This is a genomic window from Massilia putida (assembly GCF_001941825.1).
Taxonomy (GTDB): domain Bacteria; phylum Pseudomonadota; class Gammaproteobacteria; order Burkholderiales; family Burkholderiaceae_D; genus Telluria; species Telluria putida.
The window spans coordinates 5657403-5712637 of sequence record NZ_CP019038.1; the positions used below are offsets into that span (position 1 = coordinate 5657403).

The 55235-nt window shown below is 64.8% G+C and carries 61 protein-coding genes (2 of these 61 cut by a window edge); 31 read left to right on the top strand and 30 right to left on the bottom strand.

Features of this window, described 5'->3' with window-relative positions; translation table 11 throughout:
* The 4 genes from BVG12_RS27315 to BVG12_RS27330 form a co-directional block, all read right to left on the bottom strand.
* Positions 1-1009 carry the 5' portion of a CocE/NonD family hydrolase gene (locus BVG12_RS27315; RefSeq protein ID WP_229503730.1) on the bottom strand. Its footprint begins 896 nt before the window's first position, so the window shows 1009 of its 1905 coding nt (coding positions 1-1009); its start codon is at positions 1007-1009; its stop codon lies off the left edge, out of view.
* A gap of 97 nt (positions 1010-1106) precedes the next feature.
* Entirely contained in the window at positions 1107-1481 is a 375-nt protein-coding gene (locus BVG12_RS27320) for a hypothetical protein (RefSeq protein ID WP_075795146.1), read from the bottom strand.
* A gap of 16 nt (positions 1482-1497) precedes the next feature.
* Complete coding sequence (locus tag BVG12_RS27325) at positions 1498-2625, bottom strand: GIN domain-containing protein (protein ID WP_075795147.1); 1128 nt, start codon at positions 2623-2625, stop codon at positions 1498-1500.
* A 148-nt stretch (positions 2626-2773) separates the two neighbouring features.
* Positions 2774-3742, bottom strand: coding sequence for a hypothetical protein (locus BVG12_RS27330; protein ID WP_075795148.1), 969 nt, complete (start codon positions 3740-3742; stop codon positions 2774-2776).
* A 218-nt stretch (positions 3743-3960) separates the two neighbouring features.
* Between BVG12_RS27330 and BVG12_RS27335 the strand changes: the two genes are divergently transcribed.
* From BVG12_RS27335 to bufB, 8 genes are all read left to right on the top strand, one after another.
* Positions 3961-4146, top strand: a complete 186-nt coding sequence (locus BVG12_RS27335) for a hypothetical protein (protein WP_075795149.1) — start codon at positions 3961-3963, stop codon at positions 4144-4146.
* On the top strand, positions 4128-4625 hold the full coding sequence (locus BVG12_RS27340) for a hypothetical protein (protein WP_075795150.1): 498 nt from the start codon (positions 4128-4130) through the stop codon (positions 4623-4625). The genes BVG12_RS27335 and BVG12_RS27340 overlap by 19 nt, the downstream gene beginning before the upstream one ends.
* Positions 4626-4634: 9 nt before the next feature.
* Entirely contained in the window at positions 4635-6233 is a 1599-nt protein-coding gene (locus BVG12_RS27345) for an ExeA family protein (RefSeq protein ID WP_075795151.1), read from the top strand.
* A gap of 1 nt (position 6234) precedes the next feature.
* Positions 6235-6987 (top strand): general secretion pathway protein GspB, encoded by a 753-nt coding sequence (locus BVG12_RS27350; protein ID WP_075795152.1) that lies wholly within the window; start codon positions 6235-6237, stop codon positions 6985-6987.
* Complete coding sequence (gene mobB, locus BVG12_RS27355; protein ID WP_075795153.1) at positions 6974-7507, top strand: molybdopterin-guanine dinucleotide biosynthesis protein B; 534 nt, start codon at positions 6974-6976, stop codon at positions 7505-7507. The genes BVG12_RS27350 and mobB overlap by 14 nt, the downstream gene beginning before the upstream one ends.
* A gap of 96 nt (positions 7508-7603) precedes the next feature.
* Positions 7604-7804 carry a YjfB family protein gene (locus BVG12_RS27360; RefSeq protein ID WP_075795154.1) on the top strand — a complete coding sequence of 67 codons (201 nt, stop codon included), beginning with the start codon at positions 7604-7606 and terminating at the stop codon, positions 7802-7804.
* A gap of 242 nt (positions 7805-8046) precedes the next feature.
* Entirely contained in the window at positions 8047-8316 is a 270-nt protein-coding gene (locus BVG12_RS27365; protein WP_075795155.1) for a BufA1 family periplasmic bufferin-type metallophore, read from the top strand.
* 9 nt (positions 8317-8325) lie between these two features.
* Positions 8326-10020 (top strand): MNIO family bufferin maturase, encoded by a 1695-nt coding sequence (gene bufB, locus BVG12_RS27370; protein WP_075795156.1) that lies wholly within the window; start codon positions 8326-8328, stop codon positions 10018-10020.
* 36 nt (positions 10021-10056) lie between these two features.
* Here bufB and BVG12_RS27375 read toward each other — a convergent pair whose 3' ends face one another.
* The 3 genes from BVG12_RS27375 to fumC form a co-directional block, all read right to left on the bottom strand.
* Positions 10057-10344 carry a DUF883 domain-containing protein gene (locus BVG12_RS27375; protein WP_075795157.1) on the bottom strand — a complete coding sequence of 96 codons (288 nt, stop codon included), beginning with the start codon at positions 10342-10344 and terminating at the stop codon, positions 10057-10059.
* A 136-nt stretch (positions 10345-10480) separates the two neighbouring features.
* A complete protein-coding gene (locus tag BVG12_RS27380; RefSeq protein ID WP_075796591.1) occupies positions 10481-10693 on the bottom strand; it encodes an RNA-binding S4 domain-containing protein in 213 nt (70 codons plus the stop codon).
* A 263-nt stretch (positions 10694-10956) separates the two neighbouring features.
* Positions 10957-12351 (bottom strand): class II fumarate hydratase, encoded by a 1395-nt coding sequence (gene fumC / locus BVG12_RS27385; protein WP_075795158.1) that lies wholly within the window; start codon positions 12349-12351, stop codon positions 10957-10959.
* An 85-nt stretch (positions 12352-12436) separates the two neighbouring features.
* Between fumC and BVG12_RS27390 the strand changes: the two genes are divergently transcribed.
* A complete protein-coding gene (locus BVG12_RS27390; RefSeq protein WP_075795159.1) occupies positions 12437-13525 on the top strand; it encodes a type IV pilus assembly protein FimV in 1089 nt (362 codons plus the stop codon).
* Between the two features lie 393 nt (positions 13526-13918).
* Complete coding sequence (locus BVG12_RS27395) at positions 13919-14293, top strand: winged helix-turn-helix transcriptional regulator (RefSeq protein ID WP_075795160.1); 375 nt, start codon at positions 13919-13921, stop codon at positions 14291-14293.
* A 79-nt stretch (positions 14294-14372) separates the two neighbouring features.
* On the opposite strand, the gene BVG12_RS27400 is transcribed toward BVG12_RS27395, so the two are convergent.
* Positions 14373-14657 carry a flagellar protein FliT gene (locus BVG12_RS27400; RefSeq protein WP_075795161.1) on the bottom strand — a complete coding sequence of 95 codons (285 nt, stop codon included), beginning with the start codon at positions 14655-14657 and terminating at the stop codon, positions 14373-14375.
* Between the two features lie 177 nt (positions 14658-14834).
* Between BVG12_RS27400 and BVG12_RS27405 the strand changes: the two genes are divergently transcribed.
* The 3 genes from BVG12_RS27405 to BVG12_RS27415 all read left to right on the top strand — a co-directional run bounded on the left by BVG12_RS27405 (position 14835) and on the right by BVG12_RS27415 (position 17964).
* The gene (locus BVG12_RS27405) at positions 14835-16901 is read left to right on the top strand and encodes a M13 family metallopeptidase (protein ID WP_075795162.1); all 2067 of its coding nucleotides are present in this window, start codon (positions 14835-14837) and stop codon (positions 16899-16901) included.
* 153 nt (positions 16902-17054) lie between these two features.
* Positions 17055-17681, top strand: a complete 627-nt coding sequence (locus BVG12_RS27410) for a class I SAM-dependent methyltransferase (RefSeq protein WP_075796592.1) — start codon at positions 17055-17057, stop codon at positions 17679-17681.
* Positions 17682-17784: 103 nt separating this feature from the next.
* On the top strand, positions 17785-17964 hold the full coding sequence (locus BVG12_RS27415; RefSeq protein WP_075796593.1) for a CsbD family protein: 180 nt from the start codon (positions 17785-17787) through the stop codon (positions 17962-17964).
* An 85-nt stretch (positions 17965-18049) separates the two neighbouring features.
* Here BVG12_RS27415 and BVG12_RS34315 read toward each other — a convergent pair whose 3' ends face one another.
* From BVG12_RS34315 to BVG12_RS27435, 5 genes are all read right to left on the bottom strand, one after another.
* The gene (locus tag BVG12_RS34315) at positions 18050-18241 is read right to left on the bottom strand and encodes a hypothetical protein (RefSeq protein ID WP_156895754.1); all 192 of its coding nucleotides are present in this window, start codon (positions 18239-18241) and stop codon (positions 18050-18052) included.
* Between the two features lie 282 nt (positions 18242-18523).
* Complete coding sequence (locus tag BVG12_RS27420) at positions 18524-20743, bottom strand: S9 family peptidase (protein WP_075795163.1); 2220 nt, start codon at positions 20741-20743, stop codon at positions 18524-18526.
* A gap of 256 nt (positions 20744-20999) precedes the next feature.
* Positions 21000-22427 carry an MATE family efflux transporter gene (locus BVG12_RS27425; RefSeq protein WP_075795164.1) on the bottom strand — a complete coding sequence of 476 codons (1428 nt, stop codon included), beginning with the start codon at positions 22425-22427 and terminating at the stop codon, positions 21000-21002.
* 389 nt (positions 22428-22816) lie between these two features.
* On the bottom strand, positions 22817-23722 hold the full coding sequence (locus BVG12_RS27430) for a c-type cytochrome (protein WP_229503731.1): 906 nt from the start codon (positions 23720-23722) through the stop codon (positions 22817-22819).
* A gap of 132 nt (positions 23723-23854) precedes the next feature.
* Positions 23855-24757: a hypothetical protein gene (locus BVG12_RS27435; RefSeq protein ID WP_075795165.1), complete on the bottom strand. Its 903-nt coding sequence runs from the start codon at positions 24755-24757 to the stop codon at positions 23855-23857.
* A gap of 252 nt (positions 24758-25009) precedes the next feature.
* Between BVG12_RS27435 and BVG12_RS27445 the strand changes: the two genes are divergently transcribed.
* The 11 genes from BVG12_RS27445 to BVG12_RS35705 all read left to right on the top strand — a co-directional run bounded on the left by BVG12_RS27445 (position 25010) and on the right by BVG12_RS35705 (position 34295).
* Positions 25010-25954 (top strand): DnaJ C-terminal domain-containing protein, encoded by a 945-nt coding sequence (locus tag BVG12_RS27445; protein ID WP_075795167.1) that lies wholly within the window; start codon positions 25010-25012, stop codon positions 25952-25954.
* Positions 25955-25957: 3 nt separating this feature from the next.
* Complete coding sequence (locus tag BVG12_RS27450) at positions 25958-26278, top strand: chaperone modulator CbpM (protein WP_075795168.1); 321 nt, start codon at positions 25958-25960, stop codon at positions 26276-26278.
* Positions 26279-26369: 91 nt separating this feature from the next.
* Positions 26370-27701, top strand: a complete 1332-nt coding sequence (locus tag BVG12_RS27455; RefSeq protein ID WP_075795169.1) for an Nramp family divalent metal transporter — start codon at positions 26370-26372, stop codon at positions 27699-27701.
* Positions 27702-27795: 94 nt separating this feature from the next.
* Positions 27796-28353 carry a type 1 glutamine amidotransferase domain-containing protein gene (locus BVG12_RS27460; RefSeq protein WP_075795170.1) on the top strand — a complete coding sequence of 186 codons (558 nt, stop codon included), beginning with the start codon at positions 27796-27798 and terminating at the stop codon, positions 28351-28353.
* Between the two features lie 79 nt (positions 28354-28432).
* Positions 28433-29020, top strand: coding sequence for a type 1 glutamine amidotransferase domain-containing protein (locus BVG12_RS27465; protein ID WP_075795171.1), 588 nt, complete (start codon positions 28433-28435; stop codon positions 29018-29020).
* Positions 29021-29097: 77 nt separating this feature from the next.
* Positions 29098-29676 carry a helix-turn-helix domain-containing protein gene (locus BVG12_RS27470; RefSeq protein WP_075795172.1) on the top strand — a complete coding sequence of 193 codons (579 nt, stop codon included), beginning with the start codon at positions 29098-29100 and terminating at the stop codon, positions 29674-29676.
* 2 nt (positions 29677-29678) lie between these two features.
* Positions 29679-30194 carry a GNAT family N-acetyltransferase gene (locus tag BVG12_RS27475; protein WP_075795173.1) on the top strand — a complete coding sequence of 172 codons (516 nt, stop codon included), beginning with the start codon at positions 29679-29681 and terminating at the stop codon, positions 30192-30194.
* Positions 30195-30325: 131 nt separating this feature from the next.
* The gene (locus BVG12_RS27480; protein WP_075795174.1) at positions 30326-31684 is read left to right on the top strand and encodes a hypothetical protein; all 1359 of its coding nucleotides are present in this window, start codon (positions 30326-30328) and stop codon (positions 31682-31684) included.
* Between the two features lie 559 nt (positions 31685-32243).
* A complete protein-coding gene (locus BVG12_RS27485; RefSeq protein ID WP_075795175.1) occupies positions 32244-33374 on the top strand; it encodes a Fic family protein in 1131 nt (376 codons plus the stop codon).
* Positions 33375-33438: 64 nt separating this feature from the next.
* Positions 33439-33651: a helix-turn-helix transcriptional regulator gene (locus tag BVG12_RS27490; protein WP_075796595.1), complete on the top strand. Its 213-nt coding sequence runs from the start codon at positions 33439-33441 to the stop codon at positions 33649-33651.
* A gap of 245 nt (positions 33652-33896) precedes the next feature.
* Positions 33897-34295 (top strand): helix-turn-helix domain-containing protein, encoded by a 399-nt coding sequence (locus tag BVG12_RS35705; RefSeq protein WP_307189090.1) that lies wholly within the window; start codon positions 33897-33899, stop codon positions 34293-34295.
* 115 nt (positions 34296-34410) lie between these two features.
* On the opposite strand, the gene BVG12_RS27500 is transcribed toward BVG12_RS35705, so the two are convergent.
* Complete coding sequence (locus tag BVG12_RS27500) at positions 34411-34623, bottom strand: hypothetical protein (protein ID WP_075795176.1); 213 nt, start codon at positions 34621-34623, stop codon at positions 34411-34413.
* A 141-nt stretch (positions 34624-34764) separates the two neighbouring features.
* Between BVG12_RS27500 and BVG12_RS27505 the strand changes: the two genes are divergently transcribed.
* Genes BVG12_RS27505 through BVG12_RS27535 form a run of 7 tightly spaced genes read left to right on the top strand, consistent with a single transcriptional unit; the run spans position 34765 to position 44546 of the window.
* Positions 34765-35832, top strand: a complete 1068-nt coding sequence (locus tag BVG12_RS27505; protein WP_075795177.1) for a helix-turn-helix domain-containing protein — start codon at positions 34765-34767, stop codon at positions 35830-35832.
* Positions 35813-36322 (top strand): PIN domain-containing protein, encoded by a 510-nt coding sequence (locus tag BVG12_RS27510; protein WP_075796596.1) that lies wholly within the window; start codon positions 35813-35815, stop codon positions 36320-36322. Before BVG12_RS27505 ends, BVG12_RS27510 begins: the two co-directional genes overlap by 20 nt.
* An 8-nt stretch (positions 36323-36330) precedes the next feature.
* On the top strand, positions 36331-38832 hold the full coding sequence (locus BVG12_RS27515; protein WP_229503732.1) for a type I restriction-modification system subunit M: 2502 nt from the start codon (positions 36331-36333) through the stop codon (positions 38830-38832).
* Complete coding sequence (locus BVG12_RS27520; protein ID WP_075795178.1) at positions 38832-40238, top strand: restriction endonuclease subunit S; 1407 nt, start codon at positions 38832-38834, stop codon at positions 40236-40238. Before BVG12_RS27515 ends, BVG12_RS27520 begins: the two co-directional genes overlap by 1 nt.
* Positions 40225-43221: a type I restriction endonuclease subunit R gene (locus tag BVG12_RS27525; RefSeq protein WP_075795179.1), complete on the top strand. Its 2997-nt coding sequence runs from the start codon at positions 40225-40227 to the stop codon at positions 43219-43221. Before BVG12_RS27520 ends, BVG12_RS27525 begins: the two co-directional genes overlap by 14 nt.
* Before the next feature lie 22 nt (positions 43222-43243).
* Positions 43244-43765 (top strand): SLATT domain-containing protein, encoded by a 522-nt coding sequence (locus BVG12_RS27530; RefSeq protein ID WP_075796598.1) that lies wholly within the window; start codon positions 43244-43246, stop codon positions 43763-43765.
* A gap of 4 nt (positions 43766-43769) precedes the next feature.
* Positions 43770-44546 carry an SMODS domain-containing nucleotidyltransferase gene (locus BVG12_RS27535; protein ID WP_075795180.1) on the top strand — a complete coding sequence of 259 codons (777 nt, stop codon included), beginning with the start codon at positions 43770-43772 and terminating at the stop codon, positions 44544-44546.
* Positions 44547-44605: 59 nt separating this feature from the next.
* On the opposite strand, the gene BVG12_RS27540 is transcribed toward BVG12_RS27535, so the two are convergent.
* The 16 genes from BVG12_RS27540 to BVG12_RS27615 all read right to left on the bottom strand — a co-directional run.
* Positions 44606-44965 carry a hypothetical protein gene (locus BVG12_RS27540; RefSeq protein WP_229503734.1) on the bottom strand — a complete coding sequence of 120 codons (360 nt, stop codon included), beginning with the start codon at positions 44963-44965 and terminating at the stop codon, positions 44606-44608.
* 103 nt (positions 44966-45068) lie between these two features.
* Positions 45069-45446, bottom strand: a complete 378-nt coding sequence (locus BVG12_RS27545; RefSeq protein ID WP_075795181.1) for a 3TM-type holin — start codon at positions 45444-45446, stop codon at positions 45069-45071.
* A gap of 11 nt (positions 45447-45457) precedes the next feature.
* Positions 45458-45934, bottom strand: a complete 477-nt coding sequence (locus BVG12_RS27550) for a DUF5675 family protein (protein ID WP_075795182.1) — start codon at positions 45932-45934, stop codon at positions 45458-45460.
* On the bottom strand, positions 45931-46212 hold the full coding sequence (locus BVG12_RS27555; protein WP_075795183.1) for a hypothetical protein: 282 nt from the start codon (positions 46210-46212) through the stop codon (positions 45931-45933). The genes BVG12_RS27550 and BVG12_RS27555 overlap by 4 nt, the downstream gene beginning before the upstream one ends.
* Positions 46213-46274: 62 nt before the next feature.
* Positions 46275-46946 (bottom strand): 2OG-Fe(II) oxygenase, encoded by a 672-nt coding sequence (locus BVG12_RS27560; RefSeq protein ID WP_169926843.1) that lies wholly within the window; start codon positions 46944-46946, stop codon positions 46275-46277.
* Positions 46939-47649: a cupin domain-containing protein gene (locus tag BVG12_RS27565; RefSeq protein ID WP_075795185.1), complete on the bottom strand. Its 711-nt coding sequence runs from the start codon at positions 47647-47649 to the stop codon at positions 46939-46941. The genes BVG12_RS27560 and BVG12_RS27565 overlap by 8 nt, the downstream gene beginning before the upstream one ends.
* Before the next feature lie 2 nt (positions 47650-47651).
* Positions 47652-47978 carry a hypothetical protein gene (locus tag BVG12_RS27570; protein ID WP_075795186.1) on the bottom strand — a complete coding sequence of 109 codons (327 nt, stop codon included), beginning with the start codon at positions 47976-47978 and terminating at the stop codon, positions 47652-47654.
* An 82-nt stretch (positions 47979-48060) separates the two neighbouring features.
* Entirely contained in the window at positions 48061-49077 is a 1017-nt protein-coding gene (locus BVG12_RS27575; protein ID WP_075795187.1) for a hypothetical protein, read from the bottom strand.
* The gene (locus BVG12_RS27580; protein WP_075795188.1) at positions 49070-49669 is read right to left on the bottom strand and encodes a hypothetical protein; all 600 of its coding nucleotides are present in this window, start codon (positions 49667-49669) and stop codon (positions 49070-49072) included. The genes BVG12_RS27575 and BVG12_RS27580 overlap by 8 nt, the downstream gene beginning before the upstream one ends.
* A gap of 15 nt (positions 49670-49684) precedes the next feature.
* On the bottom strand, positions 49685-50158 hold the full coding sequence (locus tag BVG12_RS34755) for a hypothetical protein (RefSeq protein WP_179966244.1): 474 nt from the start codon (positions 50156-50158) through the stop codon (positions 49685-49687).
* 8 nt (positions 50159-50166) lie between these two features.
* The gene (locus tag BVG12_RS27590) at positions 50167-50790 is read right to left on the bottom strand and encodes a YmfQ family protein (RefSeq protein ID WP_169926844.1); all 624 of its coding nucleotides are present in this window, start codon (positions 50788-50790) and stop codon (positions 50167-50169) included.
* Positions 50781-51842 carry a baseplate J/gp47 family protein gene (locus tag BVG12_RS27595; protein ID WP_075795190.1) on the bottom strand — a complete coding sequence of 354 codons (1062 nt, stop codon included), beginning with the start codon at positions 51840-51842 and terminating at the stop codon, positions 50781-50783. The genes BVG12_RS27590 and BVG12_RS27595 overlap by 10 nt, the downstream gene beginning before the upstream one ends.
* Positions 51835-52302, bottom strand: coding sequence for a phage GP46 family protein (locus BVG12_RS27600; RefSeq protein ID WP_083685471.1), 468 nt, complete (start codon positions 52300-52302; stop codon positions 51835-51837). Before BVG12_RS27600 ends, BVG12_RS27595 begins: the two co-directional genes overlap by 8 nt.
* Before the next feature lie 14 nt (positions 52303-52316).
* A complete protein-coding gene (locus BVG12_RS27605) occupies positions 52317-52955 on the bottom strand; it encodes a phage baseplate assembly protein V (protein ID WP_075795191.1) in 639 nt (212 codons plus the stop codon).
* 10 nt (positions 52956-52965) lie between these two features.
* Positions 52966-54261: a phage baseplate assembly protein gene (locus tag BVG12_RS27610; RefSeq protein WP_075795192.1), complete on the bottom strand. Its 1296-nt coding sequence runs from the start codon at positions 54259-54261 to the stop codon at positions 52966-52968.
* Position 54262: 1 nt separating this feature from the next.
* Positions 54263-55235 carry the 3' portion of a DNA circularization protein gene (locus tag BVG12_RS27615; protein WP_075795193.1) on the bottom strand. 290 nt of this gene lie beyond the right edge of the window, so 973 of the gene's 1263 nt are visible here — the last part of the coding sequence; its start codon lies beyond the right edge, outside the window — the gene reads right to left on this strand; it ends in the stop codon at positions 54263-54265.

Sequence of the window (55235 nt, forward strand, 5' to 3'; positions counted from 1 at the left end):
TGGCGCCACCGTGCGACCACGGGCCCAGCGACAGGAACACCTGGTTGTCCGCATCGTGCGGCTTGATCGCCTTCCACACGGCGATGGCGCCGTAGATGTCTTCCGCGTCCCACAGGCTGTGCACGAGCAAGGTCGGTACGGTGACGGGTTGCGTGGCGAGGATCTTGTCCATCGCCTGCAGCCGCCAGAAGTCGTCGTAGCTCGGGTGCGCGACGAGCTTGTTCCAGAAGCCGCTTTGTTCCAGGCCCCGCTCGCGCCCCAGCGCGCCCGCCGAACCGGCCCGCATATACATGTCGTAGTCGTCGTAGTTCGTGATCGGCCACTTGGCCGTGTTGGCGCGCGTGACGACCTGCTCGAGGATGTACGACATATTGACCTGGCGGAAGGCGCCGTTGTGGAACCAGTCGTCGCCTATCCAGCCGTCCACCATCGGGTTCATCGGCACCGCGACCTTCAGCGCCGGGTGCGGATTCACGAGCGCCATCAGCGGCAGGAAGCCGTCGTACGAGATGCCGATGATGCCCACGCGGCCGTTCGTCTCGGGGACGTTTTTCGTCAGCCATTCGATCGTGTCCCAGGTGTCGGTCGAATGGTCGACGGGCGTGGGGTTCAGCGGCCCGTGCAGCGGGCGGTTCATCACGTAGTCGCCTTCGGAACCGTACTTGCCGCGCACGTCCTGCACGACGCGGATATAGCCTTCCTCGGCGATGATGTCGGCCGCGTTGTCGTAGCCCGTCAGGATCGTCTCCAGGTCCGAGCTGTCCGCGTGGCTCACGAGGCTCGACGCGTCGTACGGCGTGCGCGTCAGCAGGATCGGCGCGTTCTGCGCGCCTTTCGGCACGATGATGATGGTGTTGAGCTTCGTGCCGTCGCGCATCGGGATCATCACCGTGCGCTTCACGTAATTGAAGCCGGCATTCGGCGCCGTGAATTCGGCCGGGGTCTCGGAGGGCAGGGCGGGATATTGCGGCAGGGCCGACTGCGCGCGGGCGAGGCCGGCGAGCGCCAACGCGCTGATGAGCGATGCGAGGCGGACGGGGGGGACGTCATCGGAATCCTTGGCGTGTCGTGGGCAGCGCCGCTACATTAGCACAAGGACCGGTCAATCAACCGCGGGCGGACCGTGGTGCGGGATGCAGTTCGGAAGCCGGCACTTCGTGCAGCGCGGCCTCGAACAGCACGACGCGGCGCGTGCGCGGCAGCGCTTCCCACCACGCGAGCGGGAACGTCAGGCGGCGGTCGGCCATGCGCACGAACGCGTCGAAGCCGGGCTGCGTCTCGGCCAGCACGACGGCGTCCTCGAGATGCGCGGCGCGCACTTCGATGCGGATGCCGTCCGCACCCGCGTAGGCGAGCACGCGGCTGACGTCGGCCCAGGGCACGACGGTGCCGAGGGTCGCGAAGCCGTCCGGACATACGCGGACGGCGGGTCCGAGCGCCGGCGCGAGGCGGTGTTTCAGGCGGGCGAACACGGACAACATGATGCGGCTCCTTGTGTTACCGGGACGTGTGCGACCCGCTGCGGTCGACGAGCAGCAGCTGGCCGCGTCCGGCGGTTTTCGCATCCGGGCGCTCGTTGCCGTTCACGTTGACGCTGGCGGTGCCCGGTCCGTGCACGGCGATGTCCGCGTGGCCCGCCGTCAGGCCGCGTCCATCCAGGCTGCCCGAACCCGCGAGCTGCGCATCGACCTGCGCCACGGTGCCGTCGATGTGCGCGTCGCCCGGACCGTGCATGCGCAGCAGCAGGCGCTTGGCCGCCAGGTTCGCCGTGAGGCCGCCGGAGCCGCTCAGCTCCGCGTCCAGCGTGTCGCCGACCGTCGCCAGCGTGACGCCGCCCGGACCGCGTCCGCGCACCGTCGCCTTGTCCGCCCTGAGACCGGCGGCGTCGAGGTCGCCCGAGCCGGACATCTCCAGGTCCAGTTCGCGGCTCGTGCCCGACAGCTTGATATCGCCCGGGCCGCGCATGCGCGCCGTGACCTTCGCCGTGCGCAGGCCGTCCGCTTTCAGGTCGCCCGAGCCGGCCTGCTGCACGGCCAGCGTGTTGCCGATATCGGACAGCTGCACGTCGCCCGGCCCGTTCAGCGCGAGGTCGACGTCGGCCGCTTTCAGGCGGTGCAGGTCCAGGTCGCCGCTGCCGCTGGACGTCACGGTCAGCTGGCGCACGGCGCCGCTCGCGTGGATGTCGCCGGGGCCGTTGCCGGCCAGCGTGAAGCGCTCGCCGCCGATGCGGTCGATCTCGACGTCGCCGCTGCCGGCCACCGTCAGGCGCTTGAGCGCCGCGGCGCCGATGCGCACGGTGACCGTCTCGTGGCGCTTGCCGAAATTGAAGAAGAAGCCGTTGCGTTGCACGGGCCGCACGACGAGCGTATCGCCGCGCACGACGGTCTCGATCTCGGCCAGCTGCTTGCGTTCGCCCGTCAGTTCCAGCGACGGTTTCGCCTGGGCGTCGATCACGACGTGGTACGGCCCCGCCAGCTCGATCGCGGAAAACGCCGTGACCGCACGCTGTTCGGTGGCGACGCCGGTGCCCGCATCCTGCGGCTGGGCGAACGAGGCGGGTGTCGTGGCGATGGCGCCGGCCGCGAGCGCGGCGGCGAGGGCGGTGGGCTTGAGGGCGTTTTTCATGGTCTTGTCGCGGTCGTTGTCGTTTTGTGCGGTGGTGCCGGGAGAGCCTGCACGATACGGTATGCGGCGCGCCCGCGCAGCCGCCGTTCGACGAATGCGCGAAAACGCGGGACAGGCTGCGCAAAACGGGGGGTGGACGGAGGCCGTGTTATTTGACCGGCGCGACCGTGAAACCGGCCTGTTCCAGGTCGGCCAGCAGGCCGCCGCAATCGGCGTCGTCGTGCCTGGCCGCGAACAGGTTGCGCACGGGGACGACATAGAAATGCGTGCGGCCGTCCGCGACCGCGTTCATGCGCGCGGTCCAGTCGCGGTTGCGCGCGCAGACGAGGCCCGCGTCCAGCGGCGCCAGCCGGGCGAACGGACTGCCGGCGGCGGGCGCATGGCCGTGCAGCAGGGCGTCGAAGTCGCGCGTCAGTGCCGAGACGGCGCGCGCGGGCACGCCGTCGACCGCGTCCAGCAGCATCATCGTGCGGCGCGGGCCCGAGGCGCAGTAGGCGCGCATCATGCCCGTGCGGTAGTCGATGTCGTGCACGGCGATGTCGGGCCGCGCGCGCACGAGCGCTTCGGCGACGTTGCCGCGGGTTTCCTGTCCCGCGGGCCCGGTCGCGAGCGAGGCCGCCTGTACGCGGGCGAACTGCAGCAGCGTGAATTCGTCGCTCATCTCGATCAGGTGCGCCCACGATTGCGCCTGCGTGTTCGTGTCGGGCATCTTCGCGAGCGCCTTGACGTCGAGCGCGTCGCGCCGCGCCATGTCGGCCTGCAGCGTGAGGGTCAAGATGCGCTGGCGCGCGTCGTTCAGCATGGCGATGCCTTCCTCGTCGAGCTGGCGCAGGTCGCAGCCGGGGGCCGCTGGCGACTCCTCGCCGTCGCCGACGCCCTCGACCGCCAAGGTGGCCGAAGCGCGCAGGGCCGGCAGCACGGCGCGGGTGTAGTAAGCGTCGAATTCGACGAGCAGCCCGACGGCACTCGCACCCAGCACGTACAGCACGGTGGTGCCGTGGTCGGGAACCGTGCGCGTGGCCTTCCACAGGCGCGGGGTGATGGGCGCCGCGTTGGCCAGGCAGGCCGACAAGGCGAGCACGCAGGCGAGGACGCGGGGAGAAAGGACGGTCGTCATGCGGGCGATTATAGGCGGCGGATCGCCGGCCGGGCCGTGGGAAACATGACAATTTGTTCACGTCGCCACGCTTCCATCTCTGGCAGCATGTGGCTCGAGCGCAACGGCGACGCCAGCCGGGCCGTTATGCATACCCCATCCTGACGCACGCCTGCGGCCCGGCCGTGGCCGGAACGGAGGACGAATGTCATAATGGGCGCCACACCAAGGAGATCATCGTGATTCGCTACATGGGCACCCGCAAGAATTCGGAAGGTGCCTCCGTCTATGTATTCATCGTCAACGGCCTGGAAAAGGAAGTGCGCGAGCACGCGCTCAAGCAACATCCGGGCTGCTACGAAGCGCTGCCGGCCTCGGTGAAGGCGAAGATCGCCGCCAACCGCGCATGGCTGTCCAAGCTGTGACCTCGCTGCGCCGGGCCATCGTGCTGGCGCTCATGCTCGCGGGTGGGGCGCATGCACAGACGCAGGACAAGCAGCCATCCACGTTCGCCCCCGTCATCGGCGCGGCGCTGCTGTGCCACGACCATCTCGACAACGCCTATTTCCATGCCTGGCTCACGACCCATTTCGGCCCGGCCTACAAGCACGAAGGCGGCGCGTACTGGTTCCGCACGGGCGAGACGACCTTGTGGGGCGCGCCCGTGACCGAGGTGATGGTCAGCGACGATACGAGCGAATGGGTGTTCGTGGGAGCCGTCGCGGAAGTCGCGCCGGACGAACTGGAACAGGACATCCGTAAGGCGGCCGGCGTGCGCCACGTGGCGGCCGATGCGTCGCCTTATCCTTTGCGCGTATCCGTCCCCGGCAGTACGATCGCTTACTACAATGCCAAAAGCAAAATATACTGCGCGAAGTTCAAACCGCTGCCGCCGCGCCGGTAAGCTTTTGGTATGTACACACATTACTTTCATCTGAAGCAGGCGCCGTTCTCGATCGCGCCCGATCCGCGTTACCTGTTCATGAGCGAACGCCATCGCGAGGCGCTTGCGCATCTGCTGTACGGGATAGGCAGCGGCGGCGGCTTCGTGCTGCTCACGGGCGAGATCGGCGCCGGCAAGACGACCGTGTGCCGCTGCTTCATCGAGCAGGTGCCGGACGACTGCCGCCTGGCCTATGTCTTCAATCCCAAGCTGACGGTCGAAGAGCTGCTGCAGACGATCTGCGACGAATTCCGCATCGACGTGGCGCCGGCGGCCGGCGTGAAAGCCGGGGTGAAGTCCTACATCGATGCGATCAATGCCTATCTGCTAGAAAGCCATGCGCGGGGCCACAACAACGTGCTCGTGATCGACGAGGCGCAGAACCTGTCGGCCCAGGTGCTGGAGCAGCTGCGCCTCCTGACGAACCTCGAGACGAGCGAGCGCAAGCTCCTGCAGATCATCCTGATCGGCCAGCCGGAACTGCGCACGATGCTCGCGCGGCCGGAGCTGGAGCAGCTGGCTCAGCGCGTCATCGCCCGCTACCACCTGGGGCCCTTGTCCGCCGCCGAGACGGGCGCCTATGTCGCGCACCGACTGGCCGTCGCGGGCGTGCAGGGCGCGACGCCGGTGCCGGCCACCCTGGCGCCGCTGATCCACCGCCTGACGGACGGCGTGCCGCGCCGCATCAACCTGCTGTGCGACCGCGCCATGCTCGGTGCCTATGTCGAGAACAGCCGCGAGGCGACACCGAAGATCGTGCGCCGCGCCGCGCGCGAGGTGTTCGCCGGCGAAGGCCAGTCTTCCGCGCCGCGCACGCCGATGCGCTGGCCGTTCGTGGCCGGCGGCGTGCTGGCGGGGGCGGCGATCAGCGCGGCGGCGTGGCAGGCCGTCCCGCATATTCCCGCGCCCGCACCCACACCCGCATCCGTGAAGATGCAGGCGGCCGCGCCGGCGAAGGTTGCCGGCGCGTCGGCGAAACCGCTGGCGCTGTCCACGCAGGACGCCGCGCTGCGCGAGCTGGGTGCACTGTGGGGCCAGCAGCTGCCGGCCAGTGCCCCGTGCGACGGCGCGCCGCGCCTCGGCCTGCGCTGCTACCAGGGCCGCGGGGGCCTGTACGAACTGCGCCTGCTCGACCGCCCGGCCATCATCGCCCTGCACGACGGCGCCAAGGTCGGCTACGCCGTGCTGACCGGCATGGACGACAACAGCGCCACGCTGACCATCGACGGCCGGCGCCACACCGTGAATCTCGGATTGCTGGCGACGCGCGTCGACGGCGACTACACGACGATGTGGAAGGTGCCGCGCGGTTTCCGCGACCAGGTCGGACCCGGCGACAGCGGCCCGGACGTCGACTGGATCGCCGCCCGCCTGGCGGAGCTGGACGGCAAGCGCGCGGCGCCGCCCGCGGGCCAGGTCCTGGACGAGCCGACACGGCGCCTGCTGCGCGCCTTCCAGGTGAAGCAGAACCTCAAGGCGGACGGCCTGGCCGGCCCGCGCACCTATATGCGCCTGAACCAGCTCACCGGCGTCGACGAGCCGCGCCTGCTGGCAGCCACGGGAAAATGATATGTCCTACATCCTCGAAGCGTTGAAGAAGGCCCAGGCCGAACGCCAGCTCGGCAGCGCGCCGACGATCCACGCGCAGCAGGTCGTCGCGCCGTCGCCCGCCGGCACGGCGGCCAGCCGCAAGCCGCTGTTCATCGGCCTGGGCGCCGGCGCGCTCGCCGCCGCCGCGGGCGCGCTGTTCGTGTGGCGGCAGGCGCCGGCACCGGGACCCGTCGCTGCGCCGCGGACCGTGGCGGCGCCCGCGTCCGCCGCGCCCAAGACACTGGCCGTCACCGCGCCGCCCGCGCCCGCGCGCTCGCCCGAACCCGCGTCCGGTGCGCCCGAGACGCTGGCCATCGCCGCGCCGCCGGCGCCTGCGCGTGCGCGCGAACCCGCGCCCGCGGCCGTCCGTCCGGCGCCGCCTCGTCCGGCTCCTGCTCCTGCTCCTGCTCCTGCTCCTGCTCCTGCTCCTGCTGCGGCCCCGCCTGTGCCCGTCGTCGCCGCGCCCGTGCCCGCCGCAGCAGCAGCCAAACCGGCTCCGGAAGACAATCTGCCGTTCCTGCAGCAACTGCCGGACGCCCGGCAGCGCGACATCCCGCGCGTGACGTTCGGCGGCTACATGTATTCCGCGAATCCGGCCGACCGCCTGCTGATCGTCGACAAGGCCCTGCGCCACGAGGGCGAGGAAGTCGCGCCCGGCCTCGTGCTGGAAAAACTGCTGCCCAAGGCGGCCGTCATGAATTACCGGGGGACCCGCTACCGTGTCCCGTATTGAGTCTCCCTGCGGCCCCGTGCTCGGCGTCATCGGCTGGTCCGGCAGCGGCAAGACGACGCTGCTGGAATACGTCGTGGGGCGCCTGGCGGCGTCCGGGTTGCGCGTCAACGTCGTCAAGCACAGCCACCACGACATCATGCTGGAACCGCCGCACAAGGACAGCGCCCGCATGCGCGCGGCCGGCGCGGCGGAGGTCATGATCGCGTCGCCGTACCGCGTGGCCATCATGCGCGAACTGCGCGGGGCGGACGAGCCGTCGCTGGCCGAGCATCTGACGCGCCTGGCGCCGGCCGACCTGACGCTGGTCGAAGGCTATAAGTGGGAAGCGCTGCCCAAGCTGGAGGTGTACCGGCCGGAAGTGGGCAAGCCGCCGATGTTTCCGAGCGACCCGCACATCGTGGCCGTCGCGTCCAGCATGGCGCGGCCGGACGGGCTGGCGCCGCACGTGGCGTGGCTCGATTTATCCGACCCCGACGCGGTCTTGAACTGGATCAGAAATTTCAATCGCCTGCCGCCCTAAAGTCCGGCCGCGTTCCGCCGTTAACAGAGATGACCGGTGGTGCGGGCGAACCCTGCGTATCGGTCGGCCCGTCGACCCACCCACCAGGAGCGCACCATGGACGCCGTAGGTATCGCCAAGCTTGCCACCAGCATCGCCGACACCGGCACCCGCCAGGACGTCGCCATCGCCGTGCTGAAGAAGTCGCAGGACATCCAGGCCGCGGCGGCCACCCAGTTGCTGGATGCCGTGCAGTCGGCGTCGCCGGTGCAGAATCTGCCTTCGCACCTGGGCAACCACGTCAATACCACCGCCTGAATCGCACCCGCGTCAACGGGATCGGCTCTCCCCGCGTTATCGGCCCAGTACCCGGCGCGACGGGGGCGGCCACACAACACACAATCCGCTCAGCCGCCACCAACCGGTTGCGCAGCCAGGACAGGAAGTCCGGCGCGCACCCGACAACGGCCGCCCCGGCCGGCGTACTTCCCTTCATCACGCCCGGCCGCGATAGAATGCTTGTCGTGGTGCATGTACGTGCCCGTATTTCGGAGATTCCAATGAACAAACGACAAGCCCTGATCGCCGCCGCGCTCGCGAGCGTCTGCGCCGCCCAGGCGACGGCCGCCGGCCAGATGGATGCGCAGGCCGGCAACCAGGAAAAATGCTACGGCGTGGCCAAGGCCGGCCAGAACGATTGCGGCACCGCCACCCACGGCTGCGCCGGCATGGCGACGGCCGACCAGGACCCGGCCGAGTGGAAATACGTTCCCAAGGGCACCTGCGAAAAAGCGGGCGGCAAGCTCGATTCGCCCAAGCAGGGCAAGTAAGCGTTCGTCATGGCCGCCGGCATCGGCCTGCGCGCACCGCATTACCGCGACTTCCTCGACCGTAAGCCCGGCATCGGCTGGGTCGAGGTCCACACGGAAAACTTCCTCGCGCGCGCCGGCCATGATTGGCACGTGCTGCAGACGGTCCGGCGCGACTATCCCGTCAGCCTGCACGGTGTGGGCCTCGGTCTGGGCTCCGTGCACGGCTTTTCCGACGACCACCTGGCGCGCGTCGCCGCGCTCGCGCGGGCGCTCGAACCCGTCCTCGTGTCCGAACACCTCAGCTGGGGCGCGCTGCGCGACCGCCAGCTGAACGACCTGCTGCCTGTGCAGCTCGACGCCGCGGCCCTCGACCTCGTCGCGGCGCGCGTCCAGCGCGTGCAGGAGGCGCTCGGGCGGCGCATCCTCGTCGAAAACGTCTCGACGTATGTGCGCTGCGCGGGCGACGCGATGAGCGAGGCGGCGTTCCTCGCCGAACTCGCGCGCCGCACCGGCTGCGGCGTGCTGCTGGACGTGAACAACCTGTACGTCAACGCGCATAACCACGGCGAGGATCCGCTTGCCGCCATCGCGGCGCTGCCTGCCGGCTGCGTCGGCGAGATCCACCTGGGCGGCCATCTGGTCACCGAGGATGGCCTGATCGACCACCACGGCGCCCGCGTCGCGCCGCCCGTGTGGGACCTGTACCGCGCGGCATTGGCGCGCTTCGGCGTCGTGTCCACGCTCGTCGAGTGGGACACGGACCTGCCCGCGCTCGACGTGCTGCTGGACGAGGCGGCGCGGGCCGACCGCATCGCGGCCGCCGCAAAGCCTGCGGCTGCAACCCCTGCGGCTGCGAAACCTGCGGCCGAAAATCCTGCGGCCGAAAATCCTGCGGCCGAAAAGCCTGCGGCTTCGCTGCCCTGCGCCGCCGCCGTCCCGGCCGGGCCGGCATCGGTGGCTGGCCTGGACGCCGTCCAGCAAGCCTTCGGCGCCGCCCTGTTCGACGGCGCGCGCGAGGCCGCGCTGGCGCCGCTGCTCAAGGGCGATCCGCGCCGCTTCGGTATCTACCGCGGCAATCTGGGCGCGCACTGGAGCCGCGCCTTGTCCTCGGCGTACCCCGTGCTGCGCCGCCTGGTGGGCGACGAATTCTTCGACGCGCTGGCGCGGGTCTATGGCCGTGCGCACCCGGCGGTCGATCCGGACCTGAACCGCTTCGGCGCCGCGTTGCCCGATTTCGTCGCGGGCTTCGTGCCCGCCGCCGATTATCCGTACCTGGCGGACGTCGCGCGCCTCGAGTGGTCCGTGCACGAGGCCTGGTTCGCGCCCGATGCGGACGGTCCCGCCGCGACATTGGCCGGCTTTGCCCCCGACGCATTCGAAGCCGCGCGCGCCGTGCTGCACCCGTCGCTGCGCCTGCACGCATCGCCCTGGGCCACGGCGGCGTTGTGGCATGCGCACCAGGACGGCGGCCCGGACTTTCCCGACGCGCTGCGCGCGGACACGCACGCACTGGTGCTGCGGCCCCGTTTCGACGTGCGGGTGCAGGCCATCGGGGCGGCCGAATACGCGGCGCTGTCCCGGCTTGCGCGCGGGGACACGTTCGGCGCGGCGCTCGATGCGGCGTTCGATGTGGACGAGGACTTCGATGTGGCCGCGCACCTGCGGCGCTGGCTCGAGCACGGGATCGTGACGAAGATCGAGGGAGATACCGGGGAGGGGTAAGGCAAAGACGGCGCCGAAGGAGATGGCGCCGTGCTGTCAGTGGTAGAAGGCGCGCAGGATGCGTGCTTCGCCGGTGCTGTCGTGATGCAGTTCGTTCGCCGCACGCGTCGCTTCCATCATCCGGTTCAGCTGTTCCTCTTCGAAGCGGGCCAGCTCCTCGTTGGCGGCATTGAGCGCCACGGCAAGCTTGGCACGCGCGTTCTGGTACACGACACCGGTGTAGTGATCGGTATTCTTCAGCAATTCTTCCGCGTTTTCGATGACGAGTCGCAGGTCGCCGATCAAGCGCTGCTGCGTCATGGAGCTTGGTTCTGGGGTTTCCATCTTCCTCACCTTTAGCCGAATGTTACGACTTCAATATAGAGAAGGGGGACTGCCCAAGTTTGTCAGCGCGCAAACGTCAACTTCTACCGTCGGGGACGGCTCGCCCGGTGCGACCGCGGGGTGCGCGCCATGCGCCTCAGCGCACGTCGATGCGGATATCCCCCAGCGTCACCACCTGACCCGCACGGATCTTGGCCGTCTTGCGCAGTTCCTTCTTGCCATCGACGGACACGTCGCCGCTCGCCACCACGTGCTTGCCGGCACCGCCGCTGTCCACCACGCCGACCAGCTTCAGCAGCTGGTTCAGTTCGATGAACTCCGATGTCAATTCAAAAGTTGTTGTTTGCATCATTCTATCCCTGGTTAAAAATCGGTGTCGTACTGTTGTGTTCGTTTTTACAACACCGTGAAAACGTCGTCCCCGCGAAGGCGGGATAGCGCCACCGGCGCTATCCTGCCATGCTGAGGCACCGAAGCCGATTTGTTGAGTGACTTACCGTACTTTTGACATACGGAATTCCGTAGCCAAGTATGGATCCCCGCTTTCGCGGGAACGCCGTCGCTTCTTTTTGAATATTATTCCGGACGCGCGCGGGCGGTGTCGGGTGCCTCTTACGCCGGGCTCGGCCGCGTCATCTCGATCGGCACGATCCACTGGTCGAACTGCGTCTCGTCGACGAAGCCGGACTGCAGGGCCGCCTGGCGCAAGGTGAGGCCGTTGTGCTGGGCCGTCTTGGCGATCTGCGCGGCGCGATCATACCCGATATGCGGGGCCAGCGCGGTCACCAGCATCAGCGACTGTTCCATCAGCTCGCCGATGCGCTTGCGGTTCGGCTCGATGCCTTTGGCGCAATGCTCGTCGAACGAGCGCATGCCGTCGGCCAGCAGGCGTGCGCTCTGCAGGAAGTTGTGGGCGATCATCGGCTTGAACACGTTCAGCTCGAAATTGCCTTGCGAACCGCCGACCGTGATCGCGACGTCGTTGCCGAACACCTGGCAACACAGCATCGTCAGTGCCTCGCACTGGGTGGGGTTCACCTTGCCCGGCATGATCGAGCTGCCCGGCTCGTTTTCCGGGATCGTGATCTCGCCCAGGCCCGAGCGCGGGCCGGACGCCATCCAGCGCACGTCGTTGGCGATCTTCATGAGGGCCGTGGCCAGCGTCTTGAAGGCGCCGTGCGCTAGCACCATCGCGTCGTGGCCGGCCAGCGCCATGAATTTGTTCGGCGCCGACTTGAATTGCAGGCCCGTACGCGACGAGATCTCGGCCGCGATGCGGTTGGCGAATTCCGGATGTGCGTTCAGGCCCGTGCCCACCGCGGTCCCGCCGGCCGCCAGCAGCAGCAGGCCGGGGAGGGTGTTCTTGATCGCATGTTCCGCGAATTCGAGCTGCGCCACGTAGCCGGAGAATTCCTGGCCCAGCGTGAGCGGCGTCGCATCCTGCAGGTGGGTGCGGCCGATCTTGACGATGTCGGCGAAGTCGCGCGCCTTCACTTCCAGCGTGCCGCGCAGCCTGGCCACCGCCGGCAGGACGTCCTTGGCGACGGCCTGCGCGGCCGCCACGTGCATCGCGGTCGGAAACATGTCGTTCGACGACTGCCCCATGTTGACGTGGTCGTTCGGGTGCAGCAGCCGCGCTTCGCCGCGCTCGCCGCCCAGCAGCTCGGAGGCGCGGTTGGCGAGCACCTCGTTCATGTTCATATTGCTCTGGGTGCCGGAGCCGGTCTGCCAGACGGACAGCGGAAACTCGGACGGATGGCGGCCTTCCAGCACTTCGTCGGCGGCGCGGATGATGGCGTCGGCCTTGTCCGCGGGGAGCTTGCCGAGCGAGCGGTTGACGGCGGCGGCCGCGCGCTTCACCTGCGCCAGCGCGGCGACCAGTTCGGGCGCCATCTTTTCGCTGGAGATGTGGAAGTGGTGCAGCGAGCGCTGCGTCTGCGCGCCCCACAGATGATCGTTCGGTACGTCGATCGGGCCAAAACTGTCCTTCTCAATCCGGTTTTCCATGGAGGCATCCTGTTGGTTTGACAATGGAATTAAAGAGTGTACCGCAACGGCCGTTAACGATGCAGAAGCCCCTATTTTCCTTGCCATGGCCCGCCGTCCCCGCCTTTTTCTTTCCAGTCTCGCGTTTGCCGCGCTCCTGCCCGCCCATGCGGCCGAGCTGGGCGATCCGCGCGTGGTCTCCCACATCGGGCAGCCCCTCGTCGCCGACATCGAACTGACGATGCTCGAGGATGCGGCCACGCCCGTGCAAGTGCGCGTGGCCAGTCCGGAGGTGTATAACGGCGCCGGCATCGCCGTGCCGCCCGTGCTGTCCAGCCTGAACCTGTCCGTGATGCGCCGCGACGGGCGCCAGTTCCTGCACGTGACGTCGTTGCGGTCCGTCGATGGCGACCACGTGCACCTGTACCTGGAACTCGTCGACAAGGGCCAGCGCGCCGTGCGCCTGGCCACGCTGTGGCTCACGCCGGATCCGACGCCCGCGTCCGCGTCCGCGCGCGTGCCCGCGCCGGTCGTCGTGCCCGCGCCGTCGCAGGACGCCGTCCTGCTCGCGCAAGTGGAACGCGCACGCACGGCGCCCTCGGTGGCGGCGGATGCGCCGCCCGCGCGCGTCGTCAAGGTGCCGCGGCCGCATCCGGCACCCGTCGCCAAGGCACCGGCGCCGCCGGCGGCCCACGCGGCCGCATGTGCGATCCCGGCCGGGGAGGCCCAGGCCTGTGCGGCCCTCGGCGCGAAGAACGACGCGCTGCGCACCCGGCTCGGCCAGGTCGAGGACCGGATGAAGAAGTTGCAGGTGTCGCTGGCCGCGCCCGTTGCCGCTCCGCCGCCGGCCGAGGTGGGGGCGCCCAAGCCTGCCCAGCCCGTCACGCCGGCCGCGGCGCCCGAACCAGCCAGGTCCGTCGTGCCGGCCGGTCCGCGCCCGATCCACTCGATCAAGCCGCTCGTGCCGCACAAGCTGAAGACGGCTGCGCCGCCGCCGGACGAGAGCCTTCCGTGGGGCTGGATCGGCGCCGCTATCGGCGTGCTGGCGCTGGGCGGGGCAGGGGCGTTCGTCCTCGTGCGCCGGCGCGGGGCGAAGGCCGCTGCGGCGCCCGGCCTCTTCGGCACGCTCAAGGCCCGCTTCGCGGCCCGCGCCCGGGCGCCGAAGGAAGGGGGCGCCGAGCCGACGATCGACTGATTTCAGGGTATGTTCAAAATCTGCGCGCAAGTCGTCTACACAAGTCCGATTTTTGCGTTATACTGCGTTTCGATGATCTTTTGATCACAGATCAATCGATCATAAAACGGCTCAGGGTCCGCCGCAGCCACCACCGATTGCGTGGCGCGGGGTTGGACGGTCGCTGATGAAGCGCCTGAACCCGGAAGCGGTTCGCCTGCCGACAGTGGCAGGTGGACGCCGGAGGCAACCGGCAAGAGGCGACGCCAGGGGATGCCTGGTGCTCGCTCTCCCCCTATTCCAGCCCGCGCAGACGACGTCGTCGTTGCGCGGGTTTTCATTTACAGGGCGCGTTGGCCCCATGCCCGGGATAGCGCTACCATGGTGCTTGACCCGAACGATCGAGGAGGGGACATGAACGATAGCGTGCGCGGCGACTTGTTTTCCGAATATTGCCCGTCGCGTGAAGTGTTGAAACACGTGACGAGTCGCTGGGGCGTGCTGCTGCTCGTCGCGCTGATGGACGGCACGTACCGTTTCGGCGAACTGCGCCGCAAGGTGGGCGGCATCAGCGAAAAAATGCTCGCCCAGACCCTGCAATGGCTCGAACAGGACGGTTTCGTGCAGCGCATCGCGCATCCCGTCGTGCCGCCGCACGTGGAATACCGGCTCACGCCGCTGGGCGAGGAGCTCGGACACAGGGTCGGCGAGGTGGCCGCGTGGATCGAAGGGAATATGGACGGCATCCTGGTGGCGCAGCGCAAGGTCGCGGCGGCGAAAACCGACTAAGAAGCAAAAGAAAAGCAAAAGAAGCAAAAAGCCCCTTGGACGGCGAATCGAAGGGGCTTCGGATGGGGCTGCGGGGCGGTCAGTGGGCCGGGCTCAGGGCGCGGTCCAGCTGACCCATCCAGGGTTCGGTGATGTCGCGCACGGCGCGGTCGTTGGCCATGATCTGCTTGAGCAGGTCGATCTTGCGCTTGCGCTCGGCGCCGGCCAAAGGCGCGACGCCGCTTTTCGCCGCGCTCGCCTGCAGGGCGCACTGGGTTTCCAGGCGGGCCAGACCGTCCCAATCGCCTTCGCGCGCAGCCACCGCCATGCGGCTGCTCAGGGCGGCGATGTTTTCATACATTGCGAGGACTTCATTGGACGTCATGACTGCGCTCCACCAGTGGGACAACCCGGCCGGATTACCGGTTGTCTGCCTTTTACGGCAGCGTTTCGGAGAACTTTAGGGTTTTCGAAAGATTTTTTTGAAATTTTTTTGGGGTGGCGCGTTATAGTGCTCGCCAACGAGACCAATGAGACCAATGAACTCTGGAAAAGGGACATCATGAACATCAGCTGGACGCCGATCAAGACCGCCATCGTGTTCGCACTGTGCGGCGCCGCGCTCGTTACCACGGGCGCGGGTGCATCCGGGCAGACCCCGCCCGCGGCAGCAACGGCAGGGACCGCGCAAGCCACATTGCGGCCGGGCGACGATTTCTTTGCCTGGGCCAACAAGGACTGGCTCGCCAAGACCGCCATCCCCGAGGACCGCAGCCGCTGGGGCGCGATGGACAGTCTGGCGGAAGACACCAACCAGCGCATCGTCAAGCTGATCGAACGCGTGAGCGATGACAAGAAGGCCGGGCCGGAAGCGCGCAAGGTCGCCGACTACTTCAATGCCTACATGGACGAGGCCGCGATCGAGGCGCGGGGCGCGGCCCCTTTGACGCCGGAACTGGCGCGGATCGCCGCCATCAAGGACAAGGCCGGCCTCGTGCGCGCGCTGGGAGCGTCCCTGCGTGCGGACGTCGATCCGCTGAACAATACGCACTTTGCCACCGAAAACATCTTCGGCCTGTGGGTGTCGCCCGGCCTGCATGACCCGGCGCACAACTGGCCGTACCTGCTGCAGGGCGGCCTGGGGATGCCGGACCGCGCATATTATCTGGACAACAACGAGCGCATGGCCAACCTGCGCACGCAGTACCAGAAGCACATCGCCGCGATGCTCAAGTTTGCGGGCTACGCCACGACGGAGGCGGATGCCGATGCCCGCGCCGCCAAGATTTTCGCGCTTGAAGTCGACATCGCCAACACGCACGGCACCCGCGCCGACTCGGCCGACGTGCTCAAGGCCGACAACACCTGGACCCGCAAGGAGTTCGCCGCCAACGCCCCGGGCCTCGATTGGGATGCGTTCTTCAAGGCCGCGCGCCTGGGCGACCAGGGCAAATTCATCGTCTGGCACCCGTCCGCCGTGAAGGGCGAGGCGGCGCTCGTGGGCAAGGTCGATCTCGCCACCTGGAAGGACTATCTCGCTTTCCACACCATCAACCGCATGGCCAGCGTGCTGCCGAAAGCGTTCGTCGAGCAGCGTTTCGCGTTCTACGGCAAGGCGTTGTCCGGCACGCCGCAGCAGTCCGTGCGCTGGAAACGCGCGCTGGGCGCCACGAATGAGGCGATGGACGACGCGGTCGGCAAGCTGTACGTGGCGAACTACTTCCCCGCCGAGAACAAGGCGCAACTGCAGCGGATGGTCGGCAATATCGTGACGGCATTCGGCAAGCGCATCGACAAGCTCGACTGGATGGCACCCGCCACCCGCGCCCAGGCCAAGGAAAAACTGAAGACCTTGTACGTCGGTGTCGGTTATCCGGACAAATGGAAATCCTACGCCGGCCTGAAGGTCGACCCCAAGGACGCGTTCGGCAACGCGATGCGCGCGGATGCGTTCCACACGGACCAGGAACTGGCGAAGCTGCATGCGAAGCCGGACCGCACGGCCTGGTCGATGCCGCCGCAACTCGTCAACGCCGTCAACCTGCCGCTGCAGAATGCGCTGAACTTCCCGGCCGCGATCCTGCAGCCGCCGTTCTTCGATCCGAAGGCGCCGGACGCCGTCAACTACGGCGCGATCGGCGCCATCATCGGCCACGAGATCAGCCACAGCTTCGACGACCAGGGTTCGCAGTTCGATGCCCAGGGCCGCCTGCGCGACTGGTGGACGAAGGAAGACATGGAGCACTTCAAGGCCGCGTCGCACAAGCTCGTCGAGCAGTACAACGCATATAAACCGTATCCGGACCTCGCCGTGAACGGCCAGCTGACCCTGTCCGAAAACCTGGCCGACCTGGCCGGCCTGGAAGCGTCCTACGATGCCTACCGCGCCGCCGCCGGCAAGGCCGCGAACGAGGAGAGCGACCGCCAGTTCTTCATCGGCTACGCACAGAGCTGGCGCACGAAGGCGCGCGAGGCGGCCGAGCGGCGCGGCATCCTGACGGACGGCCACGCGCCGCCGCAATACCGCACGGCCACCGTACGCAATCTGGATGCCTGGTACAAGGCGTTCGACGTGCAGCCGGGCCAGGCGCTGTACCTGCCGCCGGACGAGCGCGTGCGCGTCTGGTAAGCGGGCGTTTGATGCATTATGTCTAACGGGTAAGCTGCGCCGGTCGGAAAGATGCCCGGACTAGAATGGTGCGGGCATCTTTCATCGTGTTTATTGCTTATGAAACAGCACTATCTCGACGTCGACCGGCGCACCATTCATCACTTTCCACACATGATCGACGACGACGACTACGAAGACATCACCCGGCGCACGCTGCACCATTACGACGACAACGCGCGCCGCTTCTTTGCCGGGACGATCGACCACGACGTCAGCCAGAACATCGACGCGCTGCTGAGCGCGATCGAGGCACCGGCGCCGGCCACGATCCTCGACTTCGGCTGCGGCCCCGGCCGCGACCTGAAGACGTTCACGGCGCTGGGCCATCGTGCCATCGGCCTGGACGGCAGCGAACAGTTCGTGGAGATGGCACACGCGTACAGCGGCTGCGAGGTGTGGCACCAGAATTTCATCGACCTGCATCTGCCGGATGCGACGTTCGATGGCGTCTTCGCGAACGCGTCGCTGTTCCACGTGCCGCGCGACCTGTTGCCGAAAGTGTTGAGCGAGCTGTACGCGACGTTGAAAGGGGGCGGCGCGCTGTTCAGTTCGAATCCGCGCGGCCATAACGAAGAGGGCTGGAACGGTCCGCGCTACGGTTGTTTCCACGATTATCCGGCGTGGGAGCGCTACGTCGTCGCTGCTGGTTTTTTGCCGCTGCGCCACTATTATCGGCCGGAAGGATTGCCGCGCGACCAGCAACCCTGGCTGGCCAGCGTGTGGCGCAAGCCGAATTAATCTTTTGTTAGTTTGCGTACAGAATGAAGATCGACATCTCAATATTCTGAATGCATCCCGCTTGAATCAGCAGGCGGACTTACTCACCAAGGAGGATTCCGACATGAACGACGACCAAATCAAAGGTAAAGCCAAGGACATCGGCGGCAAGGTACAAGAGGAAGTCGGCAAGGCTGTCGGCAGCAGCGAACAGCAGGCCAAGGGCCTGTCCAAGCAGGTCGAGGGCAAGGTGCAGGAAAAAGCCGGCGATCTGCGCGACGCCATCAACAAGGGCAATCGCTGATCCCGCGGTTCACCCCATCGGAACGGCCGCCTCGCGCGGCCGTTTTTACGTCGCTCCGTCGGCCGATCCCGAGAACATCTTCCACTTACGGCTTATCGACGAGCACCATCGGGACCGCCGCCAGCGACGTCGCCGGCGCGATGCCCGCGACATCGAACAGGCTGCCGGACACGAGCTGCATGACGATGGTGAGCGCGGGCGGAATCTCGAGCGCGCGCTCGGCGAGCGGCAGCACATGCCGGACGCGGTTGGCTGGTCGTCGATGAGGCGCTGCCATCAGCGAGGCACCGCGGGCGTTGCGCGCATGGCTGGTGAATTCGGGGTCATGAATCCGGGTCGGGGCCAATGCCAGTCACTTAAAGATATTCCACGTCGTCCCCGGACTGGCCGTCCGCCTTGGCGGGGCTTCAAGCTTGCGGGCGAAACCGAGGAAATTGGTTCCCGCCTGCGCGGGAACTCGTTTCCGGCAATGCCTGGAACGATGGGATAGACCGCTAACTGACCGGCATTAGGGGCAGGGCCTCAACAGCAAATTCGGACCCCGCCCCCTTCCTTCGCCTTATTTCGGCCCGGTCCCGCCCAGGTTCTTCTTGAAGAACGCCTCGATCAAGCCATACACATGCCGCTGCCCCGCCCGCGACGAAATGCCGTGCTTGGCACCCGGATACGTCATCAGCTCGAAGCGCACGTTGCGGTTGACGAGCGCGTCGATCAGGCGCGTCGAGTTCGTGAACAGCACGTTGTCGTCGGCCATGCCGTGCACCAGCAATAACGGCGATTTCAGGCCGTCCAGGTGCGCGAACACGCCGCTGCGCTCGTAGGCGGCCGGGTCCGACTGCGGCGTCGCGCCCACGAACTGCTCCGTGTAGTGCGTGTCGTACAGCGACCAGTCCGTCACCGGCGCCACCGCCACGCCCATGGCGATCTTGTCCGAGCCTGCCTCGAGCAGGCGCAAGGTCATGAAGCCGCCATAGCTCCAGCCGAACACACCCACGCGCTTGGGATCGACGAAGCTCTGCTTGGCGAGCCAGTCGATGCCCGTCAGCTGGTCCTCGACTTCATGCGCGCCGAGGTTGCCGTAGATGACGTCGGTGAACGCGCGCTCGCGGCGCGACGAGCCGCGGTTGTCCAGCACGAACACGACGAAGCCCTGCTGCGCCATGTACTGGTTGAACAGATTGCCCCACTGGCGCGTGACGCGCTGCGAGTGCGGGCCGCCGTACGTGAACAGGAAGACCGGGTAGCGTTTGGCCGCGTCGAAATTGGCCGGCTTGATCATCGAGTAGTGGAGCGTCTGGCCATCGTGCGCCTGAATGGTCCCGTATTCCGTCGGCAGGTGATCCTTCACGTAGTTCGCATACGGATGCTGCGCGTTCAACTCGTTATGCTCGAGCCACTCGACCATCGCGCCGTCCGCGCGGCGGATCGACACCTGCGGCGGCGTGTTCGGATCGGAGAACGTGTCCACGAAAATCTTGCCGTTGCGGGAGAACACGTCCTCGTGCCAGCCGTCCTGCTTGGTCAGACGGACGGGCTTGCTCGCGTTGCTGCCGTCCAGGTTCAGCACATAGGTCTGCTTGTCGATGACGGCATCCTTGTTCGATGCGATATAGACCTTGCCGGCCTGTTCGTCGACGGCGAGGATGTTGTCGACGCCCCATTCGCCGCTCGAGATCGGGTGCAGCAGCTTGCCGGACATATCGTACAGGTACAGGTGCTTCCGGCCGCTGCGCTCGGATGCCCAGATGAACGCCTTCTGGCGGCCGAGGAAGCGCAGATCGTCGTGGATGCTGACCCAGGTCTTCGAGGTCTCGGTCAAGAGCGGACGCTGAGCCAGGGTGGCCGCGTCGACGGCGACGAGGTCCAGGCGCTTCTGGTCGCGCGACTGGCGCTGGTAGACGAGGGTCTTGCCGTCCGCGCTCCAGTCGGCGCGCACGAGGTAGATATCTTTTTCAGGACCGAGGTCGACCCGCTTTTGCGCACCCGTCGCCGGGTTCACGATCATCAGGTCGATGAGCACGTTCTTCGCGCCGGCGGCGGGGTAGCGCTGGTCGATGACTTCCGTGCGGTCGGCGAAGATCTCGAAGCGGCGCGCAACGGGCACCTGCGCCTCGTCGTAGCGGCGGTAGGCGATGGCGGAATCGTCCGGCGCCCAGTAATAGCCGGTGTGCTGGTCCATCTCTTCCTGCGCGACGAATTCCGCTTCGCCATTGTGCACGGTGTCCTTGCCGTCGGTCGTCAGCTGGCGCTCCTGGCCCGTCGTCAGGTCGATGACGAACAGGTTCTGGTCGCGCACGTACGATACGTAGCGGCCTTTCGGCGAAATCTTCGGATCGCCGACGTTGCCCGACGCGACCTTGCGCGCGGCTCCCGGCTGGTTCACGTCGACGAGGTACAGGTCGCCCGCGATCGGGACCAGCAGCTGCTTGCCGTCGGGCGACCAGCTATAGCTCAGGATGCCGGACAGGCTGGCCGTGCGGGCGCGCTCGCGCCGGGCCTTCTCTTCCAGCGACAGGTTCTCGTTCGGGACCAATTGCTTGGAGTCGACCAGGCGGTGCGTGGTCTTGTCCTTCATATTGAATTCCCACAGGTCCAGCTGGAACTGGTTGTCGGCGCGTCCGCGCAGGAAGGTCACGCGTTCGCCGTCGGGCGAGACGCGCAGGCTGCGGACGCCTGGACCGGACAACGCCGGGTCGGCGTGGATACGGTCCAGCGTCAGCCGTTCCGCATGTGCGGGAACGGCCGACAATGCGGCTAAAAGGCAGAGAAGATGGCGCATGGAATCTCTTGGGTAAAGAATGGGAAATTTATTTTGTGCAACGGCGGAACGATACCAGACTCGATGCGGAAACGCTGCAAATACGCCCGGCCAAGGGGCCGGCGGACGATTGTCAATGATGGATGGATCGTAATGTTTGCATTCGCAGCAATGCACTATGATCATTTCGTCGGCGCCCCAATGCCGACAATAGGATGAAACTCTCTCCTAGGGTTACGCCGATGGATTCCCCGTCCATCGGCTTTTTTTCGTCCGCTTAGCGGACTTGCGTCACGGGCGCATGCGCGAGGTCGCGGATACGCAGCTTCGACAGCTGGTTCAGCGTCCACGCGAGCAGCACGGCGGCCACGGTCAGGCCCAGCACGAGGCCGATCCAGAAGCCGGTGGCCGCCATCGGCTTGCCCGGCGACCACGGGAACCATTCCGGCGCCAGGCCGAGAACCCAGCCGACGGGCAGGGCGACGCCCCAGAACGCGATCATCTGGATCACCATCGGCGAGCGCGTCACCTTGTAGCCGCGGATGGCGGACGCCGCCGCGACCTGCGTCGAATCGGACAGCTGGAACAGCGCAGCGAACAGCAGGAGCATCACGCACGTGGCCTGCACGGCCGCGTCCGACGTGTACATCGCCGCGATCTGCCAGCGGAAGAGGGCGATGCAGATCGCCGACAGCACCCCGAACGCGATGCACATGCCAGTGCCGACCCACGCGACGAAGCGCGCCCGCACGGGATTGCCTTCGCCCATCGCCTGGCCCACGCGCGTGAGCGCGCCGATGCCGAAGCTTAAGGGCACCATGAACACGAGCGACACGAAATTGAGCGCGATCTGGTGCGCCGACACCTCGATCACGCCGAAGCGCGCCACGAGCAGGCTGATGATGCCGAACGCGCTGACTTCGGCGAAATGCGTGACGCCGATCGGCAGGCCCAGGCGCAGCATCGTGGTGATCTCTCCCCAGTCCGGTCCTTCCCAGTGCGTGAACGGATCGGTCCGGCGATACGCGCCGGACAGTTTGACCCACAACACCATCGCACCCAGCATCAGCCACACGCCGCTGGCCGTCGACACCGCGCAGCCGAGCGCACCCAGCTTCGGCAGGCCGAACTCGCCGAAGATGAACAGCCAGTTCATGACGATGTTGTAGAGCAGGCCGGCGACGGCGATGACCATGATGGGCTTGGTCTGGTTGATGCTCGTCGTATAGCCGTACAGCGCGCGGTAGCAGGCGAACGCGGGCATGCCGAGGCTGATGATGTGCAGGAACGTCGACGCGCGGTCGGCCACGGCCGCGTCGAGGCCGATGTGGTCGAACACGAGCGTGCACAGGTTCGCGGCCAGGCAGCCCACGACGCCGACGCCCAAGCCCATCCACAGCGATTCGCGCACCGAGTGCGAGATGCGGTCGAAGCGCCCGGCGCCCATCTCGTGCGACACGACCGAGTTCACGGCCATCATGATGCCCATGACGGTCACCAGGATGATCGACCACACGGACGTGCCGAGCGACACGGCGGCCAGTTCCGCCGCGCTGACGTGGCCCGTCATGGCGACGTCCGCCACGCCCATGCCGACGGTCGCGAGCTGGCCCACGAGCATGGGCCACGAGAGCCGCCACAGCGTGGCGATCTCGGTGCGGACGGGATGCGCCGCGCGGGCGCCGGTGCTGGACAGGTTTGTCATGTTCGGCTTGCTGGGGAAACCGCGCATTTTACTGAGGAATTGACAAGCCCGTGTGACGGGACGCCCCGCGCCTTCAACACGCCGTTCCCGCGCAGGCGGAAACCGGCGCCTGCAACATGTCGTTCCCGCACGCAGGAACCCGCGCCTTCAACACGTCGTTTCCGCGCAGGCAGTAACCCGCGCCGTCAACACGTCGTTCCTGCGCAGGCGGGAACCCATATTGAGCATCGGGAATCGCAACGTGGGAAGCGATGCCGACTTCATTCGCCGTGGGCTTCGGTAACTCAGCATGGCGGGAATAGTGCCGGGTCACTATTCCCGCCTGCGCGCGAAGCCGTTGCCGGCAGTGCCGCAAAGCCATTTCTGGCAGTGCCCGACATGACAGCAAGTCACCGCTGCGCCAGCGTCGTCCCCGGCACCGACTTCAGGTAGGCATACAGCGCCCGCAGATCCGTCTCGTTCATCTGCCGGAACGACCCGAACGGCATCACGCTGCTTACCGCGCTGCCGTCCGGCCGGTGGCCCGTGCGGAGCATAGTGATGAACGCGTCCGGCGTCGGATAGCGGTTCATCGCGCTGCCCTTGCCGGGCGCCAGCCGGGCGGCGGACGGCCACGACGGCGGTGCGCCGGGGACGCGGCCGCCGGCCAGGTCGGCGCCGTGACAGCCGATGCACGTGGCGGCGACATACGCGCCGTACGCCGGCGTGACGGCGGCGGGCACGGCCTGCGGCGGCGCCAGCGAGTGGTCGATTTTTTCGGAGGCGTCCTTGATGACGCCGAACGCATATAAGGCCTTGACGGGCACCGGCACGTCGATGTACGCCTTCACCCCGGGCACGGGCCGCATCTGCTCCAGGTAGGCGACGAGCGCCGCCATGTCTTCATCGCTGAGGCGGCTGTAATCCTCGCTGGGCATGATCAGGACGGGATTGCCGTTCGGCTTGACGCCGTGGCGCACGGTCCGCACCCAGTCGACGACGCGGTAGTGCGCCGTGGTGCCGTTGGGACCGGCCGTGATGTTGGGGGCGACGACGAGCATGCTGCCGTCGCGGATGACGGTCTTGCCGGCGCCGTCCGCACCGTGGCACTCGGCGCAGCCGCGCGTGTTGTACAGGTAGCGTCCGTGGTCGACGCGGGCGACGTCGGGCACGATGTCCAGCGGACGCACGGAAAGCGGGATGCTGCGCGCCATCTTGCGTTCCCCCAGCACCTTGCCGACGCCGGCCGTGGCGACCCCCAGCAGCGCGAGGGTCGCCAATGCGATGCTCGTGCGCTTGACCCATTTGCTCACCATGATTTCCCCCTTTGTTGGACGAACGGCAACACGAGGAAATCTAGCACTGCCGTTCATGGCCGGATACTGGTTGAAATGCTAATGACGGCCGGATGAACACGATGAGGCATGCGTCAAGCATGCGTCATCGATTTACTTGGTCGTGAAGTTGGTGAGCCATTGCAGATTGGTGTCCTTGCTCCAGTTCGCCGTGCCGTTGTTCCAGTTGTTGTCGAGGCTGTTCTGGCTGCCGAAGCAGTCGCCGGACGCGCGCATATAGCAATGGTCGGCCGAGCCGTCGGCGACCTGGCTGTTCTTGACGATGATCCAGCCGCTGTTATTGCTGTTCATGCAGGCATACGACCCGGCCGCGCATTTCAGCCCCGTGACGTTCTGCAGCGAGTTCTGGACGGCCGACTGCGTGCCGCCGGCAAAATTGTCCTGCTCGCCATCGACGGCGCGCAGCCGGTCGCTGGGCAACGTGCGGTTGCCGTTCGATACGCAGGACGACAAGTCGTAGGTCGAATACACATTGCTCATGCCCATGCCATACGCCGCCTGCACGCGCGCATCGTAGTTCTTGGCGAGCAGCGCCAGGATCGACCCCTGGCTGAAGCCGCCGACCACGATCCCCTTGCTGCAATCGGCCTTGGCGCGCGAGCACAGCTGCGCCACGGCGCTCAGCGTGCTGTTCGGATTGAAAATGCAGCTCGACTTGTCGCTCAGCACGGAGCAGGTGCCGAACTGCGATTCGGCATAGTCGACGGTGGCGGCGACGTAGCCCTTGCTCGCCATATCGTTCACGGCCGCCATGGCCGCCGCGTTGTTATAGGTCTCGTTGGTGCCGACCATGTAGATGAAGACCGGATAGGGGCCCGTTCCGGACGGTTCCACGCCCGCGATGCTGTAGCTCATCGAGCACGAGCCGCCGGCGGTCGAGGCGCCGTTGTAGCTGCCGGCGAAGCTTGCCGTTTGCGCGGCGGCGCCGGCTGCGGTGGCGGACAAGGCTGCGGTGGCGGACAACATGGCTGCGGCAAGCAGGAATTTGTGATGCATGGTCTGTCTCCTCTGGTTTGTTATTGCTGCTGGTCTCATATTGACGAGCAGCGGCCGATGCCTCAAGCGGCACGGCATGGCATCCGGAGACAAGCTCATGGTTTCCGGACACATCCTCGTGCTCAACGGTGCGGAAAGGGGTTGCAGCGCCCTTGTACAATCGGACGGGAGTGCCGGGTAGTAGTTGAAAAGCAAACACTCAGCCTCACATACGGGTCAACCAACCATCCAACCCGATCCAGGAGCAAGCTCGTGGAATACAAGGACTACTACCAGACGCTTGGTGTCGAGAAAACCGCAACCCAGGACGACATCAAGAAGGCGTACCGCAAGCTCGTGCGCCAGTACCACCCCGACGTCAGCAAGCACAAGGACGCGGACGCGAAGACCAAGGAGATCAACGAAGCCTACGACGTGCTGGGCGACGCGGAAAAGCGCGCCGCGTACGACGAACTGGGCCGTGGACACCGTCCCGGCCAGGGCTTCCAGCCGCCGCCGGACTGGGGCACCCAATTCGATTTCGGCGGGGCCGGCGCGGACGATTTCTTCAACGACCTGTTCGCCCACGTGGGCCGGCGCTCGCGCGGGGGCGCGGGCGGGCGTGCGCACGCGGGTGGCGGCGGGTTCCAGATGCCCGGCGAGGACATCCACGCCGCGATCGCCATCGACCTGCGCGACGCCTACCAGGGCGCCACGCGCACGATCAGCCTGCGCGTCCCGCAGCAAGATGCGCAGGGCCAGGTGACGATGCAGGACAGGACGCTTTCCGTGAACATCCCGAAAGGCGTCACGCCGGGCCAGCAGCTGCGCATGCGCGGGCAGGGGCATCCGGGCTTCGGGGGCGGCCCGGCCGGCGACCTGTATCTGGAAATCCAGCTGAACCCCGACCCGCGCTACCGGGTCGAAGGAACACACGTGTACCAGGACGTGCCCGTGGCCCCGTGGGAAGCGGCGCTCGGTGCCAGCATCTCGGTGCAGACGCCGTCCGGCGTGGTCGAGGTGACGGTGCCGCCGGGGTCGCAGAGCGGACGCAAGCTGCGCCTCAAGGGACGCGGTATTCCGGCCAAGACGCCGGGCGATTTGTACCTGATGCTGAACGTGGTGTTGCCTCCCGCCACCAGCGATCGGGCGCGCGAGCTGTACGAGGCGATGGCGCGCGACCTTGCTTTCAATCCACGCGAACGCATAGGAGCCTGAACGATGCATGACGACATTCTCACCGGCGTGCTGCTGGAGGACGTGGCGCTGACCCTCGACGAACTGGCGCGCGCCTGCGACGTGGAGCCCGACTGGGTCGTGCGCCACGTGCGGGCGGGCGTGCTGGGCGGCGAGACCAGCGTGCAGGTAACGAGCTGGCGTTTCCGCAGCGGCGACCTGGCCCGTGCCCGGCACCTGCTGCGCGTCGAGCGCGACTTCGACGCCAACGAGGACCTCGCCGCGCTCGTGGTCGACATGGCCGACGAGATCCGTCGCCTGCGCGCCCGGCTGCGCGTGCTCGGGATCGACGCAGGCATCCATTGACGCCTGAGCCGGCGCCCCAGGGCGCCGGTCTTTTGGCGGGCTCGGCGAAGCAGGGGCGTGCGCTAGAATCCCCGTGCTACCCTGTTCGCCTATGCTCAAACTACCGACCAACGCCACCGCACCGTTCTGCCCATCGGAAGTCTCCGGCACCGTCAACGTGCCTGAGAACGATCCGCTGTGGAAAAAGATCCTGCGCTATGCCGGCCCCGGCCTGCTGGTGTCGGTCGGCTATATGGATCCGGGCAATTGGGCGACCGCCATCCAGGGCGGCTCCCAGTTCGGCTACGACCTGCTGTTCGTCGTCGTGCTGTCCAGCCTGGCGGCCATCGTGTTGCAATGCCTGAGCATGCGGCTCGGCATCGTCACGGGCAAGGACTTGGCCGTACATTGCCGTGAGCAATATTCGCCCGTCCATGCGAAGGGGCTGTGGGCGTTCGCCGAACTGTCGATCATCGCCTGCGACCTGGCCGAGGTGCTCGGCTGCGCGCTCGCGTTCAAGCTGTTGCTGGGGGTGTCGCTGCCCGTCGGCGTGGCGCTGACCGCGCTCGACACGATCATCGTGCTGGGCCTCAAAGGCAAAGGTTTCCGGCAACTGGAGGCCATCGTGCTGGGCCTCATCGCCACCATCGGCGTCTGCCTGTTCACCGAACTGTTCCTCGTCGATCCGGACCCGCGCGCCGTCATGGCGGGCCTCGCGCCGTCGCTGGAAAAGCTGGGCCAGCGGGACGCCTTGTACCTCGCCATCGGCATCCTCGGCGCGACCGTCATGCCGCACAATCTGTACCTGCACTCGTCCGTCGTGCAGACGCGCATCCTGCGCCACGACCTCAATGCGGACGGCGCCCGCCTCGCGGAAGCGATCAAGCTGTCGCGCATCGATACCGTCGTCTCGTTGTTGCTCGCGCTGTTCATCAACGGCGCGATCCTCGTGCTGGCCGCGGCCGCGTTCTACAAACCGGGCGGCGGCAATGTGATGGACATCGACCAGGCGTATTACCTGCTGGCCCCAGTCGCGGGCACGGCGGTGGCGGCCATCCTGTTCGGCCTGGCGCTGCTGGCTTCCGGCCAAAGCTCGACCTTTACCGGCACCATCGCCGGCCAGGTCATCATGGAAGGCTTCTTGAACCTCAGGATTCCGTGCTGGCAGCGGCGCCTGCTCACGCGCGCGCTGGCGCTGGGGCCGGCGATGGTCGGCGTGCTCACGCTGGGCGACCACGCGATCGGCAAGATGCTCGTCGGCAGCCAGGTCGTGCTGAGCTTGCAGTTGCCGTTCGCCATGTACCCGTTGATCCGCCTGACGGGACGACTCGACCTGATGGGGCAGTTCGTCAATGCGTGGTGGACGTCTGCGCTGTCGTGGTTCCTGTTCGTCGTCATTTCCGGCGCCAACCTCTGGATGGTGTGGCAGGCGCTGTTCGGCTGACTCGTCCGTATCTTTTCGCGCGCCGTTCCGGATCGGGCAAATCTACAATGCGCTTCCCGCTTAGCTGTTTTTTCAACGCTGACACGGAGGTTACATGCAACAAGGACAGAACCAGGCCCTGCAGGGCAAACGGGTGGCCATCCTCATGACCGATGGCGTGGAGCAAGTCGAATACACGGGCCCGCGCGGCTTTTTGGAGGAACAGGGCGCCCAGGTGACGCTCGTGGCGCCGAAGCCCACCGGCGACGAGATCCAGGGCTTCAATCACCTGACCCCGGCCGACAAGTTCAAGGTGGAACTGGACGTGCGCGACGCGCGCCCGGCCGACTTCGATGCGCTCGTGCTGCCGGGCGGCGTCGCCAATCCGGACCAGCTGCGCCTGTCGATGGAAGCGATCACGTTCATCCGCGAATTCGGCCGCGAAAACAAACCCATCGCCGCGATCTGCCACGGTCCGTGGACGCTGATCGACGCCGACCTCGTCACCGGCAAGCACGTCACCAGCTGGCCCACCCTGCAGCTCGACCTGCAGAATGCCGGCGCCGAATGGAGCGATGAACCGGTCGTCGTCGACGGCAAGCTCGTCACGAGCCGCAAGCCGGACGACATCCCGGCCTTCAACCAGGCCCTGCTGAGCGAGCTGCGCCACTGATTCGCGGCGTGCGACGCGCCCCGTCTACCCTGCCTAGAATGGTCGATCGCATTGATGCGTTCGACCAAAAGGTGTTTATATGGAACAAGTTGCCAGCAAGCCCTTGCAAGGCATGCGCGTCGCCATGTTGATGACGGATGGCGTGGAACAGATCGAATACACGAGCCCGCGCTCCTTCCTGGAAGAGCGGGGCGCGACCGTCGTCCTGCTGGCGCCCAAGGCCGCCGGTGAGGAGGTGCAAGGCTTCAATCACATGCAGCCGGCCGACCGCTTCCGCGTCGAGATGAATGTGGGCGATGCGAACCCGGCCGATTTCGACGGACTCGTGTTGCCGGGCGGCGTCGCCAATCCTGATCAACTCCGCATGAGCAAGGAGGCGATCGATTTCATCCGCGATTTCGATGCCGAGGACAAGATGGTCGCGGCGATCTGCCATGGTCCGTGGACATTGATCGATGCCGGCATCGCCACCGGCAAGCACCTGACCAGCTGGCCCAGCCTCAAGCGCGACCTGACGAACGCCGGCGCCGAGTGGTCGGATGAGCCGGTCGTGCTGGACGCGCGTCTCGTCACGAGCCGCAAGCCGGACGATCTGCCCTTGTTTAACGACATGTTGCTGAAGGAATTGCTTGTCGCGCCAGGGACCGATCCCGGCCCGACGTCCTGATCTCGTTGTCCATTAAACTGGAGAAATGGTCCACAATATTTGACGTGGTGTCCTTCATATTGGAGAATGTCTCCATTATGAAAGACGATTCCTCCATCAACGGGCGTATCGCCCAACAGGTGCGGCTGCTGCGCAGCGAGCGCGGACTGTCGCTGGATGCGCTGTCGAACCAGTGCGGCGTCAGCCGGTCGATGCTGTCGCTGATCGAGCGCGGCGAGACGAGCCCGACGGCCGTCGTGCTCGACAAGCTGGCGGCCGGCCTCGGCGTGCCGCTGGCATCGCTGTTCGACGACCCGGCACGCAAGAGCGAGCCCGTCGCCCGCTGCGCCGACCAGGTCGTTTGGCAGGACCCACATTCCGGCTACTTGCGCCGCAATGTATCGCCGGAAGGCTCCCAGTCACCGACGCGTATCGTCGACGTGACGTTTCCGCCGCGTGCACGCGTCACGTACGAGGCCGGCGCCCGCACGCCCGCCGTGCTGCAACAGATCTGGATGCTCGAAGGCCGGATGGAGATCGTCCACGGCGCCGATGCCTATTTGCTGGAGACGGGCGATTGCCTCGCCATGCAGCTCGATGCACCGGTTTCCTTTTACAACCCGGGGGACGCGCCGGCGCGCTACGCGGTCGTCCTTACCACACTCGCCAGGAGCTGATCATGAGTTGCCGCGTTCGCCGAGTTGATGCGCTGCAGGAATCCGATATCGAAGGGCTGGCTGCCGTGTTGTTCGATTGCGTGGAGGGCGGGGCGTCCGTCGGGTTCATGCACCCGTTCACGCTGGGCCAGGCGCTTGGCTGGTGGCGCGGGCTCGCCGCCGACGTCGAGGCCGGCAGGCGCGCGCTGCTCGTCGCCGAGGATGAGCACGGCATCGTCGGGACCGTCCACCTCGTGCTGGCGCAGCCGGACAATCAGCCGCATCGGGCCGACCTGTGCAAGATGCTCGTGATGCGGCGGGCGCGCAAGCAGGGCGTCGGGGCGGCGCTGATGGATGCGGCGGAGAGGGAAGCGCGAACTTTGGGCAAGACGCTGCTGGTGCTGGATACGGCCAGTCAGGATGCGGAAAGGTTGTATGCGCGCATGGGGTGGAACCGGTTGGGTGTCGTGCCGGGGTTTGCGCTGTTGCCCGACGGTGGACCGTGTAATACGACATATTTTTATCGTCAGCTCGCCTGAGTCGTCTTGTGTCCCCCCGTTCTCACTTGAGACATGTCATGTCAGCCGCATAGGACGCGGCGTAGTTTTACGTTGATCACATTGGGGAGCCTTGGTTTGTTGTAGGCAACGTTCATTCAGAACGGGGGACAATGATGAAACGGCTGACATGGTGGCTCATTCCGGTGCTGTCGATCGCGGCGTTTGCGGCGTTGCAGGCCGCTTCCCAAACCGATGAATCCAGGGCGCCCGGCGCGATCGGGGAAGGCCGGGCATTGACGCCGATCGACCGGAAAATCGCGGACGACGCCAGGCAGGCCGTCGCCCAGGGACGACGAATCTTCCGCTTCGATACCTTTGGCGACGAAGCCTTCTGGGGCGACACGATCAAACTGCACCAGGCAATCCAGGGCGCGCGTTTCGGCGGCGTCGGCCCGGGCGTGAGCCCGAAAACCGCGTTGACGGTGGGGTTGAAGGTCGATGTCGACGCGCTACCGCCGACGGTGGTCGACAGTCTGAAGTCCGGCAAGATCGATCTGAACGATCCCGCGAATACGCTGGCCTTGCTCAAGGCAAACGCCGTCGTCGGCGTGACCGGGCGGTTCGATGCGAACGGCCGCTTGCGAACCATGGGTGTGCAATGCGCACTGTGCCATTCGACGGTCGACGATTCTTTGGCGCACGGGATCGGCCACCGGCTCGACGGCTGGGCCAACCGTGACCTCAACGTGGGGGCGATCGTGAATCTTGCGCCCGATCTCAGTGTCGTTGCGAAGATCGTGGGCCAGACCGAAAGCGACGTACGGAAGGTGTTCGCGGCTTGGGGACCGGGAAAATTTGACGCCGAATTCCTGCTCGATGGGAAAGGTTTTCGTCCAGACGGGAAATCAGCGGCAACCTTGCTCCCGCCGGCATTCGGCCTCGCGGGCGTCAACCTGCATACCTGGACGGGCTGGGGATCGGTACCCCATTGGAACGCGTTCGTCGCCAATCTGGCAATGCATGGCCAGGGGACCTTCTACGATCCTCGGCTGAATGACCCGGTCCAGTTCCCGGTTGCTGCACGCAACAACTTCGGCAATGTTCGCAATGAGCCCGATCTGATCAGCGCAAAGCTCCCGGCGCTGCACGTTTACCAGCTCGCCATCGTCGCGCCGGCGCCGCCCGCGGGCAGTTTCGACGCCAAGGCGGCGATGGTCGGCAAGCGCATTTTCGAAGGCAAGGCACGTTGCGCCAGCTGCCACGTTGCACCGATGTTCACGGAACCGGGCTGGAATATGCATACGGCGCAAGAGATTGGCATCGACGAGTTTCAGGCCAATAGGGCGCCGGACAAGCGGTACCGGACCGCGCCGCTGAAGGGCCTGTGGACGCACACCAAGGGCGGCTTTTATCACGACGGGCGATTCCCGACGCTGCTCGAGGTGGTGAATCATTACGATACCCACTTCAACCTGGGGCTCTCGGCGCAAGAGAAAGCGGATCTGGTGGAGTATTTGAAATCGATTTGAGCTTTTATTACGGACGTCGGTGACGCTAAGGCACAAAATCGCTGCGCGATTTTGCTTGGTCGGGCGAATCGGAGCGCCCTTGCGCTTGCAAGCGCAAGGGCTCTCGCGGGCTCGTCGCTGCGCGACTCGAATTCCCCGCTCGCCCCTCGTCCGTTCCGGACGCGGATTCAATTCCCGTTTTGCACTTGAGGTACAAAAACAAAGCCCGCCTCGCTTACGCGAGACGGGCTTTGTTTTTGAATACTGGTGGTGGGGTGGCTTCCAGCAGCCAACTGCGTTGAATGTGCGCAATACCGGAGTGCCGGCAAGTTGCGAAAGGCTGAGGGTTCCAGCGAAAAGTGGGGCTTGACAGACCAAAATCGCGGACGTTCGAGCTGCTTTCTCGCGTGACAGGTTGTCAAACAGTCAACTTCACAGACAGTCTGCCCAGTTCAATTCCCATTTACGGAATCGAACCCGCGTCCGCAACGGCAGCGGTGCGGCGAATAGACCAGCCTATCGCCGCATGAAATGCGGCGAATAACTTGCGCTTGCGGAGAATGCGCCTCATAATCTCCGCATGAACAGCGGCGATTACACTTACATCTGGCAGGCCAGCGACTGGCCGAGTTGGCGCTTCGACTTGGCTACCTTGGCCCGGTCGTTGGCTGACGTCAGCCGCGCCCAGGGCCTGCTCATGGGGCGGCTTGCCGACGTGGGCATGACCTTGCGCGACCAGGCAAGCCTATCGGCGCTGACTGAGGACGTCGTGAAGACCAGCGAGATCGAGGGCGAACAGCTCAACGTCGAGTCTGTCCGTTCGTCCATCGCCCGCCGCCTCGGCGTCGACATCGGTGCGCTGACCCCGGTGGACCGTCATGTCGAAGGCGTGGTCGAGATGGTGCTAGACGCCACCGCCAACTGCAACGCCACGGTCACCCGAGATCGCTTGTTCGGGTGGCACGCAGCCCTGTTCCCCACTGGCTATTCCGGCCTCGTCCGGATCAACGTTGGCGGCTGGCGCGACGATGCCACCGGTCCGATGCAGGTAGTCTCTGGCCCGCTGGGGCGCCAACGCGTGCATTTCGAAGCGCCGCCGGCCGACCGGCTGGGGTTCGAGGCCGACCGCTTTCTGGCCTGGGCCAACGGCTCGTCGAACGAGCCGCTGTTGATCAAGGCAGGGCTTGCTCATCTGTGGTTTGTCACCTTGCATCCATTCGACGACGGGAACGGCCGTATCGCCCGTGCCATCGGCGATTTGTTCCTAGCCCGTGCCGATGGCAGTCCCCAGCGTTTCTACAGTCTGTCGGCGCAGATCCAGCGGGAACGCAAGGCCTACTACGACATCCTGGAGCGGACTCAGAAAGGGTCGCTCGACGTCACGGAGTGGCTCACCTGGTTCCTTGATACGTTGCACCGTGCCGTCGATCAGGCGCAGCACACGCTCGACGCGGTCCTGGCCAAGACGAGATTCTGGCAGCATTGGGCCACGATGCCGCTGAACGAGCGACAGGTGAAGCTGATCAATCGACTACTCGATGGCTTTGAAGGCAAACTCACCAGCAGCAAGTGGGCGGCGATCGCCAAATGCTCACCGGACACAGCATTGCGCGACATCAATGACTTGCTGGCTCGCGGCGTGTTGCGGAAAACGAATGCTGGTGGTCGCAGCACCAGCTACGAGTTGAACGATTTGGCCGACAGGGAATGACTTGACTCGTGTGCGGAACAACGCCTTCATGGGCTCCTGCCAACTCATTCGCAAGGAGACCAAGATGGACGTCATGCACCTCAATCAAAAACAACTGGCCGCCCGCTGGAGCGTCAGCGAGGCCTCCCTCGAACGCTGGCGCTGCGAGGGTATTGGTCCCAAGTTCCTGAAAATTTGCGGTCGGGTGCTCTACCGGCAGGTCGACATCGAGGCCTACGAAGAGTCGTGCCTGGCAACGTCGACCAGGGCCGTTGCGCCTCAAGCCGGTACAGACTGAGAAATGTTCCGTTTCGTCGGTAGATATCAACAAGTGACGACGTTTCGGAACACGCGGTGCCCGCGACGGCGGTTGCAAGCCAAATTGCCGGTGCATTGAAAGTCTGCGGTCCGCAAGCGCAGACCGCTCAAGCAATTCGTTGAATATCAACAGCCTGCCCTCAGGCGGTGCGAGCAAGTGAGGGTTGTCAAGCTCACTCGACCAGATCTGAATACATAACTCCATCAACCCAAAGGAGTTATGTCATGGAAAAATATGTCCTATCTGAAAACGAACTGGCCGAGCGTTGGGGTGTGAGCCCAAAAACATTGCAGCGGTGGAGGAACGAAGGCCGTGGCCCTCGCTACCTGAAATTATCCAAGAGGGTAACTTACCCGTTGGTTGAGGTGACATCGTTCGAGCACAACGCGTTGTATGCATCAACGTCGGAACGAGCACAACAATGCGAATCCCCTCCGTCGTCGAATCTGTTGACAGCGGCGGAGGTCGCCGCCGCCATGGGGATGCCGGTTTATCTGTTTAGCAACAAAAAGGTGCGTGACGCTGCTGGCGTTCCATGCTTGCACATCAACGCCTCGCTGCGTTTCAAGTTGCATGACGTCATGGCTTGGGCTCAGCGCTGCTCAACCGAATCAGAACGGTAGCAAGAAGTTTTGAAGCGCCGGAAAACACAAATAGTCTTTCGGTCGGCGATTCCAAAGGCCCTTCCTTTCAAAACAAGGCGGCGGGGCCTTATACGTTTTGGTCTCGGCGTCGGGGCTACTTCTTCTTGATCAACTGATCGAGCGTCTCCACGCCTTCGCGTTTCAAGACCGTTCCCAGGTGGGCGTCGGAGCGGTAGCCCTTGGCGAAGTCGTCGCCATAGGTCTGGCGCAAGGTACCTACCTTCGTGTCACTGCGTTTCTGCCGGATCTCGCCGTTCTGATCGCGCATGCGGCCATCCAGGCCCTTCGGGAAATGCTTTGTAGCCATGTTTGGACTCCTTCGGCCGCGATGAGGGCTCAGGCACCAAGTGGCTTGGCACCTTGATGAACCGCAGGTCGGCCTGGACTGCGGTTTACAAATTGTACTATAATTTCGTTGCGTGTAAACCTCAAAGGAAAAGGCCACCCCATGTTCAGCGTTCGACTCCATCGGGCTCGGAAAGCAGCCGGGCTCTCCCTGCGCGACCTGGGCGAGCGCGTCGGCGTTTCCCATGCCGCTATCAAAAAGTACGAAGACGGCCTCGCCATGCCATCCAGCGACATCCTGATCGGGCTGTCGCGTGCGCTCAACGTGCGCACCGAGTACTTCTTCCGTCCCGAGCCCGTGGCGCTCGAAGGCATCGAGTACCGCAAGCGCAGCTCGCTGCCCAAGAAGCGACTGGACGCGATCACCCACGAGGTGATCGACCAGATTGAGCGGCGCATCGAGCTGGAAAACCTTTTCCCGCAGCCGCCCGTCAAGTCGTTCGCACCCGTCGAGGGGTTGCCAACGACGATCACCGCGATGGATCGGATCGAGGAGGTTGCCGAGCGTGTCCGCGAGACCTGGGATCTGGGTCTGGACCCGATTCCCGATCTGATTGATGTTCTGGAAACCAACGGCATCCGTGTCTTCATGATCGAGGCGGATGCCGAGAACCAATTTGACGGCCTCGCCGCTCGCGTCAATGGCATGCCCATTGTGGTCGTGGGACGCCATTGGCCCGGCGATCGTCAGCGCTTCACACTTGCGCACGAGCTGGGGCATCTGATGCTCGAAGGTCGTCTCCCCGATGATCTGGACGAAGAGATGGCGTGCAACCGCTTTGCTGGTGCCTTTCTGTTCCCGTGTGCCTCTGTGTTGCAGGAGCTGGGCAAACACCGCAACGCGATCGAACTCAAGGAACTCGGGCTGCTGAAGGAAGAGTTCGGCCTGTCGATGGCCGGCATTCTTTATCGCGCCCGAGACCTCGGCATCATCTCGCCTGCCTACCGCGAGGAGCAGGCCAAACTGTTCCGCTTCAAGGGTTGGTACCGAAAAGAACCGGGGCGCGACTACCCTACCGAGAAGGCGCACATCTTCGAGCAACTGGTGTTTCACGCGCTGGCCGAGGAGTACATCGGCGAATCGAAAGCTGCGGAACTGATGAACATGCCACTGCAACAGTTTCGGCGCGTCCGCTCTATGGAGGGCGGCGATGCTGCTGTTAATCAGTGATGCCAACATCTTGATGGATGTCGAAGTAGGCGACCTCGTGGCACCAATGTTCAGCCTCGGCTACCAGTTCGCCGTGCCTGACGTTCTTTACTACGAGGAGCTGGAAGAGCAGCACGCGCATTTGCTGGACATGGGGTTGCAGACTCGCACGCTGTCGGCGAAAAGCGTCGAACGTGTGCAGTCGCTGGCGCAGACCTATGCCAAGCCGGGGCGCAATGATCTATTCGCGCTGGCCTTGGCGGAAGCCGAGAAGTGTCCACTGCTGACCGGCGACGCCGCATTGAGGCAGGCAGCGGAAATGGAACAGGTTGAAGTGAGAGGCACGGTCTGGCTGATCGCCGAGATGGTGCGCGAGCAGCGCATCACTGTGGGAGTGGCCAGGGCGGCCCTCCACAAGATGCGCACCGACGGGCGGCGCTTGCCGTGGGATGCGGCCGAACAGATGTTGGCGACGCTTGAAGGAGCGCCGCCTCGAAAAAATGAGAAATGAGAACGAATATGGCCGATACAGAAATGGCAACGACAAATAGCAAGAAAGAGAATTTCAGCTCCGATGCCGAGCGCCAAGTTCGCCGACATGGCACGGGCGACTCGAAAGCTGGAGCAATAAAAGCGAATCGAGTGCAAGACCAAAGCCAGTTGAAGTGGGTCGCCGACTTCATCTGGAACATTGCCGATGACCGCCTGCGCGACGTGTACGTGCGCGGCAAGTACCGTGACGTGATCCTCCCCTTCACCGTGCTGCGGCGGCTCGATGCCGTGCTCGAATCGACCAAGCAGGCGGTGCTGGAGCGCAAGAAGTTCCTCGACACGCACAAAGTGGCCGAGCAGGATGGCGCGCTGCGGATGGCTGCCGGACAGGCGTTCTACAACACCTCCGACTTCACGCTCGAGAAGCTCAAAGCCAGCAGTGCCGGCCAGCGCCTGCGCGATGACTTCATCGACTACCTCGATGGCTTCTCGCCCAACGTCCAGGAAATCCTCACCAAGTTCAAATTCCGCGACCAGATTCAAACGCTGGTCGATGCCCACGTCCTCGGTTACCTCATCGAGGACTTCCTCGACCCCGAGGTCAATCTCTCTCCACTGCCGGTCAAGGATGCGGACGGCCGGATCAAGCTGCCCGCGCTCGACAACCACGGCATGGGCACAGTGTTCGAGGAACTGATCCGCCGCTTCAACGAGGAAAACAACGAAGAGGCTGGCGAACACTTCACGCCGCGCGACGTGGTCAAGTTGATGGCCAAGTTGCTGTTCCTGCCGGTGGCCGACCAAATCCAGTCCGGCACCTACCTGCTGTACGACGGCAGTTGCGGCACAGGCGGCATGCTGACCGTGGCCGAAGAGGCGCTGCACGAACTGGCGGCGAGCCACGACAAGGAAGTCTCGATTCACCTGTTCGGGCAGGAGATCAACCCCGAGACCTACGCCATCTGCAAGGCCGACCTACTGCTCAAGGGCGAAGGCGACGAGGCTGAGAACATTGTCGGCGGTGCTGACAAGTCCACGCTGTCGGCCGACCAGTTCCGGTCGCGCGAGTTCGACTTCATGATCTCCAACCCGCCTTACGGCAAGAGTTGGAAGACTGACCTCGACCGGATGGGCGGTAAGAAGGAATTCAGTGACCCGCGCTTCATCATCAATCACGGCGGCGATTCCGAATTCAAGCTCATCACCCGTTCCAGCGACGGGCAGCTGATGTTCCTGGTGAACAAGCTTCAGAAGATGAAGCACAACACGCCGCTGGGCAGTCGCATCGCGCTGGTGCATAACGGCTCCGCGCTGTTCACGGGCGATGCTGGCCAAGGCGAGAGCAACGTCCGCCGTTGGGTGCTGGAAAACGACTGGCTCGAGGCCATCATCGCTCTGCCACTCAACATCTTCTACAACACCGGCATCGCCACCTACATCTGGGTTCTGGCCAACAAGAAGGCCGCCCACCGGCGCGGCAAGGTACAGCTGATCGACGCCTCGCAGTGGTTCCTGCCGCTGCGGCGCAACCTCGGCAAGAAGAACTGCGAACTGGCGGACGCAGACATTGAACGCATCCTGAAGCATTACCTCGACCAGCCACCTACCGATGCGGAAGCCGCGAAGGCAACGCCGGAATGCAAATGGTTCGATAACGCCGACTTCGGCTACTGGAAGATTACGGTTGAGCGTCCGCTGCGCCTTAAGAGCCAGCTCAAGCGCAGCGCCATCGAAAGCCTGCGCTTTGCCACGGGCGACGAGGCGCTACGCAGCGAGATTTACGCCAAGCATGGCGACAAGCTGTACACGGAATTCGCCAAGCTCAAGCCCGAAATCGAAGCGTGGCTGAAAGGTGACGACGGCGACGAGGATGCCGACGACGAGTCGGATGACGAAGACGCCAAGACCACCAAGAAGGCCGTGCCGGAGAAGCGACGCAAGAAGCTGCTCGACCCCGCGACGTGGTTGCGCGACAAGACCCTGGTAGAACTGGCCAAGCTGGCCCAGCAGGAACTTGGCGAAGGCGTGTTCGACGACCATAACGAGTTCCGCACGCGCTTTGACGCCACGATGAAGGTGCACGACAAGAAGCTAGGCGCACCCGAAAAGAAGGCCATCTACAAGGCGGTGAGCTGGCGCGACGAAGCCGCACCGCCTGTTATTGCCAAGCGCAGCAAGCTCAAGGCGGGCGAGCATTTTGAACCTGGCTACGACGGGGCGTACCTGGAGATCGTGGGCAAGGATCGCTTCATGGTCGAGTACGAGGCCGATACCGACCTGCGCGACACCGAGCAGGTGCAGCTCAAGGAAGCCGGTGGCATCGAAGCCTTCTTCGTTCGCGAGGTGCTGCCCCACGCGCCGGATGCGTGGATCGCGATGGACGCCACCAAGATCGGCTACGAGATCTCGTTCGCGCGCTACTTCTACAAGCCGACCCCGCTGCGCACGCTGGAGCAGATTCGCGCCGACATCCTCAAGCTGGAAGCGCAAACCGACGGTCTGCTGCACAAGATTGTGGGGGCTGAGTGATGGCAGCAGCGAACGCTTATCCCGGCTACCGCACGGCGCGGATGCACTGGCTGCCGCCCGTGCCCGCACATTGGAACGAGCAACGCGCCAAGACCTTCTTCCGCGAGGTGGACGAGCGCTCCAAGACCGGACAGGAAGAACTGCTGTCGGTGTCGCATCTGACAGGCGTCACGCCGCGCAGCCAGAAGAACGTCACGATGTTCAAGGCCGCGAGCTATGTCGGTTCCAAGTTGTGCCGCCCCGGTGACATCGTAATCAACACGCTTTGGGCCTGGATGGCCGCACTTGGCGCGAGCAGGCACGTGGGCATCGTCAGTCCGGCTTACGGCGTATATCGCCCTCACCGTGCCGAGAGCTTCAACCCTGCGTATCTCGACTACCTGCTGCGGACCCGCGCCTACGTTGCCGAATACATCGGGCGCTCGACTGGCATTCGATCCTCGCGTCTGCGCCTGTACCCGAACCAGTTTCTCGACATCGCGTTACTGCAACCGCCGCGCCCCGAACAAGACCAGATCGTCGCCTACCTGCGGGCTCAGGATGCCCACATCGCCCGCCTTATCAAGGCCAAGCGCGAGCTCATCGGCCTGCTCAACGAACAGAAGCTGCGCATCATCGACCACGCGGTCACGCGCGGACTTGATGCCTCGGTCGCGTTGAAGCCTTCCGGTATCGAGTGGCTAGGTGATGTGCCTAAGCATTGGGAAGTTCAGCGGCTGAAAAACATCGCCAGCGTGGTTCTGGGCAAGATGCTGACCACCGAAGCCAAAAACGGCGACGGGGAATTCAAGCCTTATCTGCGCTCCACGAATGTTCAGTGGATAAAGCCGGATGTGCGTGACGTAAAGGAGATGTGGATCGCGAACTCAGAGATGGCGCAGCTTCGCGTTCGTAAGGGCGACCTGCTGGTAAGTGAAGGCGGTGAAGTCGGTCGTGCTTGCATGTGGAATGATGAACTGCCGGAGTGCTATATCCAGAACTCCGTGCACCGGGTGGCCGCCAAGCCCATGATGCCGCCCGAGTTCCTGTTCCACCAGTTCTTCGCTTACGGCAAGCGAGGACGTTTCAACGCCATCGTGAACCGCGTCAGCATCGCGCACCTGACACGTGAAAAGCTTGTGACGGTTCCGTTCACTGTGCCGCCTGTTGAGGAGCAAAAGGCCATCTGCAAGTGGATCGCCGACGAATGCCAACCACTCGACGATGCCATCGCCCGCGCAGAAGAAGAAATCAAGCTGATCCGCGAGTACCGCGACAGGCAGATTGCAGATGTCGTCACTGGCCAAGTGGATGTGCGCGGCTGGGTACCCGGCCCGGACGACGTGGTGGCTGAGGAAGACCTGGCTGCATTGGGCGGCGACGAAGAAATCGATACCGATGGGGAGGAAGACGATGGCGACGACTGACACCAGCGAGAAGGGGTTGGAAGCCCTGATCGTGCGCGACCTCTGCACCGGCGGCGGCTACGTGCAGGGCCAGCCCACCGACTACAACCGCGACGTGGCGGTCGACGTGGTGCAATTGCTGGCGTTTCTGCAGGCCACCCAACCCACGGTCTTCACCGCGCTGGAACTGGCAAACGAAGGCATCAAGCGCACGCAGTTCCTGCACCGCATCCAGGGTGAGATCGCCAAGCGCGGCGTGGTGGATGTGCTGCGCAAAGGTGTCAGCCACGGCCCCGCACATGTCGACCTGTACAAGCTGCTGCCAACGCCGGGCAACGTCAGCGCCACCGAGAACTTCGGCAAGAATATCTTCAGCGTCACCCGGCAGCTGCGCTACAGCAACGACGAGTCGCAGCGTTCACTGGACATGGTGATCTTCATCAACGGCCTGCCGGTACTGACCTTCGAGTTGAAGAACTCCCTGACCAAGCAGACTGTGGCCGATGCCATCACGCAGTACCAGACCGACCGCAACCCGAACGAGTTGTTGTTCCAGCTCGGGCGCTGCGTGGCGCACATGGCGGTGGACGATGCCGAGGTGCGTTTCTGCCCGCACCTCACCGGTAAGACCTCGTGGTTCCTGCCATTCAACCAAGGCTGGAATAGCGGCGCTGGCAACCCGCCCAACCCGCACGGCCTGAAAACCGACTACCTATGGAAGCAGATGCTGCAGAAGGACTCGCTGGCCAATATCATCGAGAACTTCACGCAGGTGGTGGAAGAAGAAGACGAAAAGGGCAAGAAGCGGCGCAAGCAGGTGTTCCCGCGTTTTCACCAGCTGCGTACCGTTCGAGCCTTGCTGCGCCGCGCCCGCGAGGACGGCGTCGGCAAGCGCTACCTGATCCAGCACTCGGCGGGCAGCGGCAAGAGCAACACCATCGCGTGGCTGGCCCACCAGTTGGTGGAACTTAAGACCGCTGCCGATGCGATGCTCGCCCAGTTCGACTCGGTCATCGTCATCACCGACCGGCGTGCGCTGGACACTCAGATCGCCCGCACCATCAAGAGCTACGACCACGTTGCGTCGATCTTCGGCCACTCAGAGGACGCCGCCGAGCTGCGCACCTTCCTGCGCAAAGGCAAGAAGATCATCGTGACGACGGTGCAGAAGTTCCCGTTCATCCTCGATGAGTTGGGCGACCTCGGCAATAAGAAGTTCGCGTTGCTGATCGACGAGGCGCATTCCAGCCAGGGCGGCAAGACCACCGCCAAGATGCACATGGCCCTGTCGGGCGCGGCTGGCGACGATGAGGATGACGAAGAATCCGTCGAAGACGCCGTCAACAAGCTGATCGAGTCGCGCAAGATGCTGCCGAACGCCAGCTACTTTGCCTTCACGGCCACGCCGAAAAACCGCACGCTGGAGTTGTTCGGTGAGCGCTATATGGAAGGTGGCGAACCACACTACCGTTCGCCGGAGGAGCTGACCTACACGACCAAGCAGGCGATCCAGGAGGGCTTCATCCTCGACGTGATTGCGAACTACACGTCGGTGGACAGCTTCTACCACGTCGCCAAGACGGTGGAGGACGACCCGGACTTCGACAAGGTCAAGGCGCTGAAGAAGATTCGTCACTACGTCGAATCCCACGACAAGGCCATCCGCAAGAAGGCGGAGATCATGGTTGATCATTTCATGGCGCAGGTGGCGGGCAAGCAGAAGATCGGCGGCAAGGCGCGGGCGATGATCGTATGCAACGGCATCGCGCGGGCCATCGACTACTGCCGCGAGGTGTCAGATTACCTCACCACGATCAAGAGCCCGTACAAGGCCATCGTGGCGTACTCGGGCGATTTTGAGATTGGCGGGGTGAAGAAGACTGAGGCCGACCTCAATGACTTCCCGAGCAAGGACATCCCGTCCAAGCTCAAGCAAGACCCGTATCGCTTCTTGATTGTCGCCAACAAGTTCGTCACCGGCTTCGACGAGCCGCTGCTGCACACGATGTACGTGGACAAGCCGCTGGCGGGCGTGCTGGCAGTGCAAACTCTGTCGCGCCTGAACCGGGCCCACCCGCAGAAGCGCGACACTTTCGTTCTGGATTTCGCCGACAACGCCGAGGCGGTGAAGGCGGCCTTCCAGGACTATTACCGCGCCACGATCCAGACCGGCGAAACTGACCCCAACAAGCTGCATGACCTGAAGAACGATCTCGATGCGAAGCAGGTGTACAGCTGGCAGCAGGTCGAGGACTTGGTGGCGCTCTACGTCACCGGTGCAGACCGGGACAAGCTCGACCCCATCCTCGACGCCTGCGTTGCCGAGTACATCGACAACCTGAACGAAGACGACCAAGTCGAGTTCAAGGGCAAGGCCAAGGCCTTCGTGCGCAGCTACGGCTTCCTCGCGGCGATCCTGACTTACGGTCACCCGGCTTGGGAAAAGCTGGCGATCTTCTTGAACTTCCTGATCCCGAAGCTCCCTGCCCCGAAGGAGGAAGACCTCTCCAAGGGCGTGCTGGAAGCCATCGATATGGACAGCTATCGGGTGGAGGCGCAGGCGTCACTGAAGATGTCGATGGAGGATGCAGATGCCTTCATCGACCCGCCCCCGCCTGGTGGTGGTGGCGGTGGTGGCACGCCCGATATCGACAAGCTATCGAACATCATCCGGGCCTTCAACGATATGTTCGGCAACATCGAGTGGAAGGACGGCGACAAGATTCGCAAGGTCATCACCGAGGAGATTCCTGCCCGCGTCGCGCAGGACAAGGCCTACCAGAACGCGCAGGCCAACTCCGACAAGCAGAACGCGAAGCTGGAACACGACAAGGCGCTGAATCGCGTGGTGCTGGAGCTGATCTCCGATCACACCGAGCTGTTCAAGCAGTTCAGCGACAACCCCAGCTTCAAGCGCTGGCTGACCGATATGGTCTTCGACTCGACCTATCACCCGGGCGCAGTGCCGCCAAAGGCTCCGCCGCAGACGGACGCATCGGCGTGAGGTGAAGATGGGAGAGCACGCAATGAACGAAATGTCCGCAGTCGATCAAAACAAGATTTCTGCCTTGCGCCGAGAGGCCGAGCGGCTGGAAGAGGATGCAACGTATTCCAGCAAAGGGCACTTCAACGCCGAGGATACATGGGTGCGCCGCAACTACTGGTTGGGCGTCCCGGCAACCGTTCTCGGGGCCGTCGCGGGAGCGACGCTGATCAAGAGCCAACCTGAATGGGCGACAGCGTTCACCCTGCTGGCATCGTTGCTCACTGGGCTGATGACCTTTCTCAAGCCCAACGAGCGTGCGGCAATGCACCGGGCCGCCGCTGGTCAGTTCCTTGCTCTTCGGAACGAGGCACGGTTTTTCCGGGAGATCGAACTACTTCAGTCAGATCGACTGGACGAGCTCCCCGAGCGACTAAAGGCGCTTTCGGCAGCGCGCAATGAGTTGAACTTGAAGAGCCCGAGTATTCCGCGACGGGCATTTGTCGTCGCCCGCAAGGGCATCGAAGAAGGTGAGGCGACGCACAGAGTGGATGGGGAGGGCTGACAGCATGTCGGTATTGAATTTTCTGACGGACATGGCCAGCAATGCCGTGCTTTCTTCGTCCGAGCAGTCGTCGATCACGACATCGATCACGACGCTGCAATCCCGGATGGCGCTGCATTTCGACAGCGGCGTGATCAAGCAGCACTTCCGCTTCGGATCGTCAACGCGAGGCACGATCTTGCCGCGTTCGATGGATGAACACTCGGACATCGACTACATGATCGTTTTCAGCGACAACACCGCCACGCCACAGACGTATTTGAACAGGCTGAAGACCTTCGTCGAAAAGCGTTATGGATCATCGGAGATTTACCAGTCCAGCCCAACCATCGTCCTCGAGCTGAACCACATCAAGTTTGACTTGGTGCCCGCGACGACGACTTGGCTCGGCGAGCTTCAGATTCCCAATGGCTCCGGTGGTTGGATAGCCACGAATCCGAACGACTTCAATGCCACGCTCGAAGCCAAGAACAAGGAGCACAAATCGCTGATCAAGCCGACCATCCGGCTGTTCAAGTACTGGAACGCGACCAGCGGGCTCCCGTTCGAGTCCTTCATGATGGAGAAATGGGTGTGTGGCCTGAGCTTTTGGTGGCTGACGAACCAGAAGGACTATTTCTTTGCTGTCGTCGACAAACTGAACACCAGCTCGTCGTACTCGCAATGGGTAAACAACGAGATCACGCGCGCAAAGAACATCGTGGCCAACGTCCGGCAGTACGAGAAGGACGACATGCCAGTGTCGGCAGAGAACGAAATCAAAAAGCTATTCCGGCTCTAAGGGGAATTTTATGGCATTGAATCTGGCGAAGGCCGTACTCGCGTAACGGCCTGATTGTGTTATTCGAGATGGCCTACAACATCGAGACGTTCATCCCCGCGCTGAAACGCTCCAAACCACGCCGTGCGGGAATCGGTGCGAGCTAGGCTCACCAGCAAGGCAAATCCCTCGCAACCCCGCCCCTCGGCTGTGGAGAAGTCGGTGGTGTCGAACTTGGCCTCGCGAACGAGCGTAGTCGCGACGGATTTCATGGCGTACTCGAACAAATCGAGCAGGTTTGCCTGCGTGTTGGTGTCGATGTTGCGTGCAGAGACGTCATCGATGATGGCCTTCTTGTATCGGTTGCTCATGGGATGTGCTCCGTTGTTGATATGGGTGACATGAACGCTCTGTTCGGAGGTGAAGCCAAGCGCTTCCATGCCTTTCCTGGTTCGGGCGTTGCGAAGCAGCAAAGGTGACCCGCATTGCACAAACCATCTGGCCCCGATCGCCAGCGGAACGCGTCAATCAACAGCCGATCGTTTAAGCTGCCCCGTTCACCCGCTCCGCAACATGCAGCCCACCCAGGCCCAGCATGCCAAGCGTGAGCGTGGCCAGCGGCCCAAGGTCGAGCGACGGCAGGTTGAGCGGATGGCCGGCAGCAGCAGCCACCGCATTCGTGAGCGGCCCGCCAACGAAGTTCCAGAAATACCCCGCGACGCACACCCAGCCCAGCCCCCCGCGCCAGTGTTGCAGTGGGTCCGAGCTCTGCGCCTCCGCCTTGTCGATGTCGGTCTGCGTCTGAATGAGCGCCAGCGTCGCTGCCAGCTTGGCCTTGTCCTCCTCGGTCTTGTCGGGGAAGAACATGCCGATGATGCTCTTGGCGGCTTCCGCCGCCGTGCCGATGCCGGTGATGTCCATGGTGGATCTCCTCAAGCGTGGCAGGCGGCAGGTTCGCAACCCTGCGCCCATTGATAGCTGACGGTGTGCTCACCGCTGCCGACGAATGCAATCAGCTTGGCCAGCGTCACGCGGCTGTCGAGGATGGCGAGTTGCCCATGCCCGTCGTCATTGGCCAGCGACCCGTAGCGGCTGCCGACCAGCGTGCAGCCATGCACCTGAGTTTCCATGCCTTGCGACACGTCACCCGCAAAGTTGCCGCAGTGGATCAGGCAGTTCTGCCGGCCATGTTTGTCTTCCAGGCGCAGCACGTCACAGTCGAGATGATCGGAATGCCAGATCGTCGCGCGGTAGCTGTCGTCGATGACGCAGGACACCCCCGGCGTGTTGTCCTGCCAAGGCAGTTCCAGCGTGAGGCAGGTGAAGGTTTCACCTACCGGGTTCGTGGCGACCAGTTCGCCCGGGGTGCCGCTGGCCGTGGATTGTTTTCGGGTGATGACGATGTTCATTTGAAGCCTCCGCTCTTGGTAAAGGTGTAGCCGGCCAGGGCCAGAAGGCCAGCGATCAAAATGCGTTTGAGCCAACCGACCACGCCGCGCCCGATCACGCGTTCGAACTGCGCCTGCAGCGCATCGGACAGGGCTTGGGACAACACCGGCGCCGATTTCTCGAACGCCTCGCACAGGGCATCCGCCAGGGCCTGCCGGTCGCTTTCCGACAGCACGCCGCCGGTATGGCGGTCGGTATGCGAGCCGATGGGACGGCCGCATTCACAGACATCGCTCATGTCTGACTCCTCTCGTTGAAATGTGGAATGCCGCCGGAGCCGGTATCACGGCCCGGTCGGACCTATTCGGGGTAGCGCCCCTCGCGTAGCCACTTGACCGCGATCCATTTCTCGCCGTCGACGACGGCATTGCCGCTGTGCAGCGTCAGTGGATCGAGCTGGCCGTCCGCCGTGCGGTATGAGAAAAAGCAGGCATTGCCTTGGACGGCTGCCACCTTGACGCCGGCACGCGGGAATTCCGTTTCCCCGCCGAAGGGAACGGTGTTCAGATAGGCGATGAAGGTGGCGATGCGTTGGCCGCCGTTTTCCGGCCGGACGATGTCGGCGGACGACGGACTCTCCGGCGGAAAGTAGTCCCAGTGCGGGACGTAGTGCTGGCTTGGCAGGTAGTGCAACACCTGCAGTCCTTCGCCGTTTTCCGGGGGGATACCGGAGAGCTCCGCGATGTGAAGCTCGATGTCCGCCACCAGTGCAACTTCCCCGCGCCGGAAATGGCACCCGGAGCTGGTGCGCGTGTCGTCGATGCGCACCCCTTCGGCATGGTGCACGACCGACGATCGCTTCATGCGCGGGCGGGCCAGATCGATCAGGGAGCGGCAGGCGTCCTCGTCCAGAAACCCGCCCAGCACGACGATGTTGGGAGCCTTGACCGCCATCAGCACCTGGTGCCGACGCCCCGCAATGCACAGTGGCGCATCGGAGTACGTCAACTGGACGCTGGCAGGATCATTCATGACGTGCAGCCGACAGATAGGTGCGGTTGAGCATCGGGTGATCCTGATCGGTCGGCCCCCAATCGCCATCCGGGTGGAAAGCGATGACGTCGAGCCGCTGATCGTCCGTCCGGAAGCGATGCAGCTCGCGCTCCTCGATGCAGAACAAGGTGCCGGCGGTCAGCGGGATCTCGCGATCCGCGAAGCAGGCAAAGCCGGAACCGCTGGCGACCACGCCCAGGCGGATCGAAGGATGGATGTGAAACGACTGGCGCACGCCAGCCGGGAACGACAGATGGTTCAGGCTCGGGTCGCCCTTGCGCGGCGGATAGACCAGCAGCGAATCCGAGCAGTTGTCGATGTAGCACAGCCGTCCCGAGGCCTCGATCGGGCCGCCGACGAGTCCCTGCCCACGAAAGCCATGCCGGATCACGGCGAAGACCTGGGCGTCATCGTCCTCGCCCAGAAGCAGCGTGGCCGGCTCGCTGCCGGTGGCGTGGCAGAAATACTGCCACTGGCCTGCCTGGCGCAAAATCTTCGGTTCATCCGCGTTGCCCGCGCCCGCGATGATCGAGGCCGCCTGATCGGCGTGGCCGGCAACGACGAAGCCATACAGCGTGCAAAACGGCGGGACGGTGATGTGATCCTTGATCGGCCTGGATAGCAACCAGGCCTGGCACGGGTACATGCTGTGCCGGGCGTCGATATAGGCGCCGGTTTTCATGATCAGGCCCCCGTTTTGGTGGTGTTGACGACGATGCCGTTGGCCTTGTTGTAGGCGCTGGCCGCGCTGGAGACCTTGCCCAGGTCACCGCTGTTGGCGGCCTGAAAGCTGTCATAGGCCTCCTGGCTTTCCCAGACGGTGGTCGTGGTCTTGGTCAGCCCGTCGGCCGACATCTCGACCGACCGGGACTGCACGGCCGGATGCGTGCGCACGGCGTGGCCGACGTTGGCGATCGCGGTTGCGACCTCGGGATCGAGATTGGCGCTGTCTTTGAAGACGGGCACGTCGCTGGCCGGGCGCGTGGTGGTTTTGGTGACGGTGAAAGACATGGCTATTCCTCCTTCGGAAGGATGGGTTGAACAAATGGGGGCGGCGCGGGCCGCGAATCGAAAAACGAACGGAGCGACGCGTTCAGTCAGAAAGGACAAACGCCTGCAAGCCGGCCTGATCGACCGGCGCGCCATCGGTGGTGATGGCAGCCACCGGCGGATACTTGAAGACCTTGCACAGCGAGCCGATCTTCATCTTGGTCAGATAGCTTTGATCGCCGGTGAACGCGACGATGTAGCGCTTGGCCGGCATCTTGTAGGTGTCGATGCCGGCGCCCAGTTTGTCGGCGGGATGCGTGAGGCTCCAGCGTTGGAACGCCTCGGTGTCGAAGAAATGCCGGACCTTGCCGAGCAATGCGCGGTAGTCCGAGCCCGGCGGCTCATAGAGCAGATGCCGGTACTTCACGTGCTGCCATTTCTGGGAGAAGTTCCACCACCACAGAAAGTCCTGGGCGCTGACCAGGGGGTACGGGGCCTCGTCGGCGATCGGCGCATAGCGCCGATAGATCGCGGCGCCGGTCTCGGCGTCCCCGGCGATGCTGCCGAACAGGCGAGGCAGGACCAGGGCATGCGACTGCGCCAGGCTGTCGAAGCCTAGTCGCCGCGTGGCTTCGAGCATCAGATCGGAGCCGAATAGCTGGTCACCCAGTTCACCGGTGACCACCGTTTCGTCGTACAGCCCGCCCTTGCCGACCGTGCGTTGCACCGACAGCTTGCCGGCGATGTGGGCCTGGTAGAAGCCCGGGTTCTCGGCGATGCTGTGGCTCGACAGGTACACGGTCAGCCGGTCATGTTCGTTTGCGGGCAAAGCCTTGAGCAAGGCAACCAGCGTCACCGTCGAATCGATGCCACCCGACCACATGACGTGCAGCCGCGCATGCGTGTCGAGCAGTTCCCGCGCACGGGCGTCGCAGCAGTCCGCAAAAGACATCTGCGGACCCGTCCTTACATCCGGCATCGGGCAGCATGCGCCGAAGCGCAGCAGATCGGGCTTGCATGCCAGGCGCGAGGTCGTGACGACACCTCCGATGACCTGGCGCAGACCGCTTGCGAATGGGTTGTCCCGCACCAGATTGCGGGCGACCAGTAAGTCAGTCATGGCATCCGTACCTCACGAACAGCGTGTCCAGATCGTCGTGATCACGCGCGGCACAGACGGCCGCCAGGGCATGTAAGCGGCGCACCTCGGACTGGATCAGTGCGTCCTGCCGGTCGGCGTATTCCATGCGCACCCGCTCTGCCGCTGTGGCCAGCGTGGTGTTCCAGGTTGTGGCCATGGCCTCCAGCAGCGGCAATGCTTCACCGTCCTGGCCACTCGAATCGTCCAGCGTCTGGCATTCGGCATGGGCGAGATCGAGCAGCCGGTCCTGCAAAGGCAAGGATCTCGAGGCGAACGCGGTCCGTTGCGCTCGCAAGGCCGCATGCACCCGATCCATCAGCAGCAGCCGGCGGTAGTGGAAGCGGTAGTCCTGCGCGTCGGGTGGCGCTACTTCCACCACCCCGTCGCGCAGCCGGTAGCGATACGGCTTGCGGTAGCTGAAGTCGTCCGGCACTTCGCCCCAGTGGTGGAAGGGTTCGTAGCGCTCGTCGATCTCGCGGGCGAGGTGCTGCCGGTCGAGGTCGACGTAGTTGATGACGTAAAGGATCACGCCGGTCGGCATGAATTGCAGACCGGCCATTTGCAGGTACATGGTCGTCTCCCTGGATCAACCACCGGGTGGTGGAGGTGGCGGCGGAGGTGGCGGTGGCACCGGAGTCGGTGTGGGCGTCGGTGTTGGTATTGGTGTTGGTGTTGGTGTTGGCGTTGGTGTTGGTGTTGGCGTTGGTGTCGGCGTCGGCGTCGGCGTCGGCGTCGGCGTCGGAGTCGGAGTCGGAGTCGGTGTGGGCGTGGGAGCTGGCGCCGGTGGCCGGTAGTTCGCCAGCGCGGCGGCGACCGCTGCATTGATCAGGGCCTCGATCGCCTGCCTGAGCTGGTTGAGCGCGTTGCGGTCGGGTGCGAGCCCAGCTGCCAGGATGACATTGCGGATCTCCTCGCTGACCTGATAGAACCAGTAATCCCCCGGCGTGGTGGCCGGCGTATTGGTGGCCGGATTCCCGTCGGTCGGGTAGCCGATCGACGGATTGGCCGGCACGGCAGGTGGTGTTTGGGCGGCGTTGGCCTCCCAGACGCGGTTGTCCATGTGATCTCCTACGTGTAGCTGAAGAGCAGCGTGGTATGGGCGGGCTTGAGCCGCCGCATCACGCACTCGAGCAAGGTGTTGCCCCAGGCCGCGAGCGGATCGGAGACGCGGCCGTTGACGGTGAGCGTGCTGCGCGTGTCCCCGAGGGGCACGTGAATCGTCCAGGTGTAGATCCAGCGGCCATTGGCCAGCGGGTTGTTGACCGGCGAGACGACGGTGTCGATTTCCTGCCAGCCTTCGGTGATCGAAATGGTGAAGCCCAATGCGCGGGCCACGGCCACGAAATAGGCGCGCGACTGGCCGCCGACCTGGATGAGCCGGGACAGCAGCGCGGCCCGTCGCTGCGCAAACGTCTGCTGACCGCCGAGCGCCATGACGCACGGATCGGGCAAGCCCGCCACGCGCTCCCAATCGGGAAACAATTCATTGGTGGTGCGGGGATCGGCCTCGTCGATGAGTTGCCAGCTTCTGGCATCGATCCGCGCCAGTTCCTGCGCGAGGCCCGTCAGTAGCCGGGTGATGGCCGCGTCGGCGTCGTCGGTCCAGGCCGGGCCATAGGGCAGGAGTTTTTGCAGCGACGCCAGGTAGTCGGCGGCGGCCAGTGGCTGGCTGACCTGCTGCATCACTGCCATACCACCCTCCCCATGACCGGGATCTGGCCGGGCGACAACACGACGTTGGCGGCCGGCGTGACCAGCACGTAATCCCATTCCTGGGCCGCAGAGGAGATGGCCGAGCGCATGTGCGACAGCAGGATCGTGCCGCCGGGCTGCCCCTCACGCGCCAGCAGATCGGCGAGTTCGGCCGCGATGGCCTGTTGAACGGCCAGGGTGTCCGGGCTCAATCCTTCGATGGCGAAATCGATCGGCACCGCGACCGGCGCATAGACCGTCACATGCGCAGTGACCGGGCGGACCGTGTCGATGAAGGCAGCGACGGCGGAGATCTGCGCGGCCGTGGGCAGGATCGCCGCGCCCGCGCCGTTGCCATCGCAGACAAAGGCGACGCCCACCGTGCCTTGCCCGAATTGCTCGGCCACGACCCAGGCGCGGGTGGCGCCGCCGCCGGGCGTTGCCAGGGTCCACTGCACGTAGTCGTTGGCGTCCCCGCCTTGCGGCGGTTGCTGGATGCGGTTGAGCAGCCGCTCGCGCAGACTGTCATCGGATTCGAGGTCGCCGCCACCGGCAAGCAGCCCGAGCACAGCAGCGGTCTGCACGCCCAGCACCGGCGTGACCAGATTGGCCGTCTGCCCGGCGTAGCCGTTGCTGGCGGCAGACGGTACGACCGCCGTGACGGTGGTCGTGGCCTGGAGTCCGTTGACCGTGATGTCCGCTGTCGTCTGGAACTGCGTGCCATCGAGCGTCTGCACCAGCGTGCCCGCCGGAATGTCCGCTGCCCCCGGCGCCACCGTGAAGGTGACGGTGCCGGTGGCGGGTGTTGCCGCCAGGCGCTGCACGCCCCAGATGGATGCCCAGCGCTCCAGGAACTCGGCTTCGGCAGTGTCGATGATGATCTGGCGACTGATCCATTCGATGAACCCGTACAGGCCATGGGCCACGCCAGCGAGCACGCGGGCGTAGACCTGGGCGTCGGCGCGGCGCAGCACGTTGTCCTGCGGCAGCCGTTGAAACACGTCGTTCGTCGTGCGATTGATCAGGTCCGGGAGGGACGGACGGTTAAACATTCAAGAGACTCCAGAGGTTGTCGAACCTGAGCACTGCGTTCGCCGTGCCATCGGCCGCGAACAGCGTGCATTGCAGGGCCAGCGTCGACAGACCCTGGCGCTCCGCTCGCACGGCGATGCGCGCGGCGACACCATCGTCGATCAGCCACTGCAGGGCCTCTTCGGCGTAGTCCTGGGCTCGTTGCACCGTGGTCGGCGTGAGCTTCGCGCGCGCCAGCAGCCACAGGCGCGAGCCGATGCGGTCGTTGGCCACCGGCGGGTAGGAGTCGCCCCACCAGCCCATGCGGAACCCCTTAGGGTCGGGCAAGGTGTCGTCGGGATTGGCGCGCCGCCAGGTGAAGAGACTGATGAGCACCGCCCGCACCAGCGGATGGGCCTTGTCGTTGTCGATGTCCTGGAACAGGCCGAGCGAGGTCGTCCGGCCGTCGAAGACGACGGTCAGTGGCAAGGTGTCGCGCATGCTGTTGGTTGTGCCTATTGCTGTGAATTCGGCGGATTGGTGGTGAAGCCATCGCCGTGGCTGTCGGTGCCGCTGTGCGTATGGGCATCGAAGACCGAGCGCATGCCCGCCATCGTCTTGGTGCCACCCTGGTCGCCGACGTCCTGTGCGGCCGTGATGCTCGCGTCGCTCGTGATGTTCTGGGTCACTTCCAGTGTGCCGACGATCTTGCTGTTCGCGTTGATGGTGAGGCCGGCCGCGAATGACATCGATCCGCTGCCGTCACCTTGCATCACCACGGTCGACCCCGCCTTGTCGGTCAGCTTGATGCCGCCGCGCATGAGATAGACGGACTGTCCCTGGTCGTCATGCAGGATCACTTCACCGCTCGCCAGGCCCTTGACGCGATAGCGACGATCGGCCACGCATACGACGACACCGTGCGAGCGGTCGCCATCGAGAAAAAGCGCGACGCATTCGGCGCCGGGCTGGGGATGGCTGGTCAAGCCATACGGCTCGAAATGCTCGACGTCATCCTTGGACTCGCCGGCCAACAGGCGCAGTTGCAGGCTCTGCATCTTGGTCGCCGCGTTGACCAGGGACACGGTGCCGCGCGCGACCATGTTGGACAGGCGGCGCGCATATGGGGCGACCAGTCGCGCGAAATCCGTCATGCCATGAACCTCATTCCACATCTCCCCAGGTGTCGGCACCGCCGCGCTTGATGCCTTTGCGCGGTTTGGCGGCCTTGGAGCGGTAACCATCGGGCGGCCCGACGCGGAGCTGCGTGCGCAGTCCGTTCTCGTCGAGCAGGTAATGCGCTTCCGCGATGACCATGGTCTGGTCGAAGCCGATCAGGTCGTCCCGGACGCGCACCAGCAGGTTCGGCACCCACAGCTGTCCGTCACCCTGGCGCCAGCCGGCGACCGTATAGGTGGCTTCGAGCGCCTTGGCGGCCCGGTGTGCGCGCTCGTACAGCGCACGGTCCTGGCAGGTGCCGGCGTCGGCATGGCCCGCCTGTTTGAGCACCAGCACCCGGAAGCGCTTGGAACGCGCATCCGTCAGACTCGCCGTCACCGGTGTGCCGGTGTCGGCGATCCCGCCTTCGAATTCGGCCTCGCCGTCATCGTCGCCCTCGACCTCGTTGGCATCGACGCCGAAGTCGCCGTCATTGCCCGCGCGCTGGCCCTTCACGACGTAGCTGGACATCACCGCCTTGAAGTCGAGTTCGCAACTCCCCTCCCGGATGTTCTGGCCCAGCTCGAGCGTGGTGGTGGCGTTACCGGCGCTGCCGACATCGATGAACACTAGGTCGCCCCGGGCGTTGTCGGTGGACAGCACATGGCGCAGGCGCATCAGCCGGTCGATGCTCTCGAACACGGTTTCCCCGACCTGGACATGGTGCTCGGTGATCGGCGCACCGGTATCGATCTCGGTCAGCACGCGCACGCCATAGGGCGCAGCCAGCGCGGCGGCGATGGTTTCCAGCTTGGCGTTGCGCCAGACGTTGGTGTTGGCCGCCGCCGGCTTGACGACCGTGCCGGTTTTGCCGTCCTTGCCTTTGACGTCCGCCCACAGGCCGTTGCCCGCCGGTGGCGCCCGCCCGGAGTCGGGCGGACAGCAGTCGACCAGATCACAGGTGCGGCTGCGGCCCTTGACGGTGACGCTGACGCGCTTGCCGTCATACTGGATCGGGGTGGCATCGACGTAACCGGTCAGCACCAGGTCGTTGCCGATGAATACCTGGCAGGCGTCGAAGGGCCGGATGCGGCGCCAGACCGGCGGTGCGTTGTCCGCCGTGGCGGCCGATGTCGGCCCCGGCCAGCGATCGGTGACTTCCAGCTCGAAGCTGCGCGCCTGCCGCTCGATGCCGGCCTCGATGCGGATATTCTTCCAGCCGCCGAATTCCTGGCCGCCGACCACGAGGCGCACCTGATTCTCCGGCAGGCCCGCCGGATAGCCTGGATCAGTGGTCGCCATGTCAGGCCGCGATCACGGAAAGCGCGCCGGGCGGCACGAAGCCCGGATGGCGGATACCGTTGCGCGACTGGATCTCGGCATCGCGCGACGCATCCGCGTACAACTCGTAGGCGACGGCCAGCATAGGCATCGTCTCGGGCGGAATCCAAGTGGTCAGACGCGCCGCGCTCTGTGCACGGGCCGTCAAATCCACATAGACCGCCGCGCTCGCCGCCTGCAACGCCTCATAGGCGGCGTCTCCGCAGCGGCGCATCTCGGCGTCGAGCGTGGAGAGCAGCGTGTCGCGCACCGCCAGCATGCTGTCTTGCGTGACCTGTTGTGGGGCGACCGGCGTGCCGCCCGACGGCTGGCTGATGCCGGCCTGCACGCTGTCCTGCTCGGTGCCCACCAGGGACGAAATACCCACCGCTTGCGCGAGCAGGAGTTGCCGGCCCAGGCCATAAAGTGCGACGGCATTGGTATCGATCTGCCGGCGCGACGGCGTGGCCGCCACGACCGGGGTGCGCGCCAGCATGGCGTTCGACGACGCCGTTCCGGTGAGCAGCTTGACCACGGTGGACCAGGCGGCGACGGCGCCCGCCGCGCCCGACAGGCCGAAGGCATTGAGCAATGTCTGCCCCAGCATCGCCGGATTGCTCAGGAAGGACGCTGCCTGGGTGACCAGGTTGGCGACCGAGGTGGCCTGCGATGTGAAGTTCGCCAGCACCTGCGCGATCTGCCCAGCCCCCACGAAACCCAGCATGGCGGCCAGTCGTCCCTGGGCCGCCGCCGCGACGAAGCTCTGATAGCCCGCGACCGTGAAGCTGCCCGCGAAATCCTGGATCGCCGCCGTAGCCAGTCCATCGGCCGCGAGCCGGCTGGCCGCCTGGGTGGAACTCGTCGGATTCGGGAACGTGAGTTCGCCCGATTCGACGAAGGACAGGGATATCGTCGCCACGCCCAGGCCGGAATCGAAGCGCACGCGTGCCGGCGCG

Bases quoted from the DNA above. Each gene is read 5' to 3' on its own strand.
- BVG12_RS27320 (WP_075795146.1), bottom strand. From the start codon at position 1,481: ATGTTGTCCGTGTTCGCCCGCCTGAAACACCGCCTCGCGCCGGCGCTC.
- BVG12_RS27325 (WP_075795147.1), bottom strand. From the start codon at position 2,625: ATGAAAAACGCCCTCAAGCCCACCGCCCTCGCCGCCGCGCTCGCGGCC.
- BVG12_RS27330 (WP_075795148.1), bottom strand. From the start codon at position 3,742: ATGACGACCGTCCTTTCTCCCCGCGTCCTCGCCTGCGTGCTCGCCTTG.
- BVG12_RS27340 (WP_075795150.1), top strand. From the start codon at position 4,128: ATGGCTGTCCAAGCTGTGACCTCGCTGCGCCGGGCCATCGTGCTGGCG.
- BVG12_RS27345 (WP_075795151.1), top strand. From the start codon at position 4,635: ATGTACACACATTACTTTCATCTGAAGCAGGCGCCGTTCTCGATCGCG.
- BVG12_RS27350 (WP_075795152.1), top strand. From the start codon at position 6,235: ATGTCCTACATCCTCGAAGCGTTGAAGAAGGCCCAGGCCGAACGCCAG.
- BVG12_RS27360 (WP_075795154.1), top strand. From the start codon at position 7,604: ATGGACGCCGTAGGTATCGCCAAGCTTGCCACCAGCATCGCCGACACC.
- BVG12_RS27365 (WP_075795155.1), top strand. From the start codon at position 8,047: ATGAACAAACGACAAGCCCTGATCGCCGCCGCGCTCGCGAGCGTCTGC.
- bufB (WP_075795156.1), top strand. From the start codon at position 8,326: ATGGCCGCCGGCATCGGCCTGCGCGCACCGCATTACCGCGACTTCCTC.
- BVG12_RS27375 (WP_075795157.1), bottom strand. From the start codon at position 10,344: ATGGAAACCCCAGAACCAAGCTCCATGACGCAGCAGCGCTTGATCGGC.
- BVG12_RS27380 (WP_075796591.1), bottom strand. From the start codon at position 10,693: ATGCAAACAACAACTTTTGAATTGACATCGGAGTTCATCGAACTGAAC.
- fumC (WP_075795158.1), bottom strand. From the start codon at position 12,351: ATGGAAAACCGGATTGAGAAGGACAGTTTTGGCCCGATCGACGTACCG.
- BVG12_RS27390 (WP_075795159.1), top strand. From the start codon at position 12,437: ATGGCCCGCCGTCCCCGCCTTTTTCTTTCCAGTCTCGCGTTTGCCGCG.
- BVG12_RS27395 (WP_075795160.1), top strand. From the start codon at position 13,919: ATGAACGATAGCGTGCGCGGCGACTTGTTTTCCGAATATTGCCCGTCG.
- BVG12_RS27400 (WP_075795161.1), bottom strand. From the start codon at position 14,657: ATGACGTCCAATGAAGTCCTCGCAATGTATGAAAACATCGCCGCCCTG.
- BVG12_RS27405 (WP_075795162.1), top strand. From the start codon at position 14,835: ATGAACATCAGCTGGACGCCGATCAAGACCGCCATCGTGTTCGCACTG.
- BVG12_RS27410 (WP_075796592.1), top strand. From the start codon at position 17,055: ATGATCGACGACGACGACTACGAAGACATCACCCGGCGCACGCTGCAC.
- BVG12_RS27415 (WP_075796593.1), top strand. From the start codon at position 17,785: ATGAACGACGACCAAATCAAAGGTAAAGCCAAGGACATCGGCGGCAAG.
- BVG12_RS34315 (WP_156895754.1), bottom strand. From the start codon at position 18,241: ATGGCAGCGCCTCATCGACGACCAGCCAACCGCGTCCGGCATGTGCTG.
- BVG12_RS27420 (WP_075795163.1), bottom strand. From the start codon at position 20,743: ATGCGCCATCTTCTCTGCCTTTTAGCCGCATTGTCGGCCGTTCCCGCA.
- BVG12_RS27425 (WP_075795164.1), bottom strand. From the start codon at position 22,427: ATGACAAACCTGTCCAGCACCGGCGCCCGCGCGGCGCATCCCGTCCGC.
- BVG12_RS27430 (WP_229503731.1), bottom strand. From the start codon at position 23,722: ATGGTGAGCAAATGGGTCAAGCGCACGAGCATCGCATTGGCGACCCTC.
- BVG12_RS27435 (WP_075795165.1), bottom strand. From the start codon at position 24,757: ATGCATCACAAATTCCTGCTTGCCGCAGCCATGTTGTCCGCCACCGCA.
- BVG12_RS27450 (WP_075795168.1), top strand. From the start codon at position 25,958: ATGCATGACGACATTCTCACCGGCGTGCTGCTGGAGGACGTGGCGCTG.
- BVG12_RS27455 (WP_075795169.1), top strand. From the start codon at position 26,370: ATGCTCAAACTACCGACCAACGCCACCGCACCGTTCTGCCCATCGGAA.
- BVG12_RS27460 (WP_075795170.1), top strand. From the start codon at position 27,796: ATGCAACAAGGACAGAACCAGGCCCTGCAGGGCAAACGGGTGGCCATC.
- BVG12_RS27465 (WP_075795171.1), top strand. From the start codon at position 28,433: ATGGAACAAGTTGCCAGCAAGCCCTTGCAAGGCATGCGCGTCGCCATG.
- BVG12_RS27470 (WP_075795172.1), top strand. From the start codon at position 29,098: ATGAAAGACGATTCCTCCATCAACGGGCGTATCGCCCAACAGGTGCGG.
- BVG12_RS27475 (WP_075795173.1), top strand. From the start codon at position 29,679: ATGAGTTGCCGCGTTCGCCGAGTTGATGCGCTGCAGGAATCCGATATC.
- BVG12_RS27480 (WP_075795174.1), top strand. From the start codon at position 30,326: ATGATGAAACGGCTGACATGGTGGCTCATTCCGGTGCTGTCGATCGCG.
- BVG12_RS27485 (WP_075795175.1), top strand. From the start codon at position 32,244: ATGAACAGCGGCGATTACACTTACATCTGGCAGGCCAGCGACTGGCCG.
- BVG12_RS27490 (WP_075796595.1), top strand. From the start codon at position 33,439: ATGGACGTCATGCACCTCAATCAAAAACAACTGGCCGCCCGCTGGAGC.
- BVG12_RS35705 (WP_307189090.1), top strand. From the start codon at position 33,897: ATGGAAAAATATGTCCTATCTGAAAACGAACTGGCCGAGCGTTGGGGT.
- BVG12_RS27500 (WP_075795176.1), bottom strand. From the start codon at position 34,623: ATGGCTACAAAGCATTTCCCGAAGGGCCTGGATGGCCGCATGCGCGAT.
- BVG12_RS27505 (WP_075795177.1), top strand. From the start codon at position 34,765: ATGTTCAGCGTTCGACTCCATCGGGCTCGGAAAGCAGCCGGGCTCTCC.
- BVG12_RS27510 (WP_075796596.1), top strand. From the start codon at position 35,813: ATGCTGCTGTTAATCAGTGATGCCAACATCTTGATGGATGTCGAAGTA.
- BVG12_RS27515 (WP_229503732.1), top strand. From the start codon at position 36,331: ATGGCCGATACAGAAATGGCAACGACAAATAGCAAGAAAGAGAATTTC.
- BVG12_RS27520 (WP_075795178.1), top strand. From the start codon at position 38,832: ATGGCAGCAGCGAACGCTTATCCCGGCTACCGCACGGCGCGGATGCAC.
- BVG12_RS27525 (WP_075795179.1), top strand. From the start codon at position 40,225: ATGGCGACGACTGACACCAGCGAGAAGGGGTTGGAAGCCCTGATCGTG.
- BVG12_RS27530 (WP_075796598.1), top strand. From the start codon at position 43,244: ATGAACGAAATGTCCGCAGTCGATCAAAACAAGATTTCTGCCTTGCGC.
- BVG12_RS27535 (WP_075795180.1), top strand. From the start codon at position 43,770: ATGTCGGTATTGAATTTTCTGACGGACATGGCCAGCAATGCCGTGCTT.
- BVG12_RS27540 (WP_229503734.1), bottom strand. From the start codon at position 44,965: ATGGAAGCGCTTGGCTTCACCTCCGAACAGAGCGTTCATGTCACCCAT.
- BVG12_RS27545 (WP_075795181.1), bottom strand. From the start codon at position 45,446: ATGGACATCACCGGCATCGGCACGGCGGCGGAAGCCGCCAAGAGCATC.
- BVG12_RS27550 (WP_075795182.1), bottom strand. From the start codon at position 45,934: ATGAACATCGTCATCACCCGAAAACAATCCACGGCCAGCGGCACCCCG.
- BVG12_RS27555 (WP_075795183.1), bottom strand. From the start codon at position 46,212: ATGAGCGATGTCTGTGAATGCGGCCGTCCCATCGGCTCGCATACCGAC.
- BVG12_RS27560 (WP_169926843.1), bottom strand. From the start codon at position 46,946: ATGAATGATCCTGCCAGCGTCCAGTTGACGTACTCCGATGCGCCACTG.
- BVG12_RS27565 (WP_075795185.1), bottom strand. From the start codon at position 47,649: ATGAAAACCGGCGCCTATATCGACGCCCGGCACAGCATGTACCCGTGC.
- BVG12_RS27570 (WP_075795186.1), bottom strand. From the start codon at position 47,978: ATGTCTTTCACCGTCACCAAAACCACCACGCGCCCGGCCAGCGACGTG.
- BVG12_RS27575 (WP_075795187.1), bottom strand. From the start codon at position 49,077: ATGACTGACTTACTGGTCGCCCGCAATCTGGTGCGGGACAACCCATTC.
- BVG12_RS27580 (WP_075795188.1), bottom strand. From the start codon at position 49,669: ATGTACCTGCAAATGGCCGGTCTGCAATTCATGCCGACCGGCGTGATC.
- BVG12_RS34755 (WP_179966244.1), bottom strand. From the start codon at position 50,158: ATGGACAACCGCGTCTGGGAGGCCAACGCCGCCCAAACACCACCTGCC.
- BVG12_RS27590 (WP_169926844.1), bottom strand. From the start codon at position 50,790: ATGGCAGTGATGCAGCAGGTCAGCCAGCCACTGGCCGCCGCCGACTAC.
- BVG12_RS27595 (WP_075795190.1), bottom strand. From the start codon at position 51,842: ATGTTTAACCGTCCGTCCCTCCCGGACCTGATCAATCGCACGACGAAC.
- BVG12_RS27600 (WP_083685471.1), bottom strand. From the start codon at position 52,302: ATGCGCGACACCTTGCCACTGACCGTCGTCTTCGACGGCCGGACGACC.
- BVG12_RS27605 (WP_075795191.1), bottom strand. From the start codon at position 52,955: ATGACGGATTTCGCGCGACTGGTCGCCCCATATGCGCGCCGCCTGTCC.
- BVG12_RS27610 (WP_075795192.1), bottom strand. From the start codon at position 54,261: ATGGCGACCACTGATCCAGGCTATCCGGCGGGCCTGCCGGAGAATCAG.